The organism is Actinocatenispora comari, assembly GCF_017312725.1.
Classification (GTDB): Bacteria; Actinomycetota; Actinomycetes; order Mycobacteriales; family Micromonosporaceae; genus Actinocatenispora; species Actinocatenispora comari.
The window spans coordinates 1-51004 of the sequence record NZ_BOPO01000003.1; the positions used below are offsets into that span (position 1 = coordinate 1).

The following is a 51004-nucleotide window of genomic DNA, read 5'->3' on the forward strand; positions in this document are numbered from 1 at the left end:
CCGACAACGGCGCCAACTACCGCGCGCACCGCTTCACCCGCATCGTGGCCAGCCACGGCGCCCGCCACCAACGCATCCGACCGTTCACACCCCGACACAACGGCAAGGTCGAACGCTACAACCGCATCCTGGCCGACGAACTGCTCTACACCCGAGCGTGGTCCAGCGAAGCCGAACGCGCCGCCGCCATCGACGTATGGAACGTTCACTACAACTACCATCGAGCACACACCGCCATCGGAGACCGCCCACCAGCCTCACGGCTGCACGCAGGCGTCACCAACGTCATGACCCAGAACACCTAGCGGCGGCGCTACGCGAGGCGGAACCGATCACCTTGACTGGCAGGATCGGCGCCGCCACGACCAGGTGGCCGGCGGTGCCGGCCGCTCAGTGCTCACCGTTGAGCATGGCGGCGGTCAGCACGGTGCCGCCGACGCCCCAGCCGCCGTCGGCGACCTCGTCGACCAGGACCACGGTGGTGGCTCGGGCGCGCTCGCCGTAGATCTCTGCGTACAGGTCGGTCGTGCGCTGCACGATCTGCTGCTTCTGCTCGGTGGTGATGGTGCCGGCCGGCACCTTGAAGTTCGCGAACGGCATGGTCTTCTCCTCCGTCGATGTGTGATGTGCCGATGTGTCCGGGTCAGATGATTCCGCCGTTGGCGCGCACGGTCTGGCCGTTGACCCAGTGCCCGTCCGGCGATGCCAGGAACGCGGTGACCGCCGCGATGTCGGCCGGGGTACCCAGGCGCCCCAGCGGCGCCTGGTCGGCCAGCCGGTCGATGGTCTGCTGGTCCTTGCCGTCCAGGAAGAGGTCGGTCGCGGTCGGTCCGGGCGCCACCGCGTTGACCGTCACGTCCCGTCCGCGCAACTCGCGGGCCAGGATCAGGGTCAGTGCCTCGACGGCGCCCTTGCTGGCCGCGTACGGCCCGTAGCTCGGGAACTGCAGCCCGACCACCGAGGTGGAGAACGTGATCAGCGCGCCGCCGGGTCGCAGCCGCCGCGCCGCCTGCCGGGCGACGACGAACGTGCCGCGGATGTTCGTCCGGTGCAGGTCGTCGAGCAGGTCGAGATCGAGCTCGGCGACGGTGGACAGGGCCATCCGCCCCGCGGCGTGTACGACGACGTCGACGCCACCGTAGGTCTGCTCGGCGGCGTCGAACAGCGCCGCGACGGCATCGGGCTCGGCGACGTCGGCCGCGACCGCAATGGCCCGCCCGCCCGCGGCACCGATCTTTTCGACGGTTTCCTCCGCTTCCTTCCGGTTACTGGCGTACCCGACGACCACCGGCAGACCACCGGCGGCGAGTCGAAGCGCGACGGCGCGGCCGATGCCGCGCGATCCCCCGGTGACGATCGCGACCCGAGGAGCGATGTTCGAACTGGTCATGACCCGACGATGCGGCAGCGCGACGCCGCGGACCAGTTGCCGCCGAAGGTGGTGACGGCAACCCCAGGCTCGGCGCCGGTCGACGGGTGACACTGGAGGCAGCCGGCACGGAGGAGATGAACGCTGGAATGGCTCGTAGCGACAAGCTTGCCGAACTGGGCGCGTTCCTGCGCTCCCGCCGGGACCGCATCCGGCCCACCGACGTCGGGCTGCCGCACGGGCCACGGCGCCGGGTGCCGGGGCTGCGGCGCGACGAGGTGGCCGTGCTCGCCGGAGCGTCCGTGGAGTACTACACCGAGCTGGAACGCGGCGCCGGCGCCCAGCCGTCCAAGCAGATGCTCGCCGCGCTGGCCCGCGCGCTGCGGCTGACGGCCGACGAGCGCAACCACCTCTACCACCTGGCCGACCAGCCGGTGCCGGCGCAGGGCGGCCCGGCCTCACACGTCCATCCCAGCATGCTCGACCTGCTCGACCGGCTGCAGACCACGCCGGCGCAGGTCATCACCGACCTGCACGTGACGCTGGTGCAGAACCCGCTGGCGGTCGCGCTGCTCGGGGACCAGCTCGGCTTCCAGGGCCGGTCGGCCAGCTTCGTCTACCGCTGGTTCACCGATGCCGGGGCCCGCTCGATCTACCCGGCTGAAGACCACGAGACGCAGTCCCGGTCGTTCACCGCGGATCTGCGCGCGGCGGCAGCGCGGCGCGATGCGAACGACACCGAGGCAGCCAACCTGGTCCGCGAACTGTCGCACCGATCGCCGGAGTTCGCGCGGCTGTGGGCCGAGCACGAGGTGGCGTTCCGGCGAGACGACCGCAAGCGGATCCTGCATTCGAGCCTCGGCCTGATCGAGGTCAACTGCCTCAACCTGTTCAGCGAGGACGGCCGGCAGCGGCTGCTGTGGTTCACCCCGGCTGTCGGCACCGACGGCGCGGCCAAGCTCGACCTGCTGTCGGTCGTCGGCGTGCAGGCCATGACCCCCGATCGAGCCTGACCACCACGGCCGCCTCCCGACGCGGGCCGTGCCCAGGGAAGTCCTCCCGACTTCTACCGGCAGTCTCGCGGCGCCGCGGCCGGCGCCACCGAGCGCGTTGCGCAGGCGAGCCGCCTCGTCCGGCTGTGACGAACCGGAGGCAGCCGCCAGCAGGCCACGGCCCAGACAATCGTCGTGAGCGGTCCGGTCGGCGGTGCTGCCGCGGTGAGTGCCCCTTCCCCACCCTCGCCGGATCGGATCTGCACGCGGTGATGCGTGGTGCGTCGTACGCCGTCACCTGTACGCCGTGCTGGGCTGCCCTGTCGATGGGGATTCGAACCCCCGCACTGCCCGCCGTGCGCCAGGAGGGCCGGGTTGACCGCCGGCCACGGCTTCGTGCACGCCTCCGAAACGGCTACCTGCTCTACCGCGGATGGTCAGTCGATCAGATCGACCTCCCAGTTCGCCCGCTGGATCCGGGTGTCGACGGTACGGATGTCGCGGGCCAGGCGGTCGGCCTGGCCGCGCAGCTCGGCGACCGGCAACGCGGAAAGCATCCGCAGCTCGGAGCGCAGTTGCCGAGCGACGCCGCGCTGGTCCGCGCCGGCGGCGGCGTCCGCAGCAGCGGTGAGGATCGAATGCCGGAGCCGCAACACGTCGCGCCGAGCCAGCGCGTCGGTCACCGTCGTACCGTCGTCGAGTCGGGTGGCCGCATTGGTCGCGTTGATCCGGCGGATCAGCGCCTCCAGCTCGTCGAGTACCCGTTCAGCCTCGGCGAGCAGCTCCGCCGCGTTCTCCGGTGGAGTCTCGCCCTCCTGGTACCGCGCGGACCCGACGATCCGGGCGCGCAGCTGACTGACCCGGCGTACCGCATCGGCACGTTCGGCCAGGGCCTCGGCAAGCTTCACGGAACCCTCCTCGGTACGGGCGTCCAATTATGCGACGCGCAGGCCCGCGCCGTGGGGGGCACCGCCGGCCCGGCGTCCGGTCGGGGTCGGCCGGGCGCGGGGTGCATCAGCGGAGTGCCATGATGGGCCGGTCCGTACCGCTCGAAACGGAGGGCAGCACCGATGCCGTTCAGGTGGCCGCGGCTGGATCCGGTCCAGCAGAACGAGCTGCTCGGCACGATCACCACCGCCGTGGTCGAGGCGCTGCCGCCGGGCTGGTGCCGGGTGATGATCGACTACCGGATGGTCGGCCGCACCGTCGACGTCGCGGTCGGCGTCGAGGACACCGGCGGCACGTACCGCCGCTGGGAGCCGCCGGTGGACGTGTGGAAGATGTTCCAGCGACTGCGCGGCGGGATGTACCGGGACGGCGAGGGCACCTGGTTCTCCGCGCGGTTCGGCATCGAGCCACCCACCCGGTTCACCATCCAGTACAACTGGCGCAACGAACCCGACTTCGACCCGTACCCGGCCGCCGAGCAGTTCGCGATCGAGCAGGAGCGGTTTCCCCGCGCCGAGGAGTACATGCCGGAGTGGTTCCGCCAGCGGCTCGTCGCGGTCGGCGACTGAACGCGGCCGGCGCCCGTCCGCAGTCCAGCTTCCCTCCCCTGCTCGGGTCGCGCCGCCGCGGAACCGGGTCCGGCCTTGCGGCCGCACGGTCTTTGCCGCCGGCTGGCCGCCCCGACGGCGCTGAAAGGCCAGGACCGCGGCGATCACCGCGACAGCCACCGGACATGAAGCGGAGCACTGCCGTTCGGAGCCCTGCACTGCACAGGCGCCCACGAGGGCTGTGCATGCCAAGGAGCCGGGAGTGGGACGAGGCCGCCTGACCCATGGTCCGTAGACTCGTGCAGTGATTCAGTGCTCGCCGCTCAGGCCGAAGAGGCTGCGTGTCGGTGACCTTGTTGCGTTGGTGGCTCCGGCCGGCGCGACCCGGCAGCAGCAGGCCGACACGGCGGCGCGCGTGGTTGCTGGGTGGGGATTGCGGGTGCGGTTGGGGCGTCACGCCCTGGGCCGGCACACCTACCTGGCGGGCACCGATGAAGAGCGGTTGGCCGACCTCAACGACGCGCTGCGCGATCCTGAGGTCCGTGGCGTGATCTGTCTGCGTGGCGGCTACGGATCGCAGCGCATCGTCGATGACGTCGATTATGCGGCCGTACGCGCTGATCCCAAGCTGGTCATGGGGTTCTCGGACATCACCGCACTGCACGTTGCGCTCTGGTGCGAAGCCGGGCTCGCCACCGTGCACGGACCGACCGGAGCAAATCTGAACCCGTCGGCCGAGAGCATGACCAACAGGGCGGCCGAGCGAGCGGTGATGACGGCCGACCCGGCGATCGTGGTCCCGGATCCGGCGCAGACCACCGCTGGCGTCCGGGTCGCGGGCCGGGTCGAAGGGACGATTCTCGGCGGGAATGTAACCATGCTCGCCGCGACAGCCGGAACCCGGCACAAGCCGGAGATGACCGGCAAGATCCTGCTGATCGAGGCGGTGAGTGAGCAGACCTACCGACTCGACCGGTCCTTGGTGCAGTTGAAGCGGTCGGGTTGGTTCGACGGTCTGGCTGGTGTGGCGGTCGGGCAGTTCACCGACTGTGACGAGGAGATTCCCGGCCCGACCGTGCCCGAGATCCTGCTGGACCACTTCGGTGCACTCGGCATCCCCGTCCTCGGTGGCTTGCCCATTGGTCACGGTGACCAGCAGACTGCCATCGCGCTTGGCGTACCGGCGATACTGGATGCGGACGCGAGCACGCTGACCGTCCAGCCGATCGGCCGATGAACCTCGATTCTTCGTGATCTTGCTCGGTGCTGCGTGGGCGTTGGCCTGTTGGTTGTGGGCAGGGTGGAGGTCCGATTGCCGTCTCGGGAGAGCACCGGCTTCACGTCGCCGGTGGTTGAGCTGCTGCTCGGACAGAGTTGGTGCGTCAACGGCTGGTGCCTTGCGAGCACCTTGACCTGCGCGGAGTGGTCGAACCTCGACGCGATCGACGTTTCGGGTACCACCGCCGTTCCGGTTGTCGAGGTGCAGGCCGGGCAGATGTCAGTCGTCGAGGCGTTCAAGGATCTGGGTGAACTCGCCGTTCTGGATCAGACCGTCGAGGACTTGGGTCATGTTGCTGACGCCGGCATCGCGAACGATGAGCCCGTCCGAGCACCAGAAGTAGCGGCCTTCAAGGGCTTCCCCACTGGCGGCCCATCGCTTCAGGAGGATCTCGACCTGGGCGAGGGTGATGATGGTCGCGCTCCACCGGGAGCCGTCCTTGAGGTCCACGAAGACATCGACGTTGTCCATCGACTCCACGTCCTCGTCGGCATTCGGCAGGAACGCGGCCTCGAACTGCTCTGTGCGGACACGGTACCAAGGTCCGTCCCAGCTGCCCGGCGTCGTTCTGGCGCTCATGCAGCGAGCGTACTTGACGAACACGTCACGCCCGGCGCACGTCGCCCTGTAGTTGACGGTGCCCTGCCCGATCGGCAACCGCACCAGCTCCCGTGGCGCCGGGCCGAACCGGTCGGCCAGCACCTCGGCAATCCGGTCCGTCTCGTCCCGGGCCGAGGCCACGGCTTCACGCCCGGAGCCAGAGCAGCGGTCGGTGGCGTCGGGCATACGGCTGCTCTCCTTGAGTACTCGATGGTGCGGCGTGGGCGCCTGACTCGAGCTTGCCCTTGGCATCGTCGCAGCACACGGGTGTCGGCCCCCGCACTCTTGCTCGCAGCCACCGACCGAGCCGTTGCCCGGGTCATACCAGTACCGGAATCTATCTGATGATTTCAGCGATGGATTGCCGTTGGAGGAGAGTGCAGGCTCGTCGCCTCACGGCAGCAGGCGGGTGAGGTTCTCGCCGAGGACACGGGCGCGGTCCGCGGCCGGCAGTGGCCAATCGAGGATGCGCTCCAGTTCCACCTCGGGGACCGTGTACGGCGCATCCGTGGAGAACACGACGCGTTCCGGTCCGACTGAAGGATCGGCGCCGAAGCCGGACAGGACGGTGTCCCACGGCGCGTAGCTCGTGTCCGCCAGCAGGTTCGGCGCGTACCGCAGCGCAGGTATGGCGTCGATCCAGAAGTCGGTGGCGCCGCTGCGGCCCATGATGAACGTGACGTCCGGGTGGCGTCGGGCCAACGACGCGAGCGGCAGCGGCAGCGCCGTCGGTGGCGTACCGGTCCGCACGTATACCGGCCATCGCCAGTCGCAGGCCTTGCGCAGCAGCGGATCAAGCAGTCCGTCGTGCAGGTCGAAGCCCTGCAGCACGGGATCGACCGCGAGCGCCACCGCACCGGCGGAGCGGGCCCGGTCCAGTTCGGCGAGGGCGTCGGTGCCGCGCCATGGATTGGCCACCGCGTACGCGTACAGCCGCCCGCCGGATGCGGCCGCCGCCCCCGTGGTCAGCGCATTGCCTTCAGCGTTGTGGTAGGCGATGCACCGCTCCGGCGGGGAGATCAGCGCTGCGTCGATGCCGAGTCGGTCCATGGTCGCAAGCAGCGTGTGAAGCGGCAGCGCCGCTTCCCGGCACTCCCCCACCCGCACGTGCGCGTCGACCACCCGCGCCCCTGAGATCGTCACCACGGCTCCCTGGTGATCGCGTCGCTGAGACCGAGCGCGCCGAGCGCGTCGGCATGGATGATGTTCTCGATCAGCTCCGCCGGTACCCGCGGCAGCGCGGTGCCCTCGAGGATGTCGTTGACACGCCTGATGCCGGCGATTGCCTCGCCGGTGTTGGCGATCGGGAAGTCCGAGCCGAGCAGCAGCTTGTGCGTACAGCCCCATTCGACCGCGGCCAGCAGCGACTCGTAGCACACCCACGGGCGCAGGTAGATCGACGAGACGTCGGCGTACACGTGCGGGTGCTTGCGGATGGTCACGACGGTTTCCTTGCCCCACGGGTGCCCCATGTGCGCCATCACGATGCGCAGTTCCGGGAACCGCAGCGCCACCTCGTCGGTGACCAGCGGGTAGGTGTACCGCAGGGGTGCGTGCCGGATCGGGGAGGCGCCCTGGTGGAACAGGATCGGCACACCGGTGCGCTCGGCCCAGCCGTACAGCGCGAGCGCCGGCTCGCCGAGCGGGTCGAATTCCTGATAGTTGGGGCCGAGCTTGATGCCGACCAGGCCCTCCTGGTACCAGTGGTCGGCCTGCTCGATCGCGTCGGGCCAGGTCGGGTTCACCGACATGAACCCGACCCGGCGCGACGGTGCGACCCGGGTGAACGCCAGCGTCGCCGGGTTGGTCTCCTCCGGCCGGTAGTCCAGTCCGGTGGAGGCCAACGGGTCGTCGACCGCGATGTTGAACACGATGGAGACGTCCGCGTCGGCCATCGCGGCGTCGTAGTCGTCCCACGAGTTCGTGGTCGTCACCGGTCGGTCGGTGCGCCACCCTTGGTAGGTCAGCCGGTCGGCGTCGGGCACCGGGCCGGTGTGCGTCGGGGTGTGCGCGTGGACGTCAACGATCACAACGGGTTCCTTGCCTTGTCGGTCAGAGTCTTGTCAGTCGGAGGATCGGCGTGCCGCGTTGGCTGCGCGGCACGTCATTGCCGGGCGAACTGGCGCGCGACGGTGCGGAAGATGCGGGTCGGTTCGTCCCGGTGGTAGACGAACACCGTCGCGTTGACATGTTGGCTGTTGCCGCTGATGGTCCAGGCGGACGGGTCCTCGAACCCCGGGTCCTTGATGCCGAGTCCGATCGAGGACAGGTCGTCGAACGTCGCGTCGACGTAGTAGTCACCGACACCCTGCTTCTCGTACAGCCGGAAGGCGATCTTGACCTGCTTCTTGCCCTTGACGAACTGGGTGACGTCCACCGGTCCCTGGGTGTCCGAACCGTTGACCCACATGAAACTGAACCAGTTGGTCACGTCGGACTGCCACACCACCTGATCATCGATCAGCACCTGCATGAAGTGGTAGCCGCCGAGCCCGCCGTAGTACGGGTCGCGCTGCCACCAGGACAACTCGTACCGCGGCGACTTCGGATCGACGGTGACCTCCTGGGATGCCTCGGCGTAGTCACCGGTCTTGGTACCCACGTGCGCCTGCACGGTCAGCGCGAGCCGCCCATCGCCCTGCCTCGGCCCCTGGCTCGGGTCGATGAGGTTCTGGCCAGTCAACTGGGTGCCGTAGGAGATCACCCCGTCGATCTTGTGCTGCCGCGTGTAACGCATGCCCACGTTCAGGATGTCGTTGACGTACCGTGCGGTTGGCGCAAGCGTGCTGTCCAGCTCGCGTCCCGAGTAGTCGAGCAGGACGACGCTCAGCTTCTTCGCGTTGGCAAGCGGCAGGATCTTGTTCAGGTTCTCGCTGACCGCCGAGGCGTCGTTGGTGTTGTTGTCGTGCCCGAGGTACGGGTAGACGACGCCGTCGATGACGTCGCCGTACTTGTCGTAGAACGACGGGTCGACCGCAGTGTCGTAGTAGGCGATCGTGTAGAGCCCGAGCTTCGGGTTGATCGCCTTGGTGATCTGCCGCATCTGCGTCAGGTAGTCGTGGGTGAACAGCTTGGCGTTGTCTCCGATCAGGAAGTCGTCGATCGCCCATGCCACGACGTTCGGGTACTTCATCGACAGGTTCGCGACCTGCTTGGCCCAGGTCAGGAAGTCGGTCTCGTACGGCCGGGAGCAGCGCCCGGCGAGGTGCGCATCCTTGTTCGGGAAGCACTCGCTGGGTGGCGCGAGCCCAACCCAGACCAGGATTCCCGCCCGCTGTGCGGCCGGCGCGAACTCGTTGACCAGGTCCGGCCAGTCGGTCGGCTCGTCCCACACCGTGTAGTAGAACGTGTTGACGTGCAGCGCTTTCAGCTTCTTGATCAGCCGTGGCGTGTCGATGTGCCGGTACCCGTCGGAACGCGGTTTGGCCTCTCGTACCTGGGTGCCGATCGTGTTGCCGCCGGGGTGTGTGGCGCGTACGCCGTCGGCCGGTACCCACGGCCGGGATGCGTCCCGAGAGGCGGGCAGTGCGGTGGTGTGTGCGGCCGGATGCTTCGCCGGCGATACGGTGCGGGCCGCACTCGGTGCGGCACCGCCCGCGATCAGGGCGAGCATCGTCGCGACGGCGACGGCCAGGGGTGCTCTGCGCATGAACGGTCTCCTTCTCTAGAGGGGTCAGGAGAATCGGTCGAGCAGGTCGGGGCGCGGCGTGACACCGAGCCCCGGGCGGTCGTTGATCCGGACTCGGGAACCGTTGCTGTCCAACGGCTCTGCGAGAATGTCGTCGGTGTAGTAGTGCGCGCCGATGATGTCGGATGGCAGTTCGGTGGCAAGGTCGGGGATGGCGCAGGCGGCGTGGAGCTGGGCGGCGGCGCCGATACCCAGCTCGCCGTTGGAGCCGAGCAGTGAGCGGATCCCGAACGCGGAGGCGATCCGGGCCAGCTGCACCGCGCGCCCCGGGCCGCCGGCCTTGCCGATGTAGACCGACGCCACGTCCGCGGCGTCGGCGCGGATCACCCGGACCAGGTCGGCCAGTCCGAACACCGACTCGTCGGCCACGACCGTGACGCCCAGCGCCCGGATGGCGCGCAGCCCGTCCAGGTCGTCGGCGGCGACCGGCTGTTCGACGAACGCCACGCCGTACGGCGCGAGCCCGGCCACCGCGCGTGCCGCCTCGGCGCGGTTCCAGCCACCGTTGGCGTCCACGCCGAGAAACGTGTCCGGCCCGACGAGTTCGCGAGCCCGGGCCACCCGCGCGAGGTCCCCGTCGACGCCGAGCCCGACCTTGACCTTGAATGCGCCGAACCCGGCGGCACGCGCGGCGTGGTACACGGTCTCCAGCACCGCGCCGTCGCCGGACAGCGACAGCTTGATCGGAACCTCGGTGCGGTACGGGCCGCCCAGCGCCACCGCCAGCGGCACGTCGAGTACCCGGGCCCAGGCGTCCCACAACGCGGTGGCCACCCCTGCCTTGGTGAACGGGTTGCCGGCGAGCGCCCGGTCCATCGCCGCCTCCGCGGCGCCCACCGGCGCCAGCGGCATGCCGATCAGCACCGGCGTGAGCACGGTGCGGATCAGGTGCGCGGCGGTGGTGCCGTCCTCGCCGCTCCACAGCGGTGTGGCGCTCACCTCGCCGTACCCGGTGATCTCGCGTCCGGAGTCGTTGCCGGCGATGATCCGGACCAGCAGGAAGTCGGATCGGTCGTGCGCGCCCTTGGCGCCGTGCACGGTCAGGGCCGGGTCGGCGGTCAGGCTCACTGGTGCGGTCTGCACCGCGCGGATCGTGTAGGTCACTGCGGCCACCCTCCCAGCAGGTCGCGGGGGTTGTCGTACAGCACCCGGCGCAGCGTCGTGTCGTCGACGCCCCAGCGGGTGATCTCGTGCGCGCGGGCCACCGCGTACGCCTGGCCGACTTGGTCGGAGAGCCCCGCATCGGAGCCGAACAGCACCCGCTCTGGCGGGCAGCGATCGATGATGTGTCGACCGGCGTAGGGCGGCACCCCGCACAGGCAGATGTACAGGTTCGCGGTCTCGGTGACCGCGGCGATCGCCTCCCGCCAGGTGTCGTGCAGCCCGGCGTGCCCGAGTACCACCGGTACCGTCGGGTGCCGGCGGGCGAACGCGGCGATCTGGGTAGCCGTCGCGTATGGCGGGGTGCCGTCGTGGCAGAGCACGCTCCCGCCGTGCGCTGCGACGACCTCGGCGATCGGGTCGAGGCTCGGCTCGTGCATCGACACGCCCTGCAGCCACGGGTGGATCTTCAGCCCGCGGATGCCCAGGGTGCCGAAGCAGCGCTCCATCTCCTCGGCGGCACCCGGGTAGCGCGCGTTCACGGTGCCGAACCCGACCATCCGGTCGGGGTCGGCGGCGACGAACTCGGCGAGTCGGTCGTTGGCCTCCGGCGTAGCGTGAAACAGCCCGTCGTGGCTGAGCACCACCGCCGCGCGGATGCCGGCCGAGTCCAGGAACGCAGTGAAGTCGGCCGGCGTGAACGCCGCGCCCGCCAGCCAGGACGCGTGGTCCCAGGCCGGGGTGTGGGTGTGGAAGTCGATGATCGGTATGTCCACGAAGCGTTCCCTACAGGTCGCGGGCGAGGGTCACGAGCCGGTCAGCCAGGGCGTCGGCGAGCGCGCCGAACCAGGCTGCCCCGTCGGCGCTGGCCGCGTCGGCGGGGCGGTCGGTGTAGCCGTCGATGGTGTGCCACAGCTGCGGCGTGTGCACGGTCACGTTCGCCGCCTCCGGTACCGCGGGCTGCGCGACCCGGTCCGGCAGCGTGCCGACCAGCTCCGGGTGCAGATGGGCGATCAGCGCGCTCTCGAAGCGCCCGGCGTGTCCCGGCACGTTGGGTCGGTCGGCGGCGAAGGTGTGGTGTGGGAAGAGTTCCCAGTAGTCGAGGTACGCAATGGCGAGGCCGTGCCGGGTCGCCGCGCTTGCCGCAGCCGAGTGGCACGGCCCGCGGTTACCGCCGTGCCCGTTGACGAGCACGAGCCGGCGCCCGCCGTCGGCGGCGACCGAGCGGGCCAGGTCGTTCAGTACCGCCGTCGTGGTCTCTGGGGACAGCGACAGGGTGGCGCCGAAGGCGAAGTGGTGGTCTGATGCGCCGAACGGCAGGGTCGGCGCTAGTACCAGGTCACGCGCCGAGCTTTCCGCCGCCCGATGCACGGCCGCCGCTGCGACCGCCTCGGCCAGCATCGCGTCGGTGCCGGTGGGCAGGTGCGGGCCGTGCTGCTCGACGGTGCCGACCGGCAGCACGACGAGCGCCTCCGGCAGTACCGCGGCGAGCCGCTCCCGATCGGTGCGCTCCCACATCCACGTACTCACGCGCGCTCCCCCACCCTCGTCGCGATCCGCTGCCAGCTCAGCGCTGTCACTCGTGTCCTCCCGCCATGGCTACGATCCGTTCGCTCAGCGCCAGTCCGGCCAGTCCCTCGTCGAGGCCGGGCACCGCGGTGTCGCGCCGGCCGGTCACCAGGTCGGCGAAGGCGTCGAGCTGGCGGTCGAAGGAACGAGTCGTGCGGTCGCCGGGGAACCGTGCCACCCGCGTCTCGTCCCGCGTGCGCAGCTGGAGGTCGAACGTGAACCCGTCGAGCACCGCGTACCCGTCGGCGCCGAGCACGCTGACCTCGCAGCGCGGCAGGGCGTCGGTCCACCAGCCGAACTCGGTGAGCGCGGTCGTCCCGTCCGGCCAGCGCAGCCGCGCGCCACCGAGGTTCGGCGCGCCGAGCCCCGGCTCGGTGGCGAGCGCCCACGCGTCGGCCACCTCGCTCGGCCCGCCACCGAGCAGGTAGGCCAGCCAGTCGAACAGATGCGCGCCCTCGTGCACGACCGGCGCCCCATGCTCGAGTGTGCCGAGCATTCGGCGGGCATACCGCCCGTCGGCGGCGCGCGGCTCGTCGTAGATGTGCGCCCGGATGAGCAGCGGTGAGCCGAGCAGCCCGCCGGTGATCCAGTCCCGCAGCCGTTCCAGCGCAGGATCGTGCCGGTAGGTCAGCCCGACCTGCAACCGTTCGTGCGGTGCCGTGGTGAGCTGTTCGACCTCGGCCACGCTGGTGCCGAGCGGCTTCTCCGCCAGCACGTACTTGCCGGCCGCCAGCGCGTCGCGGACCAGTCCGGTGGTGACCCACGGCGGTGTGGCGACAACGACCGCCACGAGGCTCGGATCTGCGAGCACCGGGGTCAGGCTGGCGTGGGTCGCCGCCTCCGGTACCAGGCGGGCGGCCGCGGCGAGCCGCTCCGGCAGCGGGTCGACGAGTGCGGCCACCTCGACCCTCTCCGAGCGCAGCAGCGCCGGCAGGTGGGCGTGTGTGGCGATGTCGCCGAGCCCGGCGAGCGCCAGCCGGATCACGATGTCGCCTCCCTCGACTCCGGTGCAGCCGCTCGGGCAGGCACCCGCGGGATCGCGTCGATCAGGGTGCGGGTGTACTCCTCGCGCGGGTGGGCGAAAAGCTCGTCCCGCGGCGCCTGCTCGATGATGCGGCCGCGGTGCATGACCGCGATCTCCGGCGCCATGTACCGGACCACAGCAAGATCATGCGACACGAACAGGTAGGTCAGGCCCAGTTCGGCCTGTAGCGAGCGGAGCAGGTTGAGAATCTGCGCCTGCGTGGCCACGTCGATCGCCGACACCGCCTCGTCGAGTACGACGAGGTCTGGGTGCAGCGCGATGGCGCGGGCGATCGACACTCGCTGACACTGTCCGCCAGACAGCTCGGTGGGCCGGCGCGACGCGTACGAGGTGGGCAGGCCGACGAGCTCCAGCAACTCGTCGACCCGGCGCCGCCGCGCGGTGACGTCACCGGCACCGTGTACGGCAAGCGGGAGGCCGATGATCTGCGCGACGCTCTTGCGCCGGTTCAGCGAGCCGACCGGGTCCTGGAGCACGACCTGCATGTGCCGCCGCTGCTGCCGCAGCTCCCGGCCGCGCAGGCGGGTCAGCTCCGTGCCGCGGAACCGCACCGTGCCGGCCGTCGGGCGTAGCAGCCCGAGCAGCAGCGAGGTCAGCGTCGACTTGCCGCACCCCGACTCGCCGACCAAGCCGAAGGTGGTACCGCTGCGCACCGTCAGGCTCACCTCGTCGACCGCGCGGGTGCCGGGAAAGTCCATCACCAGACCATCGGCGGCCAGCAGGACATGGTCCTCCCGCGCCGGCGGTCCCACCTCGGGCCGCTGATCCGGTTCGGGGGCACGACTTCGGTGCTCGCTCATCGCGGGTCCTCCTCGATGTCGTCGAGTACCGCCAGCGGACGCGCCGGGTCGACCTCGAGCGTGCACAGCGCGTCGAGCAGCCCGCGGGTGTAGGGGTGCCGCGGGCGGGCAAAGATCTCGGCGGTCGGAGCGCTTTCCACGATCCGACCGTGCCGCATCACTTCGACGCGACGGCAGAACCCGGCCGCGACGGCCAGATCGTGGGTGATGAACAGGACGGCGGTGCCGTATTCGTCGGCGATGTGGTCGAGCAGCGTGAGGATGCGCGCCTGGGTGGTGACGTCCAGCGCGGTGGTCGGCTCGTCGGCGATCAGCACGGCCGGCTCGGCGGCGAGGGCCATCGCGATCACGACCCGCTGCCGCATCCCGCCGGAGAACTCGTGCGGGTAGGCGTCGACTCGGGTCGCCGGGTCCGGGATACCGACCTCGCCGAGCAGGTCGACGGCCCGGCGCCGGGCGGCGGCGCGGGACACGTCGGCGTGCGCCCGGACCGCCTCGACGATCTGGTGTCCCACGGTACGAACCGGATTCAGGCTCGTCAGCGGGTCCTGGTAGACCATCGCGACGGCCGCGCCGCGAGCCTGCTGCAGTTCCTTCTCCGACGCGGTCACGTGGTCGCGGCCGGCGAGCCGGATCGAGCCGGACGTGATTCGGGTCGGCGGCGGGTTGAGCCGCATGACGGCAAGCGACAGCAGGCTCTTGCCGCTGCCGGACTCGCCGACCAGTCCGACCTTTTCGCCGGCGGACAGGGTCAGGTGGACGCCGCGTACCAGGTCTCGCCCGGGTACGCCGACGGTCAGGTCGCGGATGTCCAGTACCGGTGTGTCAGTCACGGTCGTCCCCGATCAGGATCCGCTGCAGGCCGTTGCCCACGGTGTTGAACGCGGCGATGGCGATCACCACGACCAGCGCCGGTACCAGCGGGTAGGAGATCGATTCGAACAACTTCGTGTATCCCTGCTGCAACAGCGTTCCCCAGGACGCGGTCGGCGGTTGGACGCCGAGGCCGAGGAAGCTCAGCGAGGCCTCCACCATCAACGCGGTGGCCATGTTCAACGACGCCTGGGCCATCAGCGCCGGGGTGGTGTTCGGCAGGATCTCGCGGAACAGGATGCGCGGTTCGGAGGCGCCGACTGCACGCAGCCCGCGCACGTACTCGGTCGAGATCTCGCCGAGTACGGTGGCCCGGGCGATCCGGGCGGTCAGCGGCGCCATCAGCAGCCCGACGACCAGTGCCAGGGTCACCGCGTCGCCGCCGAACGCGGCGACGAAGATGAGCGCGAACAGGATCATCGGGATCGCGAGGAACGCGTCCCCGATGCGCATCAGGACCTCGTCCAGCCAGCCGTGGCGGGCGGCGGCGACCGCGCCCCAGACGGTACCGAGGATCATCGCGATGACCGTCGCCGCCAACCCGATCGACAGCGACACCCGGCCACCCGCCGCGATCCGGCTGAGCAGATCGCGGCCGAGCTCGTCGGTACCGAACGGATGCGACCAGGATGCCGCCGCGTAGCGGGCCGGTACGTCGATCGTGTCCGGCGAGCCGAACAACAGTGAGCCGAACACCGCGAGCAGTACGAGCAGTACGAGGATCGCGAGCGACACGGCGCTGGCCGGCCGGCGCACCAGCCGGCGCCACACACCGGCGCGGGCTCGTGCGGTGGCCGCCTCGGGGCGTACCGACAGGACGGTCACCGGACACCTCCTACGGCCGTGACTGCGGTGCGGGGGCGGCGCCGGGTACGAGCGCCGCCGACCCGCAGCCGCGGATCGAGCACCCCGAGCAGGATGTCGATGACCAGGTTGGCCAGCACGAACGCGGCGGCGACGAGCAGCACTGCGGTCTGCAGCACCGCGTAGTCGCGTTGCAGGACCGCGTCGACGATCAGTGAGCCGAGACCGGGCCAGCGGAAGACGTACTCGACGACGACCACGCCGCCGAGCACCGAGCCGATCATGACGCCGAACGCGGTCGCGGTCGGCAACATCGCGTTGGGCAGCACGTGGCCGTTCACGACCTGCCGACGGCGCAGCCCCTTGCCGGTGGCGGTGCGCACGAAAGCGGCGGAGTCGACCTCCCGCATCGAGGTGCGCAGGTAGTGCACCAGCGGTGCGGACAGCGTGATGCCGAGCGTCAGGGCCGGCAGCACCAGCAACCGCAGGCTGGTCAGCGGAGCCGCGAACAGCGACTGGTACCCGCCGGTCGGCATCCAGCCGAGGCCGACGCTGAACACCGCGATGAGAATGATGCCGAACACGAACGGCGGCGCGGCCATCCCGACCGTGGCATAGCCGCCGACGAGCCGGCCGAAGATCCTGCGCCGGGAGATCGCCGGCAGCACCGCGAGCGGCAGACTGATCAGGACGCCGAGGATCAGGCCGGCGACCGCGAGCAGCAGCGTGGCACCGACCCGCTGCCCGATCAGCTCACCGACCGGGTACTCGCTGAAGTACGAGCTGCCCAGGTCACCGTGGAACAGCCCGCCGATCCACCGTCCATACTGGACGATGATCGGGTCGTCGAGGCCGAGCTGGTGGTGCATCGTGGCGAGCGTCTTGGCGTCGATCGACTGCGCGGCACCGACCCGGGTGATCGTCGGATCGCCGGGCAGCAGCCGCAGCACGACGAACACGAGCACCGAGACGAGCGCGATCATCAGGATCGACAGGCAGAGGCGGCGGAAGATGTAGGCGATCACGATCGGCCCCCCGCGGCGAATCCGGCGTGCTCCAGGTGCAGCGTTCCTTCGCTCTGCACCCAGACCCCGCGTACGTTGGTCTGCGCCACGGACAGCGGCGACGTGTTGGCGAGCGTGATGATCGGTGCGTTGGCGTTGAGCACGCGCTGCGCGTTGGTGAAGCCGCGTGCCCGGTCCTGCCCGCTGCCGCGCGAGACTGCGGCCGCGGCTTGCTCGTAAGAGTCCGGTGCCGTCCAGTTGCACTCGCAGGTGCCCTCGTTGGAGTACCAACTGATCGAGTAGTCGGCGGGCGGCGGCGGGAACGACAGGAAGTTCGGGTAGATCAGGCCCGGGTAACGCTTGCCCTTCGGGTACGCTTTCGCGGCCCAGGTGGCCACCTCGTTGCTGCGGATCTGCAGGTTGATGCCGATCTTCTTCAGGTCGCCCTGCAGGATCTGACCCATCGTGGTCCACTCCAGGTTCGCCCCGGCGGTGGTCCAGAACGTCAGCGTGGTGCCCGGCTTGACGCCGGCCTCGGCGAACAGTTTCCTGGCCTTCGCCAGGTCGAAGGCGTGGTGCGGCAGATCGCTCGCATAGTAACGACTCTGCGGATTGACGGGCTGGTCGGTGTCGTTGAGGACCGCTTTGCCGGCGTAGGCTGCCTGGTTCATCGCGGCGCGATCGGCGGCGTACGACAGCGCCAGACGCGCCTTCGGGTTGTCGAACGGCTTGGACTTGGTGTCGAGTTCCCACACTGCGACGCCGGCCGGCTGCGGTGCTCCGAGCAGCGTCTTGCCGACCGCCAGGTAGCTTGCCGTGTCCGGCGCCAGCTCGGTCAGTACGTCGAGCTCACCGGACAGGAAGGCGCTCTGTGCGGCGGTCGCGTCGGCGTAGCGCTGGATCTCGATCCGGTCGAACTTCGGCCGCGGTCCCCAGTACCGGTCGTTGCGCACCACGGTGACCGACTGGTTCGGGACGAACCTCGCCAGCTTGTACGGGCCGGTGCCGTTGGCGGTGCGGTTGATGTCGGCGATGTGGTCGACGTCGGTCATCTTGACGTCGACCAGCCCGTTGGGCAGCTGCGGGTTCGGCGTCTTCAGGTCGATCGCGAGCGTGGCCGCATCGACGGCCCGGACCGTGTCGATCATCGAGATCTTGACGGCGGCCTGCGCGGCGGTCTTCGGGTCGAGTACCCGCTTGATGTTCTTGACCGCGTCCGTTGCGGTGAACGGCTTTCCGTTGTCGAACCGGACGCCTGGGCGCAGCCGGAAGCTCCAGTGCCGGTAGTCGCCGGAGTGGGTCCAGGAGGTCGCGAGGTCGGGTCGCACCGACATGTCCGGTGCGTAGGTGGTCAGCCCGTCCCACAGCAGCGTCTGCAGCTGGGTCTGGGAGCTGCTCGCGATCGTGTTCGGGTCGAGTTGGGTGATGCCCTGAGACTGTCCGAAGTGGAGTGTCCCGCCGGTCCGCATCGGACCGCCGGCGGTGGCGCCGACCTTGTGCACGGTGGCCGCCGAGCCGTTCCCGGCGCCGCAGCCGGTCAGCGCGAGCGCGCCGACCATCAGGCCACACACCGAAACGAGGGGGAAACGCATGATCTTCACGAAGCCTACCTTCCGTATTTCGAAGATAGATTCAAGATTTGGAAAATAATATTCCCCGGCTACAGGTCATGGCAAGACGTTGGGCGTGCTTACATGCCGTACGGCAGCTGGACCGTACCGGCCTGCAACTCCCGGCCCAGCGCCTTCGCCTCGGCGACCACCTGCGCGCCGATCTCTTCGAATCCGGTCGACCGCAACTGTTCCGCGTAACCGGTGACCCCGATCGAGCCCGCCACCGCACCGTCGACGTCGAAGAACGGCGCGGCAACGCAAGCGATTCCTGGGTCCTCCTCCTCGTCCTCCGTGGCATACCCGCGCTCGCGAACCGCGGCGAGTTCGGCGTGCAGCTCGGCGACCTGGATCGGGTGTGCCTTCGGCCCGCGCCCCACGGCGGCGTTCTTGACCAGCGCGTCGACCGCGTCGACCGGCAGCTGGGCGGCGATCGCCCGCCCCAGCGCGGTCAGGTTGAACGGCGATGCCTTGCCCGGATACGTGTCGTACTGCAGCATGCCCGGCGCGGCGACCTTGGCGACGTAAATGACTTCGCCGCCCTCGAGCACGCCCAGGTGCGCGTGCGCGCCGATCGAGTCGACCAGCCGCTTCAGGAACGGCCGCGCGGTACGCATCAGGTCGACCTTCTTGACCAGCTGCGCGGCAAGGCCGTTGAGTCGCAGCGTCGGTCGCCAGAAATGGCTGCGGCCGATCACCCGGCGAGCCGCATACCCGCGCAGTTCCAGGGTGCGGGTGATCGCCGCGCACGTCGCCAGTGGGATGTCGGTGACCTGCGCGAGCATCGTCAGCGTCATCGGCTCCTCGGCCGCCACCAACGTCTCCAGCACCGTCAGCGCCCGATCCACCGCGGGCGACGGCGCCTTGCCATCACCGGAGGTCCTGCCCTCACCGTTCGAGCCGGCCATGCCACCCCTCACCGATTACACCTGTCCGATGCAGAGCCTAGTGCGCCCCGCCACCGCGGGGGCGGTAGGCGACCACGTCGATCTCGACCAGGATGTCGCCGAGTTGCGACCCGGCCGTTGTACGCGCCGGATAGGGCGGGACGAAGAACTCCCGGTAGGCGGTGTCGAACGCGTCCCAGTCGCGCTCGCTGTCAGCCAGGTGTGCGGTCACCTTGACCACGTCGGCAAGCGTCGCGCCCGCCGCGGCCAGGATCGCGGCGAGATTGCGTAGTACCTGCCGGGTCTGCTCCCCGGCTTCGGTACCGACGATGGACCGAGTGGCCGGATCGAGTGGGCCGAGCCCGGCCGTGTAGACGTAGTCACCGGCGACGACACCCTGCACGTACGCGCCGCGCGGGGCGGGCGCCGCCGTGGTGGCCAGCGGGACGGCTGCCATGGCTCCTCCGAAGGTCGAGGGCGGCCGCCGGTCGGGCGGCCGCCAGGGCATGCTCAGGACAGGTCGGGAAGCCGGTCGGCGAACTCAGCGAGGAAGCGGTCGACCATCGCGACCTCCTCCGCGTCGAGGCGGTGTGCCGGCGCCCGGCAGTACGCGCTACCGAACAGGCCGCGCCGCTGCGAGATCAGCTTTTCGGCCGCGACGATCAGCTCCGAGCCGAGCATCCAGTACGAGATGTACGGCAGGAACTGGCGATGCAGGTCGAACGCCGCCTGCTCATCACCGGCCGCGTACAGGTTCCAGACGTCGAGGTACAGCTCGGTGAACGAGCAGCCCGGCTGCACACCGACCGCACCGCGTCGCAACGCGTCCGGTAGCTGCACGCCTGCGTACCCGACCATCGCCGGAAGGACCGGATCCTGACGCATCAGGTCGGCGATGAACGGGCCGGGCGGGGTCGACTCGACCTTCACCATCCGCACGTTCGGGCGTTCGGCAGCGATCGCGGCGATCGACGCCGCGTCGAGCGCGGTGCCGGTCTGCTCCGGCGCGTACTGCACGACGATCGGAGTTTCCGGCACCGCCGCGGCGACCGTCTGGACGTGCGCATGGATGTCGGCCACCGACGGCCCGAGCTGGTAGGGGGGAAGCAGGTTGACAGCGTCGGCACCGGCGTCGACGAGCCGGCGCGCGTGGTCGGCGGCGAGCCGCGTGGCGTGGTCCTGGACCGCGACCACGGCGGCCACATCGTCTCGAGGTCCGGTGCGCTTGAGCAGGATCGTGTTGAGTCGGTCCCGCTCGTCGGTGGTCAGCTTGAGAAACTCCGAGGCGTACCCCGGGAACATCACGCTGCTCACCCCGCAGCCGAGCACGTAGTCCACGACGCGCGCAAATCCGGTCTCGTCGAGCGCTCCGTCGTCGTGGAACGGCACCTCCAGCACCGGCGACACGCCCCTGATCAGCTCCGCCGCGTCCGTCATCGGTTCTGCCCTCCCGCATCGATGCTGTTCAGTCGGGCCGCCAGCCGGCGGTCCCGATCCGCCCGGGCACGCCGGGCCGTCTCGCCGGGCCACTCGTACACGCCGTGGCCGGACTTGGCCCCACACCTTCCGGCCGCGGCGAGTTCGACCAGGTTCGATGGCGCGGCGAACCGCTCTCCGAGGTGCTCGGCGAGATAGTCGAGGATCGCCCGGTACACGTCGAGTCCAGCCAGGTCGGCGATCTCGAACGGCCCGTAGTCGCCCAGCCGGAAGCCGAACGAGCCACGCACGATCGCGTCGATGTCCGGCGCGGTCGCGACCCCCTCGGCCAGGCATCGAAACGCCTCCGCGACCATCGCGAACTGCAGCCGGTTGCCGACGAACCCGGCCGTGTTGGCGGTCACCGCCGGCCGCTTGCCCAGCGCCGTGAGCCAACCCAGCAGCGCCGCGACGCGATCCGGGGCGACCGCATCAGTGCGCACCACCTCGACGCACGGCACCAAGTACGGCGGGTTGTACCAGTGCATCCCGAGTACTCGTGCCGGTGCCCCCGCCGCCTCAGCGAGCAACCCGATGTCGTACGAGGAGGTGTTGCTCGCGAGCGTCGCACCACGCGGTGCGTGCGCTCCGATCGCCTGCCACACGGCGCGCTTGAGCGCCAAGTCTTCCGGCACCGCCTCGATCACGAGCGCGGCGCCGGCCACCGCGTCGGCCGTGTCACCGACCGGCGTGACGAGATCGACCACAGCCGCCGCCGTGTCGGAGAGCCCGTCGGCAATGGCGTCCCGGCCGGCGCGGGCCAGCTCAAGGGTGCGGTCGGCCAGCCGCACCGGCACGCCGCCAGAGGCGAACACCCGCGCGATGCCGTGCCCCATCGTCCCGGCCCCGACGACCGCGACCGACTCCGGCAGTGTCTGTCCGGCCGCGGCAGCCACGTCTGCGGCGCCGCCGCGGTTCGGCCGGACGACCCGGCCGTCCGTCTGGTCGGGCTGCGGCGTGCCTGGGTTCCCTTGCCGGGCGGCAGGTTCCTGGTTGGTCATGGCGCCACCATCCCGGCGGAGAGGTCGATGTCGGCCGCGCTCAGTCCCGGCATGGCCAGCATCGCAAGCACTGCGGCGGCGACCTCGTCTGCCGTGAGCAGCCGGCGCAGCGCAGCGCGGCCAACGAACGCATCCCGCGCGGCCTCGACGCTGGTCCCGGTCCGGTTCGCCTCCAGCCGGAAGTTGCGGTCCATCCGCGGCCCGTCGACCGGGCCGGGCGACAGCGAATTGACCCGTACTCCGGTCTCACCGACCTCGACTGCCAGCGTGCGGGTCAGGCCCAGTACAGCCATCTTGGCCGCGCAGTACGGGCTGCGCCCGGCGAGCGGGCGCTTACCGGAGACCGACGCCAGGTTGATCACGTCGCCGCGACCAGCCTCGACCATTGCCGGCAGGAAGGCCCGGCACACCAGGTAGGTGCCGCGCACGTTGACCGCGAACACCTCGTCCCACTGCGTCGGCGTCACCTCGGCCAGCGGCGCGACCGGCCCCGGGATGCCGGCGTTGTTGACGAGGATCGATACGTCCTCGGCGGCGAGATCGACGGTCAGCGCGTCGACCTGGGCCGGGTCGGCGACGTCGCACACCACGCCGCGGGCCGCCGTGCCGTCGGCGACCGCCGCATCCAGCGTGTCCCGGTTCCGGCCGGTGACCACGACCCGCGCGCCGGCGCGGCTCAATGCCCCGGCGATCGCGTAGCCGAGTCCGCGGCCGCCGCCGGTGACCAACGCGGTACGCCCGGCCAACGGTGCGGTTGCGGCAGTGTCGCCCGGCGGCACGGCGGCCCTCCCACGACCGGGCGCCGCCGTAGCCGCAGGTGGCTTGCCGGATGTCGCCGTCACGCGCGATCCAAGACGTGGTCGCTCCAGGGCAGCGGCGTACCGTGGTGCGCCGCGGCGCGCACGTCGCCGCTGCGGGCGTGCCCCTCGAACAGCTCGACCCGAGCGGCCCGGCCGCACACCTCGCCCAGCCGGGCGCTCGTCGCCGGGTCGGTGATCTCCTGATAGGTGACGGTCTTGAGGTACTTGCCGACCCACAGCCCGCCGGTGTAGCGGGCCGCGCCGCGGGTCGGGAGCACGTGGTTGGTGCCGATGACCTTGTCTCCGTAGGAGACGCAGGTACCAGCGCCGAGAAACAGCGCGCCGTAGTCCCGCATCGCGCTGAGCGCCGCGCGCGGCTCGGCGGTGAGGATCTCGACGTGCTCGGAGGCGAACGTGTCGGCCAGCGCGTACGCCGCGTCGGGGTCGTCGACGACGTGGATCTGGCCGTGGTCACGCCAGGCCGGCGCGGCCATGTCGTTGGTTGGCATGCCCGGAAGCAGCGCGTCGATGTGGCCGAGTACGGCGGTGCCGAGTCGTTCGCTCGTCGTGATCAGCACCGCTGGGGAGTCCGGGCCGTGCTCGGCTTGGGAGAGCAGGTCGACCGCGACGACGAACGGGTCGGCCGTCTCGTCGGCGACGACGAGGATCTCGGTCGGCCCGGCGAACAGGTCGATGCCGACCTCCCCGAACAGCTGCCGCTTCGCCTCGGCGACGTACGCGTTGCCGGGGCCGGCGATCAGATCGACCCGGCCGATCGTCTCGGTACCCAGGGCGAGCGCCGCGACCGCCTGGACCCCGCCAAGCAGGTTGATCTCGTCGGCGCCGGCCAGGTGCATGGCGGCGATGGTGGCGGCGGGGATCTCGCCTCGGATCGGCGGCGTGCAGGCGGCGACCCGTTCGACCCCAGCGACCTTGGCGGTCACGATCGTCATGTGCGCCGACGCGGTCAGCGGGTACCGCCCGCCCGGCACGTACGCGCCGGCCGCGGCGACCGGGATGTTCTTCTGCCCCAACCGAACCCCTGGCAGGGTCTCGACCTCGAAGTCACTCAGCGACTCGCGCTGGTGGGTGGCGAAGGTTCGTACCTGGTCCTGCACGAACCGGATGTCGTCGAGCACCTGGCTCGGCACGCCGTCGATGATCCGCTCGATCTCGGCCGGCGACAGCCGGAACGACTCCGGCGACCAGCCGTCGAAGCGTAGCGAGTAGTCGCGTACCGCCGCGTCACCGCGTAGTCGCACGTCGGCGATGATCGCCGCGACCCGCTCGCGTACCCCGGCGTCGCCTCCGGGCGCCGTGGTCTCCGCGGGCTTCTTGAGCATCCGGCTCGTGGTCATGCCCCACTCATCCCCTGTCTCGTGGTTGTCTTGCTGTGCGCCGGTCAGGCGAGAAAGCGGTCCAGCACGTTGCGGGTGATCGTCGCGGCGGCGGCGTCGACCGGTACCGCGGTCGACCAGGTGATGGAACCGGCCGCGAACACCTCGCCGCCGCTCGCGGTGGTCAGGTGCACGAGCTCGGCGCCGCCGTCGTCGACGTTGGTGCCGCGCGCGAGCACGACCGCACCGTCCGGCGTGCCCGCCCCGGTCTTGTCCGTCTCGTGACCAGACGCGCCGCCGGCGCATCGCTCGTGCAGCGACGTCGTCCCGAACAGGTCACCGGCCGCCAGCCCGGTACCGGCGAACGCCCAGTGCTTCTCCTCGACGACCCGGTACGGCGCCGCGGTCATCGCGCCCGCGCTGGTGAAGACGACGCCGAGCAGGGCGCTGGTCGGGCGGTAACTGCGCGCCATCCGGCTCTCGTACGGCCCGTTCTCGACCGCCTCGGTCCGGAACCGCAGCGCGTCGCCGACGAACTCGACCTCGCAGTCGGCGCCGTTGCCGCCGAGGTAGGCGAGCTTCCCGCCACGCTCGTGCACCCAGGACCAGACCCGGTCGTACATATCGCGTGACCAGTACTCGGGGTGGGTGTTGAGCACGAGGACCCGGTAGGCGTCCAGGTCGAGGGTGCCGTCATGCAGGTGCGCGTCGGCGTAGAGGTCGTGTCCGTATCCGTTGCGCTCCAGCCAGCTCAGCAGCCGCCACTCGGCCGAGGCGAGATGGCAGGGCTGCCGGCCGCGGATCGCGTCCAGCGGTCCCTCGTCAGCGCCGAGCTGGTTCAGCGGCTCGGGCCGGTCGAACGACAGCGGCGGATAAGCGTCGTCGGCGAACTGATGCTCGGAGAACGACGACTCCTGGTATCTCGGCAGTTCCAGGCGCGGCACGAGCGCCGGCTCAGCTGGCAGCCCGGCTGCATTGACGTAGTTGCTGCGCCCGCCGAAGTTGTTGTACGCGTTCCAGGTGTTGGTCGAGGCGAGTACCGCGATCCGGGCACGCGGCACGCGCGGTGCGACGACCCACGGGAACGAGAACCGCGCGCCGGACTCCCCCTCCACGTGGAAGTAGTAGAGACCCCCGCGCTCCGGCGCCGCCACGTACTGCCTGTGGTTCGGGTCGACATAGCCGCGTTCGTTGAAGTGCACGCCGTCGCGCGTGTAGTCACCGTCCGGCGTAACCTGCACGGTTGAGCGCGGTGCGTGCTCGTCGAACCAGCCGATGATGCGTTCCGGCCCCACCTCGGCGCCGTAACGTCGCAGGCTCAACCGATACGGTTCGGGGCTGTGGATCCGGAACTCGCCGGTGCCGCCGGCGAGCGTCCACTTCGGCCAGACGTACCCGTAGATCCTGTCCGCCAGCAGCCGGAACCGGCGGGGTCGGTCGCCGATCTCGACGTCGACGTGCTTGGCGCCGTAGCCGTCCCGGGCAAGGGTCACCCGGTAGCCGCCCGGCGGTATGTCGAGGCGTACCGCACCGGACGCGGTCGAGGAGGTCACCCAGGTGCTTGTCCCGTCGCTCACCTCGACCGCGACGCCCGCGAGCGCCAGGTCCCGTTCGTCGCTGACGTATCCGATCGGATCCATGTCAACTCCCCGCTTCCACCGTCGCCGCACGCCGCGCGGCGAGTGACCGACCTGCGCTCTCCGGTACCGCGATGATCGCCGCGGCGCTCAGCACGCAGCCGCCGATCATGTACAGGCACACGCCCCACGACGCGCCGCCGGCCGCGGCGGTCAGCGCGCTTGCGATCATCGGGGCGAAGCCACCGGCCAGCACCGCGGTCAGCTGGTAGCCGAGGCCGACCCCGGTAGCGCGGGCGGACGTGCCGAACAGTTCGGACAGGATCGTCTGGGACAGCGCCGACATGGAGATGACGCACACCGAGAAGCCGAGCGTCATTCCGAGGTAGATCAGCGCCGGCTTCCCGGACGAGAACATCGCGAAGATCGGGAAGATCAGCACCGCCAGGGCGATGCAGCCGCCCAGGAACACCGGTTTCCGCCCGACCCGGTCGGACAGGATGCCCCAGGTCGGTGCCAGCACGATCTGCACCCCGGACGCGATCATCGTCGCGGTCAACGCGACCGACGCCGGCGAGCCTCGGTCCTTCAGGAACGCTGGCCCGTACACCGTCAGCACGTAGCCGCCGATGCTGTTGGCGAAACCGAACAGCACGCCGAGCACCAGCGGCCTGGGCCGACGCAGTACCTCCCACAGCGGCAGCCGGCGCTTCACCACCTGCTCCCGGTCAGCGGCGAACACCGGCGTCTCCGGTACCCGGGACCGGATGATCAGCCCGGCGACGAGCAGCACGACACTAAGCCAGTACGGCAGCCGCCAACCCCAGGTGAGGAACTGATCGCCGGGCAGGGACGACACGAGGCTCATCAGCCCGGAGGAGATGAACAGCGCGACACCCGAGCCGCTGAGCAGCAACGCACCGAACAGGCCGCGCCGGTCTGCGCGCGCGTGTTCGACGGCGAGCGCGGTCGCGCCGCCCATCTCGCCGCCGGTCGAGAACCCTTGGGCGAGCCGGAGGACGACGAGCAGTATCGGCGCGGCGACACCGATCGAGCGGTACCCGGGGAGCACGCCGATCAGGAACGTCGAGACACCCATCATCATGATCGTCAGGACGAGCGCCTTCTGCCTGCCGACCCGGTCGGCGATGTGGCCGAGCACGATGCCGCCGATCGGCCGCAGGATGAACCCGACCGCGAAAGCGGCGAAGGAGTACAGCTGCCCGGCAAGCGGGCTGGAGTCGGGGAAGAACAGCTTCGGGAACACCACAGCCGCGGACAGCCCGAACAGGTAGTAGTCGTAGTACTCCAGGAGGGTGCCGACGGAGGCCGCGAGCGCGGCCTTGCGCCGTACCACTGTCTGCTCCGTGCTCACGATGCCTCTTCCCGCGCGCCGACCGATTCCGTTCTTTTCGATATTTCGAATATATATTCGATTTACTGAATCTAAGGACTACCATGGCCGCCGCGCGCCGCGCAAGGGTCGTCTCATCACCCGCCGGCCCCAGGCCAGGCGAACCGATCACCGGCAGGGACGTCGGACATGGCGGAGGCACTCGGCCAACACCACGGTGGCGAGGTCGCCGACCGCGCCGCCAATCCTGTTGCTGCCACAGGCGCCTGCCGGCGGCGTGCCGACCTCGCGGCAGCACCGGACAGATCACCTCGATCCCGAGCACCTGACAGACGAGCTCGGCCACCCTCGTAACCCGGCCTGACTGCTCTGCTGTCGCCGATCCTGGCGATCCCGCTGATGCTCTAGCTCGGCTGCCCGTCCGACCGGGTCGGCCGCAAGCGGGTCTTCACGTACGAGCAGGTCGCCCTCGCCGTTGGCATGGCCGATGTTCGCGGCCGCGCGGTGCGAGTCTGGTATCCGGCATAGCGAGAGACTCGTCGTGGGGGGGCCGCAGCCACTGTCGCCGCTGTTCGGATCACGGTCGGTGGGGCGATCGACGATGAACTCGGATCATGTCCATCGGCTCTTGTGCGGACCAACCGATCGACGAAGGCCGTCCTTGGACGGGGCCGCGGTGCGCCTGCTCCACCTGTTCCGGCATCGTCTGCCGCTCCCTCGTACCGCTGGACTATTCCAATACACGTGACATAATACAAGTGACCCGGGTACCTGGTGGCCGCTGGAGGGAAGGAATCGTCATGTCCGAACAGCCGAAGGTACGGACCGCGGAAGGCGTGGTGCAGGGGCGTTGGCGGCAGGGGCATGCGGTGTTCCGCGGCATCCCCTACGCCCAGCCCCCGGTCGGAGCGCTCCGCTTCGCCCCGCCCGCGCCGCCGCGCCACTGGGACGGGACGAGGCAGGCGGTCGAGTTCGGCCCCGTGGTACCGCTGTCGCTGCCGATCGATGTGCCCCCGCAGGGCACCGACTGGCTGACGCTCAATGTCGGCACTCCCGATCCCGGCGCGGTGGGACTGCCGGTACTGGTGTGGATCCCGGTGGGCGGCTATCTCTCGGCGGCGTCGAACGACCCGATGCTCGACCCGGCAGCGCTGGCCGAAGCGGGAGTTGTCGTGGTGACCATCAACTGCCGCGTGGGAGCGGAAGGATTCGCGTTCCTCGATGACGTGCCGCCCAACCGCGGATTTCTCGACCAGATCGCGGCGCTGGAGTGGTTGCAGCGCAACATCGCCGCGTTCGGAGGCGACCCCGGCCAGGTCACCGTGGCCGGAGTGTCCGCCGGGGCAGGCTCGGTCGCCGCCCTGCTGACGATGAAGTCCGCGCGCGGCCTGTTCCGGCGAGCCATCGCCCACTCGGTGCCCGGCCTGCACAGCACCCCCGCGCTGGCACGGCAGGTCACCGCCGCGTTCGCGGCCCGGCTCGGCGCGCCGACCCCCACCGCCGAGGCCCTGCGCGATATCGACCCCTGGCACCTGGCCGCCGAGCTCACCTCCTTCAACGCCGGCCTGCACGCGTACCGGGAGAGCTGGGGACGCATCACGGATGCCGGGACCGCGCTGTGCCCCGTCGTCGACGGCGAGGTCCTGCCAGAAACGCCCTGGCCCGCGCTGACCGGCGGGCGCGCGAACGGGACCGAGCTGCTCGTCGGCCACACCCGGGACGAGTTCCGGTACTTCAGCGTCGTGAGCGGGAAGTACGGCACCTTCACCGAGCAGGACGCCCGCGCGGCCCTGGCGCGGCACGCCCCGCAGCCGGACGGCGCGCGGGCCTACCGTGCCGCGTTCCCGCAGGCGAGCCCGGAGGAGCTGGTGGAGACCGTGTACTCCGACGCCCTGTTCCGCATGCCGTCACAGCAGCTCGCCGAGGCGAACGCCGCAGCCGGCGGCACCTCGTACCTGTTCGAACTGCGGTGGGTTGCCCCGGCCCTCGGTGGCATCCTGGGCGCCTGCCACAGCCTCGACGTGCCCCTGGCGTTCGGCACGCTGGACAGCCCCGTCGGCATCCAGCTCATCGGCGAGCAGCCCACCCCCGAGGCCGTCGCGCTCTCCCGCGAACTCCAGCAGGCATGGGTCCGCTTCGTCACCACCGGCGACGCGGGCTGGCCTGCCCACCAGCCCGGCGGGCACCTCACCCGCGTCCTGGACACCGAGTCGAAGACGCTGCCCTACCCCGAACAGGCGTCCCGCCAGATCTGGGAAGGCCACTACCCCACACCCTTCGACCTCTCGTAGCGGTCCGAGTCGGCTCCTACGACTGCGACCCTCGCCCGCACGGCTTCGTTCACGTGGAGCGGCACCAGTCGCGCGCCATCCAGCCCCGCACACGAGCGTTACCGGGAGGCTGGACAGAACCGACCGGTGTCACAGGGCTGAGCAGCGCCCGCGCCGATGGCCACCCCGCCTGACCACGCCGGCCCCAACCTCCATCAGGTGCGGTCACTTCGCGCGAACATCGGTCGTGGCTTCCGACCCTGCGTGGTAGGAGAACCAATCAACAACCGGTGCCACCGCCGCAAGCGGAATCACCCGCACCGCCGAGATTCTGCCGGTCGACCCGGTTGACCCGCTGGAGTTCGACGCTCCCGCGCCCCTGGAGATCCTGTGGGTACGCACCGGACAGCCTCATCGTCACCGCCGCGTCGACGAAGTGACCGTCAGGGCAGCTATCGGCGTGGTGCTGGTCGACACGCTGCACCACGTGTGGATCTCGACGTTGTATCCGGGCGGCTAGGTATACCTAGGGCTCGGTGGGTGGCGGTAGGTATGCCTAGCGGCGTCGTGGTGTGGATCTAGGTATCCGGCCGGGGCAAAGATAGGTAATCGATGCCGATGTGGGTGGCTCCTTACCAGCGCAGGATCGACACGTACCTGATGACTGGTGGGAGGAACCATGTTCAGCAACCCCGAAGTACTGCTCGACCTGGCCAACGGCTACCAGCAGGATCATCTGGAGGCCGCCGGCCGGGCCCGCCTCCTGGCCGCGCGCAAGCGGGGCGCTCACCGTCGTACGCGCCGGCAGCCGGCGGCGCGGAGCACGGCTACTGTGGATCCGTGCGCGGGTGGGATGGCAACGGTCCGATGATGGTCGGCCGGGACGGCGAGCTTCGTCGGCTGGCGGAGCTCGCCACAGCAGGCCGGCCCGAGGTGGTGGTCATCGCTGGGGAGCCCGGTATCGGGAAGACCCGGCTGGTCGCCGAGCTGACCCTCGGCCTGCCGACCGACACCAAGATCTTCATCGGGCACGCCGAGCCCGGCTCGCTGTCCCGGCCCTACGAGGTGCTGCTGGACGCGATCGACGGGCGGCCGGGCGTGTCCGAGGCGATGCTGGACGAGTTGACCGACCCGCACCGCAGCCCGGTGGAACGCCTGCACACCGGCCTCACCCTGCTCTCCGGCCATAAGGTGGGCCCATGCTCTGGCCGAATGTCACGGTGGTTGATGCGTGCGTGCGACGCGACGGTCGAGGCGGCAGCCCTACGGCCGTCGCCGACGACAACCCGGCGGCCACGGACGCGGACCGGCGTGCGGTCGCTGCTGCGGCCGGCACCTCGCACGCGGCCTTCCTCGGCCCGGGGCGGGCACCGGACGGCAGCTGGCCGGTCCGGTTCTTCACCGCCACCGCCGAACTGACCGGCTGTGGCCACGGCACCGTCGCGGCGCAGGCGGTCCGGTTGTCCCGTACCGCATTGAGCGAGCTGAACGACCGCCAACACACCGGCGGGCGCACCTTCGACACCATCGCGATCCGGCGACCCGCCGGTATCGAGGTGTGGTTCGACCAAGGCCTCGTCGCGCTGCGCCATCCGGCACCGGACGAGCGCGCCACGATCATTGCCGCGCTCAGGCTCACCGCAGGCGATCTGCATCCGACCAACGCACCACGCATCGCCGCACCCGGCGCACCACGCATGCTGGTAGCCGTCCACGACCGTTCGGCGCTGCTCCGAGTCCGCCCACACCTCGACGAGTTGAAAGCCGCATGCCAACGGTACGGGCTGCTCGGCTGCTTCGTGTACGTACCGCCGGTCGGAGACCGACCGGGTGCGGCGCGAATGTTCGCGCCGGCGATCGGTGTCGACGAGGACGTCGCCAACGCCAACAGTACCGGTTGCCTTGCCGCCCACCTGCTCGACACGGCAGGGGCGCAGACGGTCGCGATCGAGGTGGAGCAGGGCGACAGTCTCGGCCGACCGGCCAGCGTGCTCGCCTCGGCCCGACGCGGACCGGAGGGCATCACGACCCGCGTCGGCGGGCTAGCGGTGATCCGCGACAGGCACTGAGGCGGCGGCCGGGCCGTGCTCTTCTGCCATCTGCACGTTGGGGCCCTCCGCTGCGGCACCGACAGCCTCGTGGTAATCAGCAGCTGTCGGCCGTTGTGGCCTGTCAGCTGTGTGCGTCGGCGACGGCATCCGTCTCTACAGCAAGCCCGGTACTGCGCCGATTCGGCTGAGTCCACCGGCCAGCGACTCGACCGGGACGGCGCGGGTTCGTGTCCGCCTCCCGCCGCATGGGGTGCCCCGCGTCGATTCCGGCCCTCGCACCTTGGCGATGCTCGTCGCGCTGGCGAGCTCGGCTGTAAGGTTCCGGCATGGTGCGCCGTGCCGGCAGCCGGCTGCTGATCGTCGGCGATGAACGCTACCGATGGTCCCTCCGGCATCGCCACGAGCAGCGAGCCCCTGATGCGGTGCCGGGGTCTGCGGACTGCCGCGAGGTCGTCGGAATCTGGCGCGAGGGTCTGCCCGGACGGCTGGAGGTGGTCTTCCGGGCCGGCAAGGGGCGAGCCGTCCCGGACGGCCGCCTGCACGCCGGCGCCGTCATTGCGGCGGACGGCGTGGTGCGCAACCTCAACGAGCCGGGCGTGGTACGCGCTCTCCTCGACGAAGCGCTCGCCCGCGGCTGGCACCCCACCCACCGCACCCATCTTCACCTGGACGGCTGGTCCCTGCTCGCTCCGGCCTAGATCCGGGGCGGTGACCCAGTCGCCGTCGGCGGTGCCCGGTGCGGTCAGGCGACCGGGACGACGGGCGTGTCGAGTAGAGAACGGTCGCCGTCGGTGCCGGCTGCCAGCGCGGCGGCGACATCCTCGTGGGGCGTGCCAAGCTGGATCGCGCTCGCCTCGTCGAGCAGCCGGTAGTGGCCGGGATCGAGGGCGAGGTCCAACGCGCCGAGATAGCTCTCCAGGTGATCGATGGTGCGCGGCCCCACGATGGGTACAAGCGACGTCTGGGCGAGGCTGGCGCGCTGGCGCAGCCACGCCAGCGCGATATGGACCGGGCTGGCCCCGGCCTCGTCCGCGACCCGGAGCACCGCGTCGAGCACGGCGGCACGCTGCCCGCCCTCCGCGGGCACGCCCCGTGCGGTGAGACGTCCCTGCTCGCCGCGACGGTACTTGCCGGTCAGCAGGCCCCCGGCCAGCGGCGAGTAGAGCACCACACCCAGCCCGTGCGCCTGCGCCATCGGGAGGATTTCACGCTCGGCGGAGCGCTCTGCGAGGCTGTACTCGGTCTGGATGCCCGCCAAGAGAGCGCGGTCGTTCAGCTCGGTGCGCACGGCAGCGCCGGCGATGCGCCAGGCGGGGAAGTTCGACAGTCCGCCGTAGCGGATCTTCCCGGCCCGGATCAGGTCCTCGAACCCGGCGAGGATCTCCGGCATCGGTGTCACGCCATCGGGAAAGTGCGGCATCAGCACGTCGATGTAGTCGGTCTGCAGCCGGCGCAGGCTCTCCTCGACCGAGCGGATCATCGTCTTGCGGCTGTTGCCCGTCGTGCCCGGCCGTACCTCGGCGCTGCGACTCCCGCTGTACTTCGTGATCACCACGAAGTGGTCGCGCTGGTCGCCGAGCAGTTCGCCGAGGATCGTCTCGGCCTGCCCGCCTGGTAGATGTTCGACGAATCGAAGGTCGTGCCACCAGCCCGAACGAACCGGTCGAAGATCGCCCGTGCCCCATCGGCTCCTGTCGCCGTGGGGGCGGTGCCGAAGTTGGCCGTGCCGAGCACGTACTCCGAGACCCGCAGGCCCGTCCGTCGTCCAAAGATCTGGTAGCGCATCGCGGCTGCCTTCTGGGTCGGGTGTTCGGCTATGCTGACGACACTAGCATATAAAATGAAGGCTCATTCATTATGCCCAAGGTCAGTCAGGCCCATCTCGACGCCCGCCGTCAGCAGATCCTCGACGCGGCGCGCTCTCTGTTCGCCTCCCGCGGCTTCGCCCGCACCTCGATGGCCGACATCGTGGACACGCTCGGCCTCTCGGTGGGGTCGATCTACCGGTACTTCAAGAGCAAGGACGAGATGATCGTCGCCATCTGCGAGCAGTCGAGCCAGGCCCTGCCGGCCGAACTCACGCCTGCGGCGATCAGCGGCTTCCTCGAGCACATCCGCACCCAGGCGCGAACCCAGGATCACGCCCGGCTGATCATGCAGATCTACGCCGAAGCCGCCGCCACTCCAGCGCTCGCCCAGCTCGTCGTGAGCCAGCTCGATGAACTCCGCGACGCGATCGAGGCACTCCTCCCACACCACGCGGACGAGCGCAGAAAGCAGGTCGCGGAGGCCTTCGTGGCACTGTGCCAGGGCTATCTCGGACAGCTCGCCGTCCGCGGCGACCTCGACCCGGCCCCGTTCGCGGCAGCACTGATCACGCTCACGTCTCCGTGAGGACCAACGCCTGCGCATGCCGTCACCCACGAGTGACGACTGCACGCGCTGAGCTTCGCTCCGCTCCGGGCGCCCACCATGGCGACCACAAGGTGGGGCAACAGGCAGTGACGCGCACCGCGATCTCGCCGCACGGACGTACGCGCAGTTGATGCCGTGACGAGCGAGCCGACAGTGGCCGGGTCGCCCCCATCGTGATCCTGCGATCCGGCTGCTTCACCGGCTGGGCGCCGCGGGCGCTGCTGGCTCGGCTCAGTGGTCAACGGCGTGACGGGGGGGTGTGGAAGATCAGTCGGTTGCCGAACGGGTCGGGTACGGCGAGGTCGTCGCCCCAGGGTTGGGAGTCGAGTCCGATGCGCAGTGGATAGACCGGGCTGTCGGCCAGCTCACGTTGCAGCCGCCGGACGTCCGGCACCTCGATACGCACCGCCGAGCCCGGGGTGGCGTCGCCGTGGTGCTCGCTCAGATGCAGTACGCAGCCCTGCTTGGACACCTGCTGGTACAGCGGCGATCCTGGCTCGAACCGGTGTTCCCAGTCCACCGTGAAGCCGAGGAACTCGACGTAGAACCGGCGCGCCTCGGCACCCGGGAAGGTCCGCAGGATCGGCACGGCGACCGGGCCCGGATCGGGACGCCACGCTGCCACGCAGGTGTTCCAGTCGCGGTAGCCCAACTGTCCGGCGACGATCTCCAACGCCTGGCTGCGCGCGATGTCGATGCCGTCCGCGGCGAGCCGCGCCCGCAGCCGGGACGCCAGGGACTTCGGGTCGGGGACGATGGCCATGACGCGCTCCTCGGCCGGCGACGTGTCGAACGGGGCTCTCCGTTGCCCGGGACCGCCGGCGGGTTCGTCGCGTCGATCACCAGTTGCACAGCACGGGAGTTCACCGTCTCGGCATCGCCGAGGGAGAGGGCAGGCACCCGCCGCCTCCGGTCACTCTATGCCGCCGGCCGGTCATTGTCCCGCGCTCGCGCTGACCGGCGCGAGAGGATCGGTGAGAGAGGGGCGTCCCGCTGGCCGGCAGGCTGCTGGCCAGCGGGACGCAGTGCGCTCACCCTAGCGGTCCCTCCTCGAACTCAGGACTGCGCGACGGTGGCCGCGGCGTGCACGATCTGGGTGACGGTGACGTGGGTGGAGTCGGATGCGGTGGCCTTGAGGGTCATGGGGTGTCCGGCGGTCGTGGCGGGGTTGTTCCAGTGCGCGCGGAAGGTGCCGGCGCCCAGGTCGTTGACCTTGGCCGTGGTCCAGGTCTTGCCGTCGTCGAACGAGACCGACACGGTGGCCGACTCGACCGGTACCCGCGGGGCACCGGCGGAGTGGTCGACGGTCAGCGTGAGGGTGTTGCGGCCCAGCGGGATCCGCCCGTCCAGGCCCTGCGTCAGCTGGTAGTGCGGGAGCAGCAGGGACACCGGCGAGCAGTGCGTGGTGTCGCCGTCCGCGCCGCAGCCCCACCGGTCGGTGGGCACCGTGGTGGTGCCGGAGTGCGCGGAGCTGAACGTCCACTCGCTGTGTGAGGAGGTCGACTGGCTGGTCCAGGGCGCCTTGCGGGTCTGGTCGTAGACGATCCGGTAGTTCTTGCGTCCCGCCGGCACCGCGACGTCCGCGCCGGTCACGTCCTTCTGGTCGACCAGCCGGGTACCGCCGGAGAACAGCTGGAAGCGCGACGTGGAGACGGTACCGGCCTGGCTCGGGTCGTCCAAGTCTCCGGCGTGGTCGGGGGTGGAGTCCCCGACCGGGGCCAACCTGATCGACAGCGTGTCGTCGATCCGGCAGGCGCCGCAGGCGTACCAACCGACGCCGGTGTCGGCCGGGATCGTCGGCGCCAGCGGCCCGCGCAGCCAGTCGACCCTCTCGTGCTGGCCACCCCGGAACACGTACGAGCCGGACTGGAACATTCCGCCGGGACCTCCGTCGGCCAGCACGGCGTCGACAGACTGAAAGTAGGGCAGTTCCGGGTCGGCGGTCAGGTACTCGGTGCGCCGCATCGGTTGCGGTAACGGCGTGCCGTAACGCAGCACCTCCGGCTGCCAGCGTGGTGCGGCGAACCAGACGCTGTTGCCGGTGCGCGGCTTGTCGGCGTAGTAGCTGGTGTTCAGCGTGGCCAGGCTGCCGGCGGTGGCCTGGTAGTGCTGGTTCGCACCGATCGCACGGTCGCTCGGGAAGATCACGTCGTACAGGTACGGCGTGGTGGCCGAGGCCGGCGAGGTCAACGTCTCGTGCACGTAGAAGTGCTGGATGCCGACCCCGGCCGGGCTGCTGGACAGGTACAGCGGATGATCGCCGAAAGTACTGAATCCGGCCTGCACCGCCGCGTCCTCGGCCGAGCCGCGGTCCCACATGACATCGACGTCTTGCACCTCGGCCCGCCTCGGCGTCGTCACCGACACCTCGTGGGTGGCCCGGCGCAGGTCGACCGTCGTACTGGTGGCCTTGCCGGCCACGGTGAACTGCCCGAAGGCGACCCACTCGGCAGTGGTGTTGCCGGGCCCATCGCCAGTTTGGTAGTGCGCCATCAGTGCGTAGTGGCCGTCCGGCACGCTGATCCGCGCCTCGCCGTCGAGCGCGACCGGGACTGCGGCGTACTTGCGGGACTCGTCGACGTTGATGACCACGAGCATCGACTGGCGCGCTGGCCCGCCTTGCGGGTCGGTGACCTTGATCGTGGCCGTACGCATCGGGAAGTCCGGGTGCGCGACTCCGCTGCCCGGCGTCACCCCGGGCCGCCCCGCCACCAGTGCCGACACGTCGAACTGCGCAAGCCGGTAGCTGCCGGTACCCAGCTCGTGCAGCGCGGTCGCCGGCACCACGTAGGTGTCGGCGCCGTACTGCTGGGTCAGGTACGTGCGGTGCACGGTCCCGGTCGGACGCACCGTGCGCACCCGTCCGCGCGGATCCGTGCCGACGACCACCCCGTCTCCCGTCGGGAGCGTCAGGGTGCGAGATCGCGCGTGACCGGCGGTGCCGCGATCGATTGTGTGGCTGCGCTGCACGGTCGAGTCGTGAGCCGAGGCCGGCAACGCCACAGCCGGCAGGACGACCGCCCCAGCGCTGACCACGGCGGCGGCCGCGAGGCTCGCGACAGCAGTAACCCTCCCACTGTGGGCTGACCGAAGTCCTTGCCCCAGCACGATAGCCCTACGATGTCTCGCTGTATCAGCCATAGATCCGGTCCCAGGTCTCGAGGGATGGTTGACGACTTCGTCGTGTGGCGGTGGCAACGTCGGTGAGCGCGCGGCCTCATGCGCTTCGCCGGCGGCCCACGCTGGCGACTGTTCGTTGGAGCACCAGCGCTCTCGCAGCGTCGTGAGGCCACGGCGCGCGTGGCTGCGGATGGTCACTGCGGTGACCTCGAGCATGTCTGCGATTTGCTTGTCCGAGCGGTCATAGCCGTACCTGAGCAGCAATACCTCGCGTTGGCGTGCAGGAAGCATCCACAGCTGCTCCCACAGGCCGGAGGCATCACACACCCGCTGTAGCGCCGCATCCGCCTCACCCACCTCGGGAAGATCGGCAACGACCTGTTCGCGGCGCGACCGGCGCCAGTTACTCACCTGCAGCCGCATCATGGTGGTCCGCACGTACGACTCCGCGTTGGCGTGGTTGCCGAGTCGATGCCACGCTGCTCGTAGCCGCGCGAACGCCTCCTGCACCAGATCGGCGGCGTCGTGCGGGTTTCCCGTCAGCGCATGGCCATACCGCAGGAGGGCCCGCCCACGGCGTCGGTAGAGGGCTTCGTAGGCATCGCCGGGCGCGTCGTCGTTCTCCCCCACCGATCTAGGTCCGCCTAGCCGCACGTGGCCCGCGCCGACCAGGCTGCTCGACGTCGTCGCGTGCGGTCATCCCGGTGCCTCCAGACCGTTGCGTTCGAGTCGGTGCAGCGCCGGACAGACCGAGCCGTCGAGCAGATCGAGCGCGGCGTCGGAGCGCTGCCGACGATGCAGGATCACGCCGTAGCCATGGACTCGGCCGAGCTCGTGCAGGGGTGCTGAGCACCGGCACGTCGAGACACCCGTGGAGGTTCATACCTAGGAAGCTATGCATTGAAAGCTAGGTAGTCAAGGGTCGGCGGCCGCACAGCGCCGGCACCAGCGGATACGCGATCTGGATCGCACCACTACGAGGGTCGCGGTGCAGCGGGCACCGACGCATCGGATCGGTCGTTCGACTGCGGTTGCGGCGCCACCCGAACCGGACTATGCATGAGTTATGCATGATGAGAGACTGGCGAACCTGCTGGGCGCGATGGCGTTGGCGATCCACGATGTGATGCTTCCCGCTGTTGTCGACAGCAGCGGCGTGGGCGTGTCCGCCTCCGCCGCACTCGTGGTGCTGGGTGCTCATCCGGGTCTGAGCGTCAGCGAGCTCGGCCGGCGTCTGGGCCTCAGCCAGCCCGCCGCTGCCCGCATGGTCGACTCGCTCCAAGAGCAGGGTCTGGTCACGCGGCGCAAAGGGACGGGCCGCGTCGTCCATGTCGGCTCGACACGACGAGGGCGCGAAGCGACGCGGCGCTTGCTGGCGGCGCGGTCGGCCCAACTGGTCGACGTGCTGGGCAGCTTGACCGCGCGGCAGAAGCAGCAACTGGAGCCGCTGCTCGGTACCCTGCTCACCGCTCTCTACCGGCAGATCGGCGACGCAGAACGCGTCTGCCGACTGTGCCACCGTTCCTGTTGCGTCCAGGATGCGCTGTGCCCGGTCGGCCAGGCCGAGCGATCGCTCGCGGGCGGGTAACCGAATGGCCGGAGTGGCGCTCGCCTTGGCCTCGGCAGGCTGCTACGGGTTGTCCGATGTCGTCGGCGGGTTGTCCGCACGACGGGCACCGTTCGCCACTGTAGCCGCACTCGGCCAGCTCACGGCCCTGGTTCTGACCCTGACAGCCGCGCCGCTGACGACCGCGCAGCCGCCGTCGTTCAGCGACCTCGGCTGGGGAGGCTTGTCCGGGCTCGGCACCGGTCTCGGCATGCTCATGCTGTTTCGCGGGCTGAGTCGAGCCACCATGAGTGTCGTCGTCCCGGTCAGCGCCGTGGGTGGGGTCACGCTTCCCGTCCTGGTCAGCGTCGCGTTCCTCGGTGAACGGCCCGCGACCCTCACGTGGCTGGGCATTGCCCTGGCGCTGCCCGCGTTGTGGATGGTTGCTCGGCAGCGCACCGACCAGACAGGCACCACGGACACCGGGATGGCCGATGGGCTGGCAGCTGGTGTCGGGATCGCCGTTCAGTACCTGGCGCTCGCTCAAGCCAGCGGCCAATCCGGGATCTGGCCGGTCACTGCCGGCCGAGTGAGCGCCACGGCCGTTCTCGTGCTTGTCGTGCTGCGTGGCCCGAAAACGCGGCGCCGTCTCCCCTCGCCTCGCGTGATGCTGGGGGCTCTCACCAGCGGCGCAACCGCCGCCATTGCCCTGGTCTGCTACCTGCTCGCAGCCAAGCAGCAGCTGACGACCGTTGCCGTCGTATTGTCGTCGCTGTATCCGGCGGTCCCCGTTCTGTTTGGCCTCACCGTGTTGCGCGAACGTCTCCGGTGGCAGCAGGCTGTCGGCCTGGTCGCCGCAGGATGTGCCGTCGCTCTGATCACGGTGGCCTCCTGACCTTGGCCCGGGGGCCTTCCAGCTCCGGGTCGTCCGCGCCGCAACGGCCCGGCGGCTCCGCCCGCTGGCGCGCCACGGGACGGGCGGTCCATCCCTTGTGGACCGACACCTGCACCGGCCCTTCTCGTCGGTCGCAGGCGGCAACTGCTACCGGGCCAGGCGCCTGACCAGGCTGAGCCCGGACTCGGCGAAACCGTTGCTGCTGTAGAAGCGGACCGCACCCGCGTTGCGGTGATGGATGCCGGCCGACAGGAACCCGATCCCGTGATCGGTCGCCCATCGTCTCGCCGCTGCCAGCAGTGCCGAGCCAGCCCCCAGCCCACGCGCATCGGGCAGCACGACCGTGTGCACCTCCGCCGACGCCACCGGGCGCAGGATCTGATGATCGGGCGGTTCGGGGCGCCGCAGCACCTCCACCATCCCGACCACATGACCCTCGGCGGTCTCGGCAACGAAGACAGCATCCTGACCCGAATCGCCGGCCAGCATCGAGGCAAAGTGCTGGGTCACCACGTCGCGCTCTGGAATGCGGTAGGTGTCCGGTGCGAGAGCCAGGTGCGCCTCGGCGTTCGCCACCCGCAACTCCACCAGCGACGAAACGTCCGCCGTGGTCGCCGCCCGAACCGTCAACCCTGTCGTGTCCACGACGGCAGATCCTAGCGTCGGCCGCCCTCAGGCCCGCGGCTCGGCGTTCTGCGACGAGCAAGCCCCCGACCCTTGATGACGCGGTGGGTTTGGTCACGGTCGAGCGACGAATCCGAGCGCCCATTGACCTCCCCGGGCATCGATACCTAGCTTACTGGGTATGGAGCTTCGGGGGCATCTGGACCTGATGCTGTTGAGCAGCCTGCGACAGCTGGGGTCCGCACACGGATACGCGATCATCGTGGCGCTGCGGGACGGGTCCGACGGTGTCTTCGATCTGCCGGAAGGCACGGTGTACCCGGCGTTGCACCGGTTGGAGCGCGCCGGCCTGGTGAACAGCGACTGGGACACCAGCGGCGCCCGTCGTCGCCGCGTCTACCGGCTGACCACGGACGGGACGGCGGCGCTTGCTGCCAAGCAACGCGAGTGGCACGCGTTCGCACACGGGATGCGGGCGTTGATCGCACCGACTGCCTCGGAGGGACTGGCATGACCGACAGCGACGTGGATCGCTACCTGGACCGCCTCTTCGATGGACTCGCCGGCACGGGTGGGGTCGGCCGCCGCGCCCTGGTCGAGGTCGAGGACCACCTCCGTACCTCCGTCGCTGAACGCGTCGACCACGGCATGTCGCACGAGGATGCCGAGCGCTCGGCCGTCGCGAGTTTCGGCGACGTCAGGATGGTCGCTCGTCGTCTCCGTGCCGGCCACCGGCAGGCGCGGCGGGCGGCGGCCGCATCCAGCGCCTGGCTCGTCGTCGCGCTCGCCTGCGCGGCAGCGGCTGCCTCGGTCCTGCTCACCGTTGCAGATCGGCTGTGGGAGGCAGCGCGCGGACCGTCCTGGGGCGACTGTGTGGCCTCCTCGCCGTGCGACGTGGCCGGCGAAACCGGCTACCTGCTGCCGATCGGCGTCACCCTCGCCGTCGTGTCGGCCGTTCTGCTGGTCAGCCGCCATCTGCTCCAGCGACGAGCCCGGGTCGCGACAAGCGCGCGGCGCCTGCCGGTCCTGCTCGCCGTGCTCTGCGCCCTGCTGACCCCGGTACTGCTGACCAGCTTCGGTGGGGATCCCGTCACGGTCAACAGTGCCGTCGTCGGCGCCAATGGGCCCGGGTTGTTCATGACGGTCGTGGCATCGGCCGTGACCGCGGCGGCCAGCATCGCCGCCATCGGGTGGGCCCTGCTGGCCCAACGGCGCCGGGCCAATGCCTGAACGACACACCACTCGCGTCGAGAAGCCGCTGACGGCACGAACCCTTACCAGGATCACGGATCCGCGGGATGCGGCTACAGTGATCGAGATGTCAACCGTGCGCGTTCGGAGCGGTAGCCCGCGAGACATTGTCGGCGTGGCCGGGATTCACCTGGCAACGCGGCGAGCCACCTACCCAGGGATGCTCCCGGACGAGGTGCTGGACGCCATGACACCCGCCTCTGTCGCAGCTTGGTGGCGTGCGTACCTGCCGAAGGCGCCACGCCCGAACACGCTGCTCGTAGCGGATGCCGGCGGCGATCCACAGGGGTTTGTCTTCCTGCAAGCGGCGGGTCAGGAGGGCGAGATATTCGCCATCCACGTCCACCCGCGAGCCCAGGGGCAGGGCATCGGGCGGCTCTTGATGCGTCGTGCCCTGGAGACACTCGGTTCCTGGGGATGCGACCGTGCCGTGCTCTGGGTGCTTGCCGACAACCATGGTGCGCAGCAGTTCTACCGGAACTCAGGATGGGCACCTGTCCCCGAGGGCGCCCGCGTCGAGAACATCGACGGGGCTTCCGTCACCGAGGTCTCCTACGCGCTGCCCCTCGCCGCGGCCGGGGGCTGTCCAGCCTGATTGGCCCGTCCTGCGACACGGCCGGCGTGGTCTCTGACAGGCATCGATCATGCCCAAGGTCGCGCGCGGCGCTGGGAGGAACGGCGGAGCTGCGGCGGGCCGTGGCACACGTGCTGCCTCTCGGCCCGCAGGCGGTGGCGCATTGAACGTCGCGAATATCACTTTCCTGAACGAAAGTCGCCCCTGTCTCCCTCTTCCTCCATGGATGGGAGCTTTCGCTCCATCCGTGGACGCAAGCAGGGAGGAACATGGACCGGTACAGGCAGACCCCCCTGTCGGGGCTGGTGGCGGGACTCGCAGTCGCGGCCGCCGTCGTGGCGGTACCCCAGGGCGCCGCGAGGGCCGACACCCATCCGGTACAGGCCGTCTACTATGCGGCGCCGGGCGGTGCAGGCGCAGCGTGCACCCACGACGATCCGTGCTCGCTGACGGGCGCGCGTGACCTCGTCCGGCAACACACCGCGGGCATGACCGGTGATCTGGTCGTACGACTGCTCGACGGGACCTATCCGGAGACCGGGCCACTGACCTTGACCGAGGACGGGGCCACCCACGACTCCGGCAGCAACGGCTTCGACGTGGTGTACGAGGCAGCGCCCGGCGCGCATCCGGTGCTGTCCGGGGGCCGGCGCGTCACCGGTTGGTCGCTGCAGGACGCGACGAACAACGTCTGGCGCGCCCACGTCGGCGATCTGGCGACCCGGCAGCTGTACGTCAACGGCGTACGGGCGGTGCGCGATCACGGCACGGTCAACCCGGACGGCTGGGTGAAGACTGCAGCGGGCTGGACCGCACCCGACGCCACGATGGCGAGCTGGCGCAACCCGACCGACGTCGAGATCCTCGGCTTCTACCGGTGGAAGGCGTTTCGCTGCCCGGTCGAGTCGATCAGCGGCCAGGACGTGACCATGCAGCAACCGTGCTGGCAGAACGCCAATCGGGGCAGCTTCGGCATCCACACCGTCACCTGGGTGGAGAACGCGTACGAGCTGCTGGGCACACCCGGCCAGTTCTACCTGGACCGCGCCGCCGGCGATCTGTACTACGTACCGCGCCCCGGCGAGGACCTGGCCACCGCCGACGTCGAGGCGCCTGTCGCGCAGTCGCTGCTGACCGGTACCGGGACGGCCGCCACGCCGCTGCACAACCTCGTCATCCGTGGCCTGACCTTCGCCAACGCCACCTGGCTGGGACCCAACACCGACGTCGGCTACCCGGGCGGGCAGTCCGGAGTCTACGCGGTGACCGGCGGGGCACATCCCGTCTGGGAGAAGACCCCGGCGAACGTGAGCTTCGCGCACGCCACACACGTGCGCATCGAGGGCAACACGTTCGTACACCTGGGTGCGGCGGGGCTGACGCTGGACACCGGCTCGCAGGACGACACGGTGGTCGGCAACATCGTCGCCGACACCTCGCACAGCGGCATCCAGATCGGCGACTCGGAGGACTCGGCGCAAACCGACCCGGGACAGCAGAACGCCCGCAACACCGTGCGCGACAACGTGTTGCGCAACATCGGCGCGGAGTACCCGAACGCGGCCGGGATCTGGTTCGGCTACTCCGACTCGGCCACCATCGCCGACAACGACCTGGCCGAACTGTCCCACACCGGCATCTCGATCGGCTGGGGCTGGGGCAAGGCCTCGTACGCCAGGAACAACACGATCAGGGGCAACCACATCCGCGACGCCGGCCAGGTGTTGTGGGACATGGGCGGCATCTACACGCTCAGCGCCCAACCCGGCACCGTGATCACCGGCAACGTGATCGACGGGGTCGGGCACGACGACGACCGGGTCAGCAACGGCATCTACCTCGACGAGGGCACCGCCTACTACACCGCGCAACACAACGTGGTCCGCGATGCGCACAACTGGCTGTCGATCTGGACCACCAGTCAGCACGACAACACGGTCACCGACAACGTCGCCGACCGGGACATGGCGCAGTGCCCGGTCAACGTGTTCGGCCCGACCGCCAACTGCAACACCGGGACCAACGTGGTCACCGACAACGTGCTCGGCGGCGCCGAAACGCCGCCCCGCTCCGGACCCACCGGTCGGTACGCAGCGCTGAACCCACCGCGGCTCGCTCCGCTGCCGTGGGTCACGGTCGGGCTCGACAAGCTGCGACCCGCCGAGCCGCAGCCCGGCCCGGAGGACCTCGCCGCGACCGGCCATCCGAACACCTACCACCCGGTCGGCAGCCCGCGCGGCTGACCATGACCGACCCGGCGGCGCCCACCCGACGACGTGGGCGCCGCCGGGCACCCTGCCCGCGTGGCGAGCGACTCGGGCGCCGTCGTCTCGCTCGTCAGTGATGCCGGGGCAGCGTGGTGAGGTGGGCGGCGACGAGGCGGGCGATGGCCACCAGCGTCGCCTTGCTGGCCGACGAGTGGCCCGAGTAGTTGATCACGACGACCAGGTTGGCTAGTTGCACTCCCGCCTCGAACTGTCCGGCGATGGCGTTGTCCATGCCCCGGATCTGGACGGGTTGCTCGTCGCCCCAGTAGTTCAACCCCTGGACAAGACCTTCGGCGTGATAGACGCAGCTCACCTCGTCTGCGCACGTCCCCCGGCTCACGCTGTAGCGCTTGACGCCGATCTCGAGTTCTGCGGAGTCCTTCGGGTTCTTGTCGTCACCCCAGGCGTATCCGGCGATGCTGAGGTCGCCGCCGTTGGATTTCACGGTTTCCTGGTGTGACCACGCGACCGGTGACACGTACCGGCGGACCTCACTCGCGGTGAGCAGCGAGGCGGCGCTGGGCGTGCTGGTGAACAGTACCGGTGGGCCGGTGGGGGTCGGGCTCGCCGTCGGGCTCTTGGCCGACGCGCTCACCGTCGGGCTTGTGGTCGACTCTCCTGCGCCCGCTCCTCCCCCGGTGTCGTGCTGGCCGTACTTGTCGGCTAGCAGCGAGAACCCGATGACGGCCACCACCACCAGCGCCACCACTCCGGCCACCGCCGGCGCGCCCCACCGTCGTCGTGTCGCCGCCGGCCGTGGCAGCGGTGCCTGCGACGGCTGCACCGGGGGCGGCGGCGCGGAGTCCGGTGGGCCGGCCGGAGCCGCCGAGGCCGACGTCGATACCGGCGGCACTGCGGCTGGTGCGGCGTCCGGTGCCGCATCCGGCCCCGGAGTAGAGGCAGGCGGGATCGGTGCGGCATTCGGTGCCGCATCCGGTCCCGGCGTGGAGGCGGGCGGGAACGCTGGCGGCGCCAACAGCTGAGTGGACCGTTGCGGGGTGGCATGCAACGCGCCCTCGGCCACGACGAGCTCCGGCTGTTCCAGTACGGTCGGCGCGATGCCGGTGACCTGGTGCAGGACGGTGGCGGCCAGCGGCACCCGGGACGAACCGCCGACCAGGAACAGGCCGGCGAGGGCATCGGCCGGCACGCCGGCTCGGCCGAGCACGGACGTGGTCAGTTCGGCAGCGCGGGTGAGGTGGGGTCGGGCGGTGGCCTCGAACGACTCGCGGCTGACGACCGCGTCCCGGTCGACCAGCGGCAGCGGCAGCGCGGCGCTGGTGGTACGAGACAGCATCTCCTTGGCCGTGCGCGCGTCGTCCCACAGCGCCCGGAAGTACCGCCGGTCTGCCGGATCGGTGGGAGCGGTGAGCCGCAGCCAGGTCGCGTCGTCCACCGCCGGCCGGGCCTGCTCGACCACCAGCGCGTCCAGGTCGAGGCCACCGAAGTCGGCCAGCCCGTCGACCTCGATCACCTCGAACCCGGTCGGGCTCCGCCGAACGGCGCTGACATCCAGCGTGCCGGCGCCCATGTCGTAGACGACCACGACATCGCCCGGCGCGACCCGGTGGCCGAGCATCGTGGCGAAGTACGCGGACGCGGCGACCGGCTCCGGTACCAGCGTGGGCGTGGAGAGGCCGGCGAGGGCGGCGGCCTCGACGAGCACGCCGCGGCGCAGCGCCGCCCACGCCGCTGGGTAGGTGATCGTCACATCCAGCGGCGCCGGGCCGGCCGTGCGGGCCACCTCGTCGCGCACCCGGCTCAGCGTCGCGGCGATGGCCCGTACCAGCGGCACGTCGTCGCCACCGAGCAGCAGGCTGCCCTCACCGATGTGCCGCTTGGGATTCGGCTCGTAGCGCGTCGGTCCAGCCGGGTGCTGTGCTGCGCGTCTCGGCCGCTGAGCAGCGTGCCCTCCGGCGTCAGGTAGACGGCCGAGGGCAGCAGCGGCGAGGAGTCGAACAACAACGGACGGGTGCGCCCGTCTGGCCACCGCAGCATCGCGACGGTGTTGGAGGTCCCGTAGTCGATGCCGAGCCGGAATGCAGACACGCGCGCAGCGTACGAGATCGTGGCCAGCAGCGACCCGGCGCCCTGATCCCGCTCGAATGGTTCGCGGACCTGCCTACCCGCGCACGAGCACGAGGGGTTTCCGTCATGCGGTGAGCCGATCACGGGCGGGAACCGCGTGATCATCGCGGCGGGGTGTCGGCGAGCAGGCGACCGGCGGGTTCGGCGGTGGGTGGTCAGGCCGCCGGCGGTCGACAGCCGAGTTGCTCGAGCATCCGCCGCACCCGCTGCTCGACCTGCGTCGCGATCATCGGAGAGCCCCGCAGCACGACGAGCCCGACCGCACCAGCGACCGCGTCACGCCTGCCGCCGGACCGGTACCGGCCGGGGAACGACCCGTCGTCGATGGCCTGCCACGCCACGTCGGTGAGCGCCGCGAGGCGCGGTTCGAGGTGGTGGCGACGGGCCCACCGGCACGCTCCTCAAGATCACTTGACCCAGGGCAACCAAATCGATGTCCCTTGACACCGATTCGAGGGCCGCTGGCGGTGCCGGGGATCAGTCGCGGCTGACGTGGCGGGCGAGACCGGCGGCCGCGATGACGGCCGGACGGCATGCGCGCGGCTGCCGAACACCATCCCCGCCCGTACAGCCGAGAGACGCCGGCGGATCGACGCAGCGGACCTGCCGCCGGCGTCACCCTCGGCGCCGGGCATGAAACGCGGGGATGGGGGTAGAGCCGGTATCGGTGGTCTGCCGCGGCAGCGCCCGAACGGTCGTTGTCGGCAGGTGTGCGGCGGCGACCGGAGGCACCAGTGCCGGCCGATGGCCGACGCTCGACTCCCCGGGAGAACAGGAATGACCGAACTCGAAGTGTCGATGTCCCACCGTGGCCACGTCGCCGTGATCGGCTTGGCGGGCGAGCTGACGGTAGCCTGCACCCACCGGCTGATCGATGCCGTGCGGCAAGCAATCGCCGACGGCGCCGACCACGTGGTACTCGACGCCGGGCGCCTGGTGTGCTGCGACCCGGCCGGTATCCATGCGATCGGACAGGCCTACCGGATCGCCATCGAAACCGGCGCTGCGCTGGCCGCGGCCGACCTGCAACCCCTGGTCACGACCGGCATGCTGCTCACTGATGCTGCCGACACCGTGCCGGTCTACGACACCGTCGCCGATGCGGTCACCGCAGACCCGGCCCGACGCCGGCCGCTGACCGCCTGGACGCTGGCCGACACCAGTACACCGCCGACGGCGCCCGTATGACCGACGACCGCCGCTGACGACGGCTGTCTCCATCGGGCCTGAGACTCCCGCCACGGCTGGCCGGGACGTCAACCTGCCGTCCCTCGCTGCTGCCCACGCACCGAGCGCACACTCCGCAGCCAGCACGATCCGTCACGCCCCGGCTGCCGCCCCGGCCGGCTCGATTGCCACGTCCACCTTCGGCTGAGCCGGGCGGCTCCAGAGATCTTGCCCCTGTACGGGGAGGATGCGGGTGCCGTCGGGCTGCGTCGCCAGCCGTTCACCAACCACCAGCGACTGGTCTGGATCCGGTCGCCCTGCCGACCGTGTGAACCCGGCCGGCGCTCCGGCAGATACAGGAGCGGCCCGGTCTCCGCAGAAACCGGGCCGCTCTCTTTCCCCCAACCCCCATCACTGTGGCTATGCCCGCTCTGCGGGCAGGACAAACATGTCGACTGCCCCAGCAGGCATGAGCCGGCACGGAGGGCGCCGTCTCGCCAGAGCTGGGGGGCAACACCGACGAGACGACGCCAGCTTCACCACCGGTACCAGCGATGTCCACCGCCGGACCGGGCAAAGAACCCGATGATCCATACCACCAGGATCACGGCTGCCACGATCCACAAGGCATGCACCGCGAACCCGATTCCACCGAAAATCAGCGCCAACAACAGAACCGCGATGAGTAACCACATGGCCGTCTGATACCCCAAGTGCCTGTCACTACACCAAACGATCCTGGTCAGGTTCAAAGCTGCCCACGGAGTGCCTCGCGGTACAGCGCCCAGGCGACCATCGAGACCCGGCGGAGACGGTCAGCTGTCGAGTCGTTGCCGAAGCCGGTCGATGACGACAGAGCCCATGTGCGTGGGAACCCCCGGAGACGCGGCGGGGCCGGGACCGGCTGCAGCGACGCGTCGACCGACAGCCCCGCGATCGCGGTCAGGGCGCGGGCGATGCCGTTGATCGACACCAGCGGTGAGTGGATGGTCGGCGACGATCGCCGGCTGCTGCCGGCAAGGAGTCAGACGAGTTGGTGTTCGGCCAGGCTGCGGGCGGTTTCCTCGATCGCCTCGGGGACGGGTCGAAGCCGGTGGCCGAGCAGAGATTCGGCCGGCGCGCGGTCGAAGCGTTGTGCCCGGCCGATCAGCCATCGGTTGTCGCGCAGCTGGGGTTCGAATGCGCTGGCCAGCCACGTGAGCCAGGTCGGCATCGACCACTTCGGCAGCCTGCGGCTCTGCTCCGGAAGCCGGGTACGCAGCAGTTTGGCGACCTCGGTCATCGACATCGGGTCGGTGGCGACGATCGTACGGTGCCCGCCCGCGGCTGCCGAAGTCATTGCCGCGATGTGCGCCTCGGCAACGTCGTCGACGCTGATCCAGGGAAGCCGCAGATCCGGGATCATCGGCAGCGCACCGGCAAGCAGCTGCTGGATCGCCGTGACCGAGGTGCCGGGATCGTCGGTCAACAGCGGTCCGATGACCGCGCCGGGATTGATCAGGGCGAGGCGATCCGGTGCGCCGTGCCGGGCCGCGATGTCTCGTGCCGCCAGTTCGGCCTTGACCTTCGACACGGTGTAGGCGTTGAGACCGGGATCGCTCGCAGCGGTCCAGTCGGCCGCCGAGTACAGATGCGTTCGAGGAGCCCGGGCGAACTGGATCGTCGCCAGGGCCGAGGTCATGACCACCCGCTCCACACCCGTGTTCAGCGCCGTTGTCACGGCACGGGTCGCGCCCTCGACGGCGGGGCGGATCAGCTCGTCCGGATCCTCGGGCTTCGCCAGCACGAACGGAGACGCCACGTGCACCACGTACCGACATCCGGCGGTCGCGGCCGCCCACCCCTCGTCAGACAGCAGGTCGAGCCGGCAGACTTCGAGCCGGCTGGAGTCGGCGGACGCAGCCGCCATCGCGGCATGCACCTCGGCGACGCGCGACTCCGAGCGCACCGACCCGCGCACCCGGTAACCGCGCCGCAGCAACCCAGCCGCGACATGGCCGCCGATGAACCCCGAGACGCCCGTGACCAGGACCGTGTCCGCCATGTCCGCTCCCCTTCGAACGCCATCTTGACAGTGAGCAGTTTACGGCCGATCTACTCACTGTCAAGATGTACGGATGGGCGATGAGACGACCACCGGCGATCACTACCATCACGGCAATCTGCGCACGGCGCTGCTCGACAGCGCCCTGGAGGTACTCACCGAAAGCGGTGTCGCCGGGTTCAGCATGCGCGAGGCCGCGAGGCGCGCGGGCGTCTCCCAGTCCGCCCCCAAGCACCACTTCGGCGACGCTCGCGGTCTGCTCGGAGCGCTCGCGACGCGCGCGTACCGACAGCTTTGCGACCGGCTGGAGGCACTCGAACTCGACGGGCACGACGTGCGCGACCGGGTCGGTGCGCTCGCTGCCGAGTACGTCGCCTTCGCGGGCCAGAACCGGGCGCTGTTCGATCTCATGTGGCGGATGAGCCAGTTCGACTACACCGACCCCGAGCTGGCCGAGCAGAAGCACCGCGCCCTCCGCGCACTGGACCGCGGCCTGCGCGGCGGCGATGCCGAGCTGCCCGACGACGACACCGATCCGGCCCTGGTGCCCAGCTACGCGGTCTGGTCGCTGGTGCACGGCTACACGACGCTCGCCCTCGAGGGCGCGATCGACAGCAGCAACCCCGACCCGCTGGCACACGACCTGCTCCCGGCGATGCTGGCCCTGCTCAACCTCCCAGCACCCGCCAGCCACTCATGAACACGTCTCGATCCCGGTCACGGCCGGGCTCACACGATACGAGCAGCTACTGGACCCCATCCGTGAACTGGTGTCACCCTCGGTCACAGCGGCGGGAGAGCACGTCCGGGCTCGTCTGCGCCGTTGCTCTTCTGTCGATCGAGTGCGGCCCCGAGCGCGACGCGCCGAATCGGTCCGGTCGACGACCAGGCCAGGGCTCCCGGGCGGTCGGCGCCATGCTGTTGGCCCGCATCGCACCTGCGGTGGCCACGGCCGGCCGTCCCAGCCGGGCCTAGTCCTGGTCGCCTCGGGCTGGACTGCCGACGCTCTTGTCGACCGTGCTGGACACGGCCGGTCGTGCCTGGCCCACGGGCCGGTCGCGTCGTGAGAATCTAGCTCCACTGGCCGGGGACGTAGTCGCCGGCTGGCTGTCGGGTGATGACGTTGAGCCGGTTGAATGCGTTGATCGCGGTGATGCAGCACACCAGCGCACCGAGCTGTTCCTCGTCGTAGTGCTGTCGTGCGTTGGCCCATACCTCGTCGCTGACACCGCCGGCGGCGTCAGCGATCCGCGTTCCCTGCTCGGCGAGTTCCAGGGCGGCACGTTCCGCCTCGGTGAACACGGCCGCCTCGCGCCAAGCGGCGACCAGGTGCAATCGTTGGTCGCTCTCGCCGGCTGCTGCCGCGTCCTTGGTGTGCATGTCGACGCAGTAGCTACAACCGTTGATCTGGCTTGCCCGGATCTCCACCAGCATGGCCGTCGTGGCCGGCAGCGTCGAGCGGGTGACGGCTCGGCCGGCGCCGATGAGAGCCTTGATGTAGTCGATGGTGACCGAGTTGTCGAAAAGGCCCATACGTGCTTCCATGGTCATGCTCCTTGAGGTCGGTTGTTTCGCTGTCTCGACGAGGTCGCGGGCGTGCGCAACGGCGGCGGGCTCTCTCAACCGCCATCTCTCAGGTCGGTCGCGCCGGCGCATACTCGGTCGGACGGGCCGGCGTCGGGCCCGAGTCCCTGGTTGCCACCGGTGATCGGTACCGAGGTCTGCTGTGTGTTGGTCACGCGACTCCGACGGAACCGGCGTCCGCAATGTAACCGACTGTGCTGGCACTCACAGGGTGTCGCGGCGGTCCGCCTGTCATCGGCGCGGCTGGTTCTGATCGCCGTATCGACCGGCAACGTCGGTTGGCATCGTCAGCCGCCGTCACCGGCAGCGCCGCGGTCGGCGCGCCAACGGTCGAGGACAGCGGCAGTCCCCGCAGCAAGTGGGCGTAGAAGTCGCGGCCGCGTCGTTCGGGTTCACGCCGTCCGGTCCGGCAAGCAGACTGTCGCCCCCCCCCCCCCCCCCCCCCC

Annotated in this window: 48 protein-coding genes and 3 pseudogenes; 17 read left to right on the forward strand and 34 right to left on the reverse strand. The window is 70.2% G+C overall.

The genetic code is table 11. The features are described from left to right. Positions 1-305 (forward strand): integrase core domain-containing protein (locus NUM_RS01445; protein WP_207122657.1); only part of this gene is annotated, 305 nt, incomplete at its 5' end. An 85-nt stretch (positions 306-390) separates the two neighbouring features. On the opposite strand, the gene NUM_RS01450 is transcribed toward NUM_RS01445, so the two are convergent. Both NUM_RS01450 and NUM_RS01455 read right to left on the reverse strand, forming a co-directional pair. Then, positions 391-600 (reverse strand): 4-oxalocrotonate tautomerase family protein, encoded by a 210-nt coding sequence (locus NUM_RS01450; protein ID WP_207122659.1) that lies wholly within the window; start codon positions 598-600, stop codon positions 391-393. A 43-nt stretch (positions 601-643) separates the two neighbouring features. Next, complete coding sequence (locus NUM_RS01455; RefSeq protein WP_207122661.1) at positions 644-1390, reverse strand: SDR family oxidoreductase; 747 nt, start codon at positions 1388-1390, stop codon at positions 644-646. A gap of 128 nt (positions 1391-1518) precedes the next feature. Between NUM_RS01455 and NUM_RS01460 the strand changes: the two genes are divergently transcribed. Beyond that, positions 1519-2382, forward strand: a complete 864-nt coding sequence (locus tag NUM_RS01460) for an MmyB family transcriptional regulator (RefSeq protein ID WP_207122662.1) — start codon at positions 1519-1521, stop codon at positions 2380-2382. A gap of 416 nt (positions 2383-2798) precedes the next feature. Here the strand turns inward: NUM_RS01460 and NUM_RS01465 are convergent, their stop codons facing one another. Further along, positions 2799-3269 (reverse strand): DIP1984 family protein, encoded by a 471-nt coding sequence (locus NUM_RS01465; protein ID WP_207122663.1) that lies wholly within the window; start codon positions 3267-3269, stop codon positions 2799-2801. Positions 3270-3431: 162 nt separating this feature from the next. Here NUM_RS01465 and NUM_RS01470 point away from each other — a divergent pair, with 162 nt between their 5' ends. Together NUM_RS01470 and NUM_RS01475 are read left to right on the forward strand one after the other, a co-directional pair. Next, a complete protein-coding gene (locus NUM_RS01470; protein WP_207122664.1) occupies positions 3432-3878 on the forward strand; it encodes a hypothetical protein in 447 nt (148 codons plus the stop codon). A 283-nt stretch (positions 3879-4161) separates the two neighbouring features. Continuing rightward, a complete protein-coding gene (locus tag NUM_RS01475) occupies positions 4162-5094 on the forward strand; it encodes a S66 peptidase family protein (RefSeq protein WP_207122666.1) in 933 nt (310 codons plus the stop codon). 261 nt (positions 5095-5355) lie between these two features. On the opposite strand, the gene NUM_RS01480 is transcribed toward NUM_RS01475, so the two are convergent. From NUM_RS01480 to NUM_RS01580, 21 genes are all read right to left on the reverse strand, one after another. Then, the gene (locus NUM_RS01480) at positions 5356-5922 is read right to left on the reverse strand and encodes a hypothetical protein (protein WP_207122667.1); all 567 of its coding nucleotides are present in this window, start codon (positions 5920-5922) and stop codon (positions 5356-5358) included. A gap of 207 nt (positions 5923-6129) precedes the next feature. Then, on the reverse strand, positions 6130-6858 hold the full coding sequence (locus NUM_RS01485; protein WP_207122668.1) for an amidohydrolase family protein: 729 nt from the start codon (positions 6856-6858) through the stop codon (positions 6130-6132). A 17-nt stretch (positions 6859-6875) separates the two neighbouring features. Beyond that, positions 6876-7766, reverse strand: a complete 891-nt coding sequence (locus NUM_RS01490; protein WP_207122669.1) for an amidohydrolase family protein — start codon at positions 7764-7766, stop codon at positions 6876-6878. A 74-nt stretch (positions 7767-7840) separates the two neighbouring features. After that, a complete protein-coding gene (locus NUM_RS01495) occupies positions 7841-9385 on the reverse strand; it encodes a hypothetical protein (RefSeq protein WP_207122671.1) in 1545 nt (514 codons plus the stop codon). Between the two features lie 24 nt (positions 9386-9409). After that, positions 9410-10528, reverse strand: coding sequence for a mandelate racemase/muconate lactonizing enzyme family protein (locus NUM_RS01500; protein ID WP_207122672.1), 1119 nt, complete (start codon positions 10526-10528; stop codon positions 9410-9412). Further along, positions 10525-11301 (reverse strand): amidohydrolase family protein, encoded by a 777-nt coding sequence (locus NUM_RS01505; protein WP_207122673.1) that lies wholly within the window; start codon positions 11299-11301, stop codon positions 10525-10527. Before NUM_RS01505 ends, NUM_RS01500 begins: the two co-directional genes overlap by 4 nt. A 10-nt stretch (positions 11302-11311) precedes the next feature. Continuing rightward, positions 11312-12055, reverse strand: coding sequence for a creatininase family protein (locus NUM_RS01510; protein WP_207122675.1), 744 nt, complete (start codon positions 12053-12055; stop codon positions 11312-11314). Between the two features lie 46 nt (positions 12056-12101). Then, positions 12102-13079, reverse strand: coding sequence for a Gfo/Idh/MocA family protein (locus tag NUM_RS01515; RefSeq protein WP_207122677.1), 978 nt, complete (start codon positions 13077-13079; stop codon positions 12102-12104). Next, positions 13076-13939 carry an ATP-binding cassette domain-containing protein gene (locus tag NUM_RS01520; protein ID WP_207122678.1) on the reverse strand — a complete coding sequence of 288 codons (864 nt, stop codon included), beginning with the start codon at positions 13937-13939 and terminating at the stop codon, positions 13076-13078. Before NUM_RS01520 ends, NUM_RS01515 begins: the two co-directional genes overlap by 4 nt. Continuing rightward, positions 13936-14772 carry an ABC transporter ATP-binding protein gene (locus NUM_RS01525; protein WP_207122680.1) on the reverse strand — a complete coding sequence of 279 codons (837 nt, stop codon included), beginning with the start codon at positions 14770-14772 and terminating at the stop codon, positions 13936-13938. Before NUM_RS01525 ends, NUM_RS01520 begins: the two co-directional genes overlap by 4 nt. Beyond that, complete coding sequence (locus NUM_RS01530) at positions 14765-15637, reverse strand: ABC transporter permease (protein WP_207122681.1); 873 nt, start codon at positions 15635-15637, stop codon at positions 14765-14767. Before NUM_RS01530 ends, NUM_RS01525 begins: the two co-directional genes overlap by 8 nt. Next, positions 15634-16641, reverse strand: coding sequence for an ABC transporter permease (locus NUM_RS01535; protein ID WP_207122683.1), 1008 nt, complete (start codon positions 16639-16641; stop codon positions 15634-15636). The genes NUM_RS01530 and NUM_RS01535 overlap by 4 nt, the downstream gene beginning before the upstream one ends. Beyond that, positions 16638-18212, reverse strand: a complete 1575-nt coding sequence (locus NUM_RS01540) for an ABC transporter substrate-binding protein (protein WP_225918263.1) — start codon at positions 18210-18212, stop codon at positions 16638-16640. Before NUM_RS01540 ends, NUM_RS01535 begins: the two co-directional genes overlap by 4 nt. A 98-nt stretch (positions 18213-18310) precedes the next feature. Continuing rightward, positions 18311-19150 (reverse strand): IclR family transcriptional regulator, encoded by an 840-nt coding sequence (locus NUM_RS01545; protein WP_207122686.1) that lies wholly within the window; start codon positions 19148-19150, stop codon positions 18311-18313. A 25-nt stretch (positions 19151-19175) separates the two neighbouring features. Continuing rightward, positions 19176-19574: a RidA family protein gene (locus NUM_RS01550; protein WP_207122688.1), complete on the reverse strand. Its 399-nt coding sequence runs from the start codon at positions 19572-19574 to the stop codon at positions 19176-19178. A gap of 53 nt (positions 19575-19627) precedes the next feature. After that, positions 19628-20554: a dihydrodipicolinate synthase family protein gene (locus tag NUM_RS01555; RefSeq protein ID WP_207122689.1), complete on the reverse strand. Its 927-nt coding sequence runs from the start codon at positions 20552-20554 to the stop codon at positions 19628-19630. After that, a complete protein-coding gene (locus NUM_RS01560; RefSeq protein ID WP_207122691.1) occupies positions 20551-21594 on the reverse strand; it encodes a 3-hydroxyacyl-CoA dehydrogenase family protein in 1044 nt (347 codons plus the stop codon). The genes NUM_RS01555 and NUM_RS01560 overlap by 4 nt, the downstream gene beginning before the upstream one ends. After that, on the reverse strand, positions 21591-22373 hold the full coding sequence (locus tag NUM_RS01565; RefSeq protein ID WP_207122693.1) for an SDR family NAD(P)-dependent oxidoreductase: 783 nt from the start codon (positions 22371-22373) through the stop codon (positions 21591-21593). The genes NUM_RS01560 and NUM_RS01565 overlap by 4 nt, the downstream gene beginning before the upstream one ends. 59 nt (positions 22374-22432) lie before the next feature. After that, on the reverse strand, positions 22433-23752 hold the full coding sequence (gene hisD, locus NUM_RS01570; RefSeq protein WP_225918258.1) for a histidinol dehydrogenase: 1320 nt from the start codon (positions 23750-23752) through the stop codon (positions 22433-22435). Between the two features lie 44 nt (positions 23753-23796). Further along, the gene (locus tag NUM_RS01575; RefSeq protein WP_207122695.1) at positions 23797-25371 is read right to left on the reverse strand and encodes a carboxypeptidase-like regulatory domain-containing protein; all 1575 of its coding nucleotides are present in this window, start codon (positions 25369-25371) and stop codon (positions 23797-23799) included. 1 nt (position 25372) lies between these two features. Then, positions 25373-26683 (reverse strand): MFS transporter, encoded by a 1311-nt coding sequence (locus tag NUM_RS01580; protein ID WP_225918259.1) that lies wholly within the window; start codon positions 26681-26683, stop codon positions 25373-25375. Between the two features lie 779 nt (positions 26684-27462). Between NUM_RS01580 and NUM_RS01585 the strand changes: the two genes are divergently transcribed. The 4 genes and pseudogenes from NUM_RS01585 to NUM_RS01600 all read left to right on the forward strand — a co-directional run bounded on the left by NUM_RS01585 (position 27463) and on the right by NUM_RS01600 (position 31681). Continuing rightward, positions 27463-28953 carry a carboxylesterase/lipase family protein gene (locus NUM_RS01585; protein WP_207122750.1) on the forward strand — a complete coding sequence of 497 codons (1491 nt, stop codon included), beginning with the start codon at positions 27463-27465 and terminating at the stop codon, positions 28951-28953. 849 nt (positions 28954-29802) lie between these two features. Continuing rightward, positions 29803-30066 (forward strand): annotated as a pseudogene (locus tag NUM_RS01590) (AAA family ATPase); the annotation flags it as partial. 65 nt (positions 30067-30131) lie between these two features. Further along, positions 30132-31001 (forward strand): PhzF family phenazine biosynthesis protein, encoded by an 870-nt coding sequence (locus tag NUM_RS01595; protein ID WP_207122697.1) that lies wholly within the window; start codon positions 30132-30134, stop codon positions 30999-31001. 308 nt (positions 31002-31309) lie between these two features. Further along, positions 31310-31681, forward strand: a complete 372-nt coding sequence (locus NUM_RS01600; protein ID WP_207122699.1) for a hypothetical protein — start codon at positions 31310-31312, stop codon at positions 31679-31681. A 44-nt stretch (positions 31682-31725) separates the two neighbouring features. On the opposite strand, the pseudogene NUM_RS01605 reads toward NUM_RS01600, so the two are convergent. After that, positions 31726-32768 (reverse strand): annotated as a pseudogene (locus NUM_RS01605) (aldo/keto reductase). A 72-nt stretch (positions 32769-32840) separates the two neighbouring features. Between NUM_RS01605 and NUM_RS01615 the strand changes: the two are divergent. Next, complete coding sequence (locus NUM_RS01615) at positions 32841-33377, forward strand: TetR/AcrR family transcriptional regulator (RefSeq protein WP_207122702.1); 537 nt, start codon at positions 32841-32843, stop codon at positions 33375-33377. Positions 33378-33636: 259 nt separating this feature from the next. Here the strand turns inward: NUM_RS01615 and NUM_RS01620 are convergent, their stop codons facing one another. From NUM_RS01620 to NUM_RS37035, 3 genes and pseudogenes are all read right to left on the reverse strand, one after another. Next, positions 33637-34161 carry a glyoxalase superfamily protein gene (locus NUM_RS01620; protein WP_207122704.1) on the reverse strand — a complete coding sequence of 175 codons (525 nt, stop codon included), beginning with the start codon at positions 34159-34161 and terminating at the stop codon, positions 33637-33639. Positions 34162-34454: 293 nt separating this feature from the next. Further along, the gene (locus NUM_RS01625; protein WP_225918266.1) at positions 34455-36248 is read right to left on the reverse strand and encodes a hypothetical protein; all 1794 of its coding nucleotides are present in this window, start codon (positions 36246-36248) and stop codon (positions 34455-34457) included. A 429-nt stretch (positions 36249-36677) separates the two neighbouring features. Continuing rightward, a pseudogene (locus tag NUM_RS37035) lies at positions 36678-37172 on the reverse strand (SigE family RNA polymerase sigma factor); the annotation flags it as partial. Between the two features lie 412 nt (positions 37173-37584). On the opposite strand from NUM_RS37035, the gene NUM_RS01630 reads away from it, so the two are divergent. Together NUM_RS01630 and NUM_RS01635 are read left to right on the forward strand one after the other, a co-directional pair. Further along, positions 37585-38106, forward strand: a complete 522-nt coding sequence (locus tag NUM_RS01630) for a MarR family winged helix-turn-helix transcriptional regulator (RefSeq protein ID WP_207122708.1) — start codon at positions 37585-37587, stop codon at positions 38104-38106. Positions 38107-38110: 4 nt separating this feature from the next. Further along, entirely contained in the window at positions 38111-38959 is an 849-nt protein-coding gene (locus NUM_RS01635) for a DMT family transporter (protein WP_207122709.1), read from the forward strand. A 147-nt stretch (positions 38960-39106) separates the two neighbouring features. Here NUM_RS01635 and NUM_RS01640 read toward each other — a convergent pair whose 3' ends face one another. After that, positions 39107-39604 (reverse strand): GNAT family N-acetyltransferase, encoded by a 498-nt coding sequence (locus NUM_RS01640; RefSeq protein ID WP_207122711.1) that lies wholly within the window; start codon positions 39602-39604, stop codon positions 39107-39109. A gap of 160 nt (positions 39605-39764) precedes the next feature. Here NUM_RS01640 and NUM_RS01645 point away from each other — a divergent pair, with 160 nt between their 5' ends. From NUM_RS01645 to NUM_RS01660, 4 genes are all read left to right on the forward strand, one after another. Continuing rightward, positions 39765-40097 (forward strand): PadR family transcriptional regulator, encoded by a 333-nt coding sequence (locus NUM_RS01645; RefSeq protein WP_207122713.1) that lies wholly within the window; start codon positions 39765-39767, stop codon positions 40095-40097. Beyond that, positions 40094-40813 (forward strand): permease prefix domain 1-containing protein, encoded by a 720-nt coding sequence (locus NUM_RS01650; protein WP_207122714.1) that lies wholly within the window; start codon positions 40094-40096, stop codon positions 40811-40813. Before NUM_RS01645 ends, NUM_RS01650 begins: the two co-directional genes overlap by 4 nt. An 88-nt stretch (positions 40814-40901) precedes the next feature. Continuing rightward, positions 40902-41429, forward strand: a complete 528-nt coding sequence (locus NUM_RS01655; protein ID WP_207122715.1) for a GNAT family N-acetyltransferase — start codon at positions 40902-40904, stop codon at positions 41427-41429. Between the two features lie 467 nt (positions 41430-41896). Further along, positions 41897-43651, forward strand: coding sequence for a right-handed parallel beta-helix repeat-containing protein (locus tag NUM_RS01660; RefSeq protein WP_207122716.1), 1755 nt, complete (start codon positions 41897-41899; stop codon positions 43649-43651). 94 nt (positions 43652-43745) lie between these two features. On the opposite strand, the gene NUM_RS01665 is transcribed toward NUM_RS01660, so the two are convergent. Then, entirely contained in the window at positions 43746-45470 is a 1725-nt protein-coding gene (locus NUM_RS01665) for an Hsp70 family protein (protein WP_207122717.1), read from the reverse strand. Positions 45471-45918: 448 nt separating this feature from the next. After that, the gene (locus tag NUM_RS01670; protein ID WP_207122718.1) at positions 45919-46104 is read right to left on the reverse strand and encodes a hypothetical protein; all 186 of its coding nucleotides are present in this window, start codon (positions 46102-46104) and stop codon (positions 45919-45921) included. A gap of 403 nt (positions 46105-46507) precedes the next feature. Here NUM_RS01670 and NUM_RS01675 point away from each other — a divergent pair, with 403 nt between their 5' ends. Next, positions 46508-46951, forward strand: coding sequence for an STAS domain-containing protein (locus tag NUM_RS01675; protein WP_207122719.1), 444 nt, complete (start codon positions 46508-46510; stop codon positions 46949-46951). Positions 46952-47466: 515 nt separating this feature from the next. Here NUM_RS01675 and NUM_RS01680 read toward each other — a convergent pair. Both NUM_RS01680 and NUM_RS01685 read right to left on the reverse strand, forming a co-directional pair. Continuing rightward, positions 47467-47625, reverse strand: coding sequence for a hydrophobic protein (locus tag NUM_RS01680; protein ID WP_207122720.1), 159 nt, complete (start codon positions 47623-47625; stop codon positions 47467-47469). A 329-nt stretch (positions 47626-47954) separates the two neighbouring features. Further along, positions 47955-48974 (reverse strand): NAD-dependent epimerase/dehydratase family protein, encoded by a 1020-nt coding sequence (locus NUM_RS01685; protein ID WP_207122721.1) that lies wholly within the window; start codon positions 48972-48974, stop codon positions 47955-47957. A gap of 73 nt (positions 48975-49047) precedes the next feature. Between NUM_RS01685 and NUM_RS01690 the strand changes: the two genes are divergently transcribed. Then, positions 49048-49674 carry a TetR/AcrR family transcriptional regulator gene (locus NUM_RS01690; RefSeq protein WP_207122722.1) on the forward strand — a complete coding sequence of 209 codons (627 nt, stop codon included), beginning with the start codon at positions 49048-49050 and terminating at the stop codon, positions 49672-49674. A 371-nt stretch (positions 49675-50045) separates the two neighbouring features. Here the strand turns inward: NUM_RS01690 and NUM_RS01695 are convergent, their stop codons facing one another. After that, complete coding sequence (locus NUM_RS01695) at positions 50046-50519, reverse strand: carboxymuconolactone decarboxylase family protein (protein WP_207122723.1); 474 nt, start codon at positions 50517-50519, stop codon at positions 50046-50048. Between the last annotated feature and the right edge of the window lie 485 nt (positions 50520-51004).

Coding starts and splice junctions, on each gene's coding strand:
- NUM_RS01450 (WP_207122659.1), bottom strand. CDS start 600: ATGCCGTTCGCGAACTTCAAGGTGCCGGCCGGCACCATCACCACCGAG.
- NUM_RS01455 (WP_207122661.1), bottom strand. CDS start 1,390: ATGACCAGTTCGAACATCGCTCCTCGGGTCGCGATCGTCACCGGGGGA.
- NUM_RS01460 (WP_207122662.1), top strand. CDS start 1,519: ATGGCTCGTAGCGACAAGCTTGCCGAACTGGGCGCGTTCCTGCGCTCC.
- NUM_RS01470 (WP_207122664.1), top strand. CDS start 3,432: ATGCCGTTCAGGTGGCCGCGGCTGGATCCGGTCCAGCAGAACGAGCTG.
- NUM_RS01480 (WP_207122667.1), bottom strand. CDS start 5,922: ATGCCCGACGCCACCGACCGCTGCTCTGGCTCCGGGCGTGAAGCCGTG.
- NUM_RS01495 (WP_207122671.1), bottom strand. CDS start 9,385: ATGCGCAGAGCACCCCTGGCCGTCGCCGTCGCGACGATGCTCGCCCTG.
- NUM_RS01520 (WP_207122678.1), bottom strand. CDS start 13,939: ATGAGCGAGCACCGAAGTCGTGCCCCCGAACCGGATCAGCGGCCCGAG.
- NUM_RS01540 (WP_225918263.1), bottom strand. CDS start 18,212: ATGCGTTTCCCCCTCGTTTCGGTGTGTGGCCTGATGGTCGGCGCGCTC.
- NUM_RS01550 (WP_207122688.1), bottom strand. CDS start 19,574: ATGGCAGCCGTCCCGCTGGCCACCACGGCGGCGCCCGCCCCGCGCGGC.
- NUM_RS01555 (WP_207122689.1), bottom strand. CDS start 20,554: ATGACGGACGCGGCGGAGCTGATCAGGGGCGTGTCGCCGGTGCTGGAG.
- NUM_RS01560 (WP_207122691.1), bottom strand. CDS start 21,594: ATGACCAACCAGGAACCTGCCGCCCGGCAAGGGAACCCAGGCACGCCG.
- hisD (WP_225918258.1), bottom strand. CDS start 23,752: ATGACCACGAGCCGGATGCTCAAGAAGCCCGCGGAGACCACGGCGCCC.
- NUM_RS01575 (WP_207122695.1), bottom strand. CDS start 25,371: ATGGATCCGATCGGATACGTCAGCGACGAACGGGACCTGGCGCTCGCG.
- NUM_RS01585 (WP_207122750.1), top strand. CDS start 27,463: ATGTCCGAACAGCCGAAGGTACGGACCGCGGAAGGCGTGGTGCAGGGG.
- NUM_RS01595 (WP_207122697.1), top strand. CDS start 30,132: ATGCTCTGGCCGAATGTCACGGTGGTTGATGCGTGCGTGCGACGCGAC.
- NUM_RS01600 (WP_207122699.1), top strand. CDS start 31,310: ATGGTGCGCCGTGCCGGCAGCCGGCTGCTGATCGTCGGCGATGAACGC.
- NUM_RS01615 (WP_207122702.1), top strand. CDS start 32,841: ATGCCCAAGGTCAGTCAGGCCCATCTCGACGCCCGCCGTCAGCAGATC.
- NUM_RS01620 (WP_207122704.1), bottom strand. CDS start 34,161: ATGGCCATCGTCCCCGACCCGAAGTCCCTGGCGTCCCGGCTGCGGGCG.
- NUM_RS01630 (WP_207122708.1), top strand. CDS start 37,585: ATGCATGATGAGAGACTGGCGAACCTGCTGGGCGCGATGGCGTTGGCG.
- NUM_RS01635 (WP_207122709.1), top strand. CDS start 38,111: ATGGCCGGAGTGGCGCTCGCCTTGGCCTCGGCAGGCTGCTACGGGTTG.
- NUM_RS01645 (WP_207122713.1), top strand. CDS start 39,765: ATGGAGCTTCGGGGGCATCTGGACCTGATGCTGTTGAGCAGCCTGCGA.
- NUM_RS01650 (WP_207122714.1), top strand. CDS start 40,094: ATGACCGACAGCGACGTGGATCGCTACCTGGACCGCCTCTTCGATGGA.
- NUM_RS01655 (WP_207122715.1), top strand. CDS start 40,902: ATGTCAACCGTGCGCGTTCGGAGCGGTAGCCCGCGAGACATTGTCGGC.
- NUM_RS01660 (WP_207122716.1), top strand. CDS start 41,897: ATGACCGGTGATCTGGTCGTACGACTGCTCGACGGGACCTATCCGGAG.
- NUM_RS01675 (WP_207122719.1), top strand. CDS start 46,508: ATGGCCGACGCTCGACTCCCCGGGAGAACAGGAATGACCGAACTCGAA.
- NUM_RS01680 (WP_207122720.1), bottom strand. CDS start 47,625: ATGTGGTTACTCATCGCGGTTCTGTTGTTGGCGCTGATTTTCGGTGGA.
- NUM_RS01685 (WP_207122721.1), bottom strand. CDS start 48,974: ATGGCGGACACGGTCCTGGTCACGGGCGTCTCGGGGTTCATCGGCGGC.
- NUM_RS01690 (WP_207122722.1), top strand. CDS start 49,048: ATGGGCGATGAGACGACCACCGGCGATCACTACCATCACGGCAATCTG.
- NUM_RS01695 (WP_207122723.1), bottom strand. CDS start 50,519: ATGGAAGCACGTATGGGCCTTTTCGACAACTCGGTCACCATCGACTAC.